This is a genomic window from Arthrobacter sp. MAHUQ-56 (assembly GCF_019710585.1).
In the GTDB taxonomy this organism is placed as follows: domain Bacteria; phylum Actinomycetota; class Actinomycetes; order Actinomycetales; family Micrococcaceae; genus Arthrobacter.
This window is the reverse complement of record NZ_JAIFZQ010000018.1, coordinates 113,582-170,021: the sequence shown is the minus strand read 5'-3', so window position 1 is coordinate 170,021 and position 56,440 is coordinate 113,582. Positions and strand designations below refer to the sequence as shown.

Annotated in this window: 53 protein-coding genes (2 of these 53 cut by a window edge); 34 read left to right on the top strand and 19 right to left on the bottom strand. The window is 66.9% G+C overall.

From position 1 onward, the window contains the following. The 5 genes from K4G53_RS11975 to K4G53_RS11955 all read left to right on the top strand — a co-directional run. Positions 1 to 404 carry the 3' end of a universal stress protein gene (locus K4G53_RS11975; protein WP_221385918.1) on the top strand. The gene continues 460 nt to the left of window position 1, outside the view, so the window shows 404 of its 864 coding nt (coding positions 461–864); the start codon falls outside the window, past its left edge; its stop codon occupies positions 402 to 404. A 75-nt stretch (positions 405 to 479) separates the two neighbouring features. Beyond that, positions 480 to 2,207 carry a DUF4389 domain-containing protein gene (locus K4G53_RS11970; RefSeq protein WP_221385917.1) on the top strand — a complete coding sequence of 576 codons (1,728 nt, stop codon included), beginning with the start codon at positions 480 to 482 and terminating at the stop codon, positions 2,205 to 2,207. Between the two features lie 36 nt (positions 2,208 to 2,243). Beyond that, positions 2,244 to 2,702 (top strand): universal stress protein, encoded by a 459-nt coding sequence (locus K4G53_RS11965; RefSeq protein WP_221385916.1) that lies wholly within the window; start codon positions 2,244 to 2,246, stop codon positions 2,700 to 2,702. 45 nt (positions 2,703 to 2,747) lie between these two features. Then, positions 2,748 to 3,674: a polysaccharide deacetylase family protein gene (locus K4G53_RS11960; RefSeq protein WP_221385915.1), complete on the top strand. Its 927-nt coding sequence runs from the start codon at positions 2,748 to 2,750 to the stop codon at positions 3,672 to 3,674. 10 nt (positions 3,675 to 3,684) lie between these two features. Continuing rightward, complete coding sequence (locus K4G53_RS11955) at positions 3,685 to 6,507, top strand: HAD-IC family P-type ATPase (RefSeq protein ID WP_221385914.1); 2,823 nt, start codon at positions 3,685 to 3,687, stop codon at positions 6,505 to 6,507. 26 nt (positions 6,508 to 6,533) lie between these two features. On the opposite strand, the gene K4G53_RS11950 is transcribed toward K4G53_RS11955, so the two are convergent. Beyond that, positions 6,534 to 7,196 (bottom strand): hypothetical protein, encoded by a 663-nt coding sequence (locus K4G53_RS11950; RefSeq protein ID WP_221385913.1) that lies wholly within the window; start codon positions 7,194 to 7,196, stop codon positions 6,534 to 6,536. Between the two features lie 205 nt (positions 7,197 to 7,401). On the opposite strand from K4G53_RS11950, the gene K4G53_RS11945 reads away from it, so the two are divergent. The 3 genes from K4G53_RS11945 to K4G53_RS11935 are packed head-to-tail and all read left to right on the top strand — an operon-like array spanning position 7,402 to position 8,563. Then, a complete protein-coding gene (locus K4G53_RS11945) occupies positions 7,402 to 7,659 on the top strand; it encodes an SHOCT domain-containing protein (protein ID WP_221385912.1) in 258 nt (85 codons plus the stop codon). 29 nt (positions 7,660 to 7,688) lie between these two features. Next, on the top strand, positions 7,689 to 8,006 hold the full coding sequence (locus K4G53_RS11940) for a DUF3040 domain-containing protein (protein ID WP_221385911.1): 318 nt from the start codon (positions 7,689 to 7,691) through the stop codon (positions 8,004 to 8,006). Continuing rightward, a complete protein-coding gene (locus K4G53_RS11935) occupies positions 8,003 to 8,563 on the top strand; it encodes a hemerythrin domain-containing protein (protein ID WP_221385910.1) in 561 nt (186 codons plus the stop codon). The genes K4G53_RS11940 and K4G53_RS11935 overlap by 4 nt, the downstream gene beginning before the upstream one ends. Before the next feature lie 25 nt (positions 8,564 to 8,588). Here K4G53_RS11935 and K4G53_RS11930 read toward each other — a convergent pair whose 3' ends face one another. After that, positions 8,589 to 9,041 carry a universal stress protein gene (locus K4G53_RS11930; protein WP_221385961.1) on the bottom strand — a complete coding sequence of 151 codons (453 nt, stop codon included), beginning with the start codon at positions 9,039 to 9,041 and terminating at the stop codon, positions 8,589 to 8,591. A 317-nt stretch (positions 9,042 to 9,358) separates the two neighbouring features. Between K4G53_RS11930 and K4G53_RS11925 the strand changes: the two genes are divergently transcribed. Continuing rightward, entirely contained in the window at positions 9,359 to 9,988 is a 630-nt protein-coding gene (locus tag K4G53_RS11925; protein ID WP_221385960.1) for a response regulator transcription factor, read from the top strand. Positions 9,989 to 10,015: 27 nt separating this feature from the next. Here K4G53_RS11925 and K4G53_RS11920 read toward each other — a convergent pair whose 3' ends face one another. Further along, positions 10,016 to 11,668, bottom strand: a complete 1,653-nt coding sequence (locus K4G53_RS11920) for a GAF domain-containing sensor histidine kinase (RefSeq protein WP_221385909.1) — start codon at positions 11,666 to 11,668, stop codon at positions 10,016 to 10,018. A 285-nt stretch (positions 11,669 to 11,953) separates the two neighbouring features. On the opposite strand from K4G53_RS11920, the gene K4G53_RS11915 reads away from it, so the two are divergent. The 4 genes from K4G53_RS11915 (at position 11,954) to K4G53_RS11900 (ending at position 16,346) form a co-directional block, all read left to right on the top strand. Beyond that, complete coding sequence (locus K4G53_RS11915; protein WP_221385908.1) at positions 11,954 to 12,412, top strand: pyridoxamine 5'-phosphate oxidase family protein; 459 nt, start codon at positions 11,954 to 11,956, stop codon at positions 12,410 to 12,412. A 79-nt stretch (positions 12,413 to 12,491) separates the two neighbouring features. Then, complete coding sequence (locus K4G53_RS11910; RefSeq protein WP_221385907.1) at positions 12,492 to 13,358, top strand: universal stress protein; 867 nt, start codon at positions 12,492 to 12,494, stop codon at positions 13,356 to 13,358. Positions 13,359 to 13,384: 26 nt separating this feature from the next. Next, positions 13,385 to 15,910, top strand: coding sequence for an HAD-IC family P-type ATPase (locus K4G53_RS11905; protein WP_221385906.1), 2,526 nt, complete (start codon positions 13,385 to 13,387; stop codon positions 15,908 to 15,910). Between the two features lie 13 nt (positions 15,911 to 15,923). After that, positions 15,924 to 16,346, top strand: coding sequence for an Hsp20/alpha crystallin family protein (locus K4G53_RS11900; RefSeq protein WP_221385905.1), 423 nt, complete (start codon positions 15,924 to 15,926; stop codon positions 16,344 to 16,346). Positions 16,347 to 16,428: 82 nt separating this feature from the next. Here K4G53_RS11900 and ppsA read toward each other — a convergent pair whose 3' ends face one another. From ppsA to K4G53_RS11880, 4 genes are all read right to left on the bottom strand, one after another. After that, entirely contained in the window at positions 16,429 to 18,840 is a 2,412-nt protein-coding gene (gene ppsA, locus K4G53_RS11895) for a phosphoenolpyruvate synthase (protein ID WP_221385904.1), read from the bottom strand. Positions 18,841 to 18,881: 41 nt separating this feature from the next. Beyond that, positions 18,882 to 21,455, bottom strand: a complete 2,574-nt coding sequence (locus tag K4G53_RS11890) for a cation-transporting P-type ATPase (protein ID WP_221385903.1) — start codon at positions 21,453 to 21,455, stop codon at positions 18,882 to 18,884. Further along, positions 21,452 to 21,913 carry a universal stress protein gene (locus K4G53_RS11885; RefSeq protein WP_221385902.1) on the bottom strand — a complete coding sequence of 154 codons (462 nt, stop codon included), beginning with the start codon at positions 21,911 to 21,913 and terminating at the stop codon, positions 21,452 to 21,454. Before K4G53_RS11885 ends, K4G53_RS11890 begins: the two co-directional genes overlap by 4 nt. A 65-nt stretch (positions 21,914 to 21,978) precedes the next feature. Further along, complete coding sequence (locus K4G53_RS11880; RefSeq protein WP_221385901.1) at positions 21,979 to 23,916, bottom strand: heavy metal translocating P-type ATPase; 1,938 nt, start codon at positions 23,914 to 23,916, stop codon at positions 21,979 to 21,981. A gap of 196 nt (positions 23,917 to 24,112) precedes the next feature. Here K4G53_RS11880 and K4G53_RS11875 point away from each other — a divergent pair, with 196 nt between their 5' ends. From K4G53_RS11875 to K4G53_RS11865, 3 genes are all read left to right on the top strand, one after another. After that, complete coding sequence (locus K4G53_RS11875; protein ID WP_221385900.1) at positions 24,113 to 24,571, top strand: flavodoxin domain-containing protein; 459 nt, start codon at positions 24,113 to 24,115, stop codon at positions 24,569 to 24,571. Next, a complete protein-coding gene (locus K4G53_RS11870; RefSeq protein ID WP_260323544.1) occupies positions 24,571 to 24,963 on the top strand; it encodes a DUF5655 domain-containing protein in 393 nt (130 codons plus the stop codon). The genes K4G53_RS11875 and K4G53_RS11870 overlap by 1 nt, the downstream gene beginning before the upstream one ends. Before the next feature lie 103 nt (positions 24,964 to 25,066). Next, positions 25,067 to 25,537: a GyrI-like domain-containing protein gene (locus K4G53_RS11865; protein ID WP_221385899.1), complete on the top strand. Its 471-nt coding sequence runs from the start codon at positions 25,067 to 25,069 to the stop codon at positions 25,535 to 25,537. Between the two features lie 115 nt (positions 25,538 to 25,652). On the opposite strand, the gene K4G53_RS11860 is transcribed toward K4G53_RS11865, so the two are convergent. Then, positions 25,653 to 25,979, bottom strand: coding sequence for a hypothetical protein (locus K4G53_RS11860; RefSeq protein WP_221385898.1), 327 nt, complete (start codon positions 25,977 to 25,979; stop codon positions 25,653 to 25,655). 216 nt (positions 25,980 to 26,195) lie between these two features. Here K4G53_RS11860 and K4G53_RS11855 point away from each other — a divergent pair, with 216 nt between their 5' ends. Further along, the gene (locus tag K4G53_RS11855; RefSeq protein ID WP_221385897.1) at positions 26,196 to 26,966 is read left to right on the top strand and encodes a DUF4386 family protein; all 771 of its coding nucleotides are present in this window, start codon (positions 26,196 to 26,198) and stop codon (positions 26,964 to 26,966) included. A gap of 142 nt (positions 26,967 to 27,108) precedes the next feature. Next, a complete protein-coding gene (locus K4G53_RS11850; protein ID WP_221385896.1) occupies positions 27,109 to 27,390 on the top strand; it encodes a DUF1508 domain-containing protein in 282 nt (93 codons plus the stop codon). Between the two features lie 61 nt (positions 27,391 to 27,451). On the opposite strand, the gene K4G53_RS11845 is transcribed toward K4G53_RS11850, so the two are convergent. Both K4G53_RS11845 and K4G53_RS11840 read right to left on the bottom strand, forming a co-directional pair. Then, complete coding sequence (locus K4G53_RS11845; RefSeq protein WP_221385958.1) at positions 27,452 to 28,873, bottom strand: DUF5129 domain-containing protein; 1,422 nt, start codon at positions 28,871 to 28,873, stop codon at positions 27,452 to 27,454. 41 nt (positions 28,874 to 28,914) lie between these two features. Next, positions 28,915 to 29,685, bottom strand: a complete 771-nt coding sequence (locus tag K4G53_RS11840) for an SDR family NAD(P)-dependent oxidoreductase (protein WP_221385895.1) — start codon at positions 29,683 to 29,685, stop codon at positions 28,915 to 28,917. A 91-nt stretch (positions 29,686 to 29,776) separates the two neighbouring features. On the opposite strand from K4G53_RS11840, the gene K4G53_RS11835 reads away from it, so the two are divergent. The 6 genes from K4G53_RS11835 (at position 29,777) to K4G53_RS11810 (ending at position 34,438) form a co-directional block, all read left to right on the top strand. After that, the gene (locus tag K4G53_RS11835; RefSeq protein WP_221385894.1) at positions 29,777 to 30,622 is read left to right on the top strand and encodes a universal stress protein; all 846 of its coding nucleotides are present in this window, start codon (positions 29,777 to 29,779) and stop codon (positions 30,620 to 30,622) included. 91 nt (positions 30,623 to 30,713) lie between these two features. Then, on the top strand, positions 30,714 to 31,199 hold the full coding sequence (locus K4G53_RS11830; RefSeq protein WP_308287870.1) for a hypothetical protein: 486 nt from the start codon (positions 30,714 to 30,716) through the stop codon (positions 31,197 to 31,199). Continuing rightward, on the top strand, positions 31,196 to 31,390 hold the full coding sequence (locus K4G53_RS11825; RefSeq protein ID WP_221385893.1) for a hypothetical protein: 195 nt from the start codon (positions 31,196 to 31,198) through the stop codon (positions 31,388 to 31,390). Before K4G53_RS11830 ends, K4G53_RS11825 begins: the two co-directional genes overlap by 4 nt. A gap of 96 nt (positions 31,391 to 31,486) precedes the next feature. Beyond that, the gene (locus K4G53_RS11820; RefSeq protein WP_221385892.1) at positions 31,487 to 32,359 is read left to right on the top strand and encodes an HNH endonuclease; all 873 of its coding nucleotides are present in this window, start codon (positions 31,487 to 31,489) and stop codon (positions 32,357 to 32,359) included. A gap of 26 nt (positions 32,360 to 32,385) precedes the next feature. Next, positions 32,386 to 33,459, top strand: a complete 1,074-nt coding sequence (locus K4G53_RS11815) for an alpha/beta hydrolase (RefSeq protein WP_260323543.1) — start codon at positions 32,386 to 32,388, stop codon at positions 33,457 to 33,459. Positions 33,460 to 33,487: 28 nt separating this feature from the next. Next, positions 33,488 to 34,438, top strand: a complete 951-nt coding sequence (locus tag K4G53_RS11810) for an alpha/beta fold hydrolase (protein ID WP_221385891.1) — start codon at positions 33,488 to 33,490, stop codon at positions 34,436 to 34,438. On the opposite strand, the gene K4G53_RS11805 is transcribed toward K4G53_RS11810, so the two are convergent. After that, positions 34,435 to 35,196, bottom strand: coding sequence for a glycosyltransferase family 2 protein (locus K4G53_RS11805; protein WP_221385890.1), 762 nt, complete (start codon positions 35,194 to 35,196; stop codon positions 34,435 to 34,437). The two genes, K4G53_RS11810 and K4G53_RS11805, sit on opposite strands and share 4 nt — an antisense overlap. Positions 35,197 to 35,389: 193 nt before the next feature. On the opposite strand from K4G53_RS11805, the gene K4G53_RS11800 reads away from it, so the two are divergent. The 7 genes from K4G53_RS11800 to K4G53_RS11770 all read left to right on the top strand — a co-directional run bounded on the left by K4G53_RS11800 (position 35,390) and on the right by K4G53_RS11770 (position 44,118). Next, positions 35,390 to 36,412: a LacI family DNA-binding transcriptional regulator gene (locus K4G53_RS11800; RefSeq protein WP_221385889.1), complete on the top strand. Its 1,023-nt coding sequence runs from the start codon at positions 35,390 to 35,392 to the stop codon at positions 36,410 to 36,412. Between the two features lie 155 nt (positions 36,413 to 36,567). Next, on the top strand, positions 36,568 to 37,860 hold the full coding sequence (locus tag K4G53_RS11795) for a sugar ABC transporter substrate-binding protein (RefSeq protein ID WP_221385888.1): 1,293 nt from the start codon (positions 36,568 to 36,570) through the stop codon (positions 37,858 to 37,860). Between the two features lie 76 nt (positions 37,861 to 37,936). Then, positions 37,937 to 38,908 carry a carbohydrate ABC transporter permease gene (locus K4G53_RS11790; RefSeq protein ID WP_221385887.1) on the top strand — a complete coding sequence of 324 codons (972 nt, stop codon included), beginning with the start codon at positions 37,937 to 37,939 and terminating at the stop codon, positions 38,906 to 38,908. Between the two features lies 1 nt (position 38,909). After that, positions 38,910 to 39,788 (top strand): carbohydrate ABC transporter permease, encoded by an 879-nt coding sequence (locus K4G53_RS11785; RefSeq protein ID WP_221385886.1) that lies wholly within the window; start codon positions 38,910 to 38,912, stop codon positions 39,786 to 39,788. 2 nt (positions 39,789 to 39,790) lie between these two features. After that, positions 39,791 to 41,305, top strand: coding sequence for a glycoside hydrolase family 32 protein (locus K4G53_RS11780; RefSeq protein WP_221385885.1), 1,515 nt, complete (start codon positions 39,791 to 39,793; stop codon positions 41,303 to 41,305). 195 nt (positions 41,306 to 41,500) lie between these two features. Further along, a complete protein-coding gene (locus tag K4G53_RS11775) occupies positions 41,501 to 43,483 on the top strand; it encodes an amino acid transporter (protein WP_221385884.1) in 1,983 nt (660 codons plus the stop codon). 83 nt (positions 43,484 to 43,566) lie between these two features. Then, positions 43,567 to 44,118, top strand: coding sequence for a DUF2087 domain-containing protein (locus K4G53_RS11770; RefSeq protein WP_308287869.1), 552 nt, complete (start codon positions 43,567 to 43,569; stop codon positions 44,116 to 44,118). On the opposite strand, the gene K4G53_RS11765 is transcribed toward K4G53_RS11770, so the two are convergent. Together K4G53_RS11765 and K4G53_RS11760 are read right to left on the bottom strand one after the other, a co-directional pair. Beyond that, positions 44,105 to 44,971 carry a hypothetical protein gene (locus K4G53_RS11765; protein WP_221385883.1) on the bottom strand — a complete coding sequence of 289 codons (867 nt, stop codon included), beginning with the start codon at positions 44,969 to 44,971 and terminating at the stop codon, positions 44,105 to 44,107. The two genes, K4G53_RS11770 and K4G53_RS11765, sit on opposite strands and share 14 nt — an antisense overlap. Beyond that, complete coding sequence (locus tag K4G53_RS11760) at positions 44,955 to 46,721, bottom strand: FAD-dependent oxidoreductase (protein WP_221385882.1); 1,767 nt, start codon at positions 46,719 to 46,721, stop codon at positions 44,955 to 44,957. The genes K4G53_RS11765 and K4G53_RS11760 overlap by 17 nt, the downstream gene beginning before the upstream one ends. A gap of 150 nt (positions 46,722 to 46,871) precedes the next feature. Here K4G53_RS11760 and K4G53_RS11755 point away from each other — a divergent pair, with 150 nt between their 5' ends. Next, complete coding sequence (locus K4G53_RS11755; protein WP_221385881.1) at positions 46,872 to 47,234, top strand: UBP-type zinc finger domain-containing protein; 363 nt, start codon at positions 46,872 to 46,874, stop codon at positions 47,232 to 47,234. 262 nt (positions 47,235 to 47,496) lie between these two features. Here K4G53_RS11755 and K4G53_RS11750 read toward each other — a convergent pair whose 3' ends face one another. Beyond that, positions 47,497 to 49,020, bottom strand: coding sequence for an alkaline phosphatase (locus K4G53_RS11750; protein WP_221385880.1), 1,524 nt, complete (start codon positions 49,018 to 49,020; stop codon positions 47,497 to 47,499). A gap of 71 nt (positions 49,021 to 49,091) precedes the next feature. Between K4G53_RS11750 and K4G53_RS11745 the strand changes: the two genes are divergently transcribed. Together K4G53_RS11745 and K4G53_RS11740 are read left to right on the top strand one after the other, a co-directional pair. Next, on the top strand, positions 49,092 to 50,753 hold the full coding sequence (locus K4G53_RS11745; RefSeq protein WP_221385879.1) for an alkaline phosphatase: 1,662 nt from the start codon (positions 49,092 to 49,094) through the stop codon (positions 50,751 to 50,753). Beyond that, a complete protein-coding gene (locus K4G53_RS11740; RefSeq protein ID WP_221385878.1) occupies positions 50,750 to 52,018 on the top strand; it encodes an alkaline phosphatase family protein in 1,269 nt (422 codons plus the stop codon). Before K4G53_RS11745 ends, K4G53_RS11740 begins: the two co-directional genes overlap by 4 nt. A 345-nt stretch (positions 52,019 to 52,363) precedes the next feature. On the opposite strand, the gene K4G53_RS11735 is transcribed toward K4G53_RS11740, so the two are convergent. From K4G53_RS11735 to K4G53_RS11715, 5 genes are all read right to left on the bottom strand, one after another. After that, complete coding sequence (locus tag K4G53_RS11735; RefSeq protein ID WP_221385877.1) at positions 52,364 to 52,873, bottom strand: hypothetical protein; 510 nt, start codon at positions 52,871 to 52,873, stop codon at positions 52,364 to 52,366. Between the two features lie 556 nt (positions 52,874 to 53,429). Then, entirely contained in the window at positions 53,430 to 53,843 is a 414-nt protein-coding gene (locus tag K4G53_RS11730; protein WP_260323542.1) for a hypothetical protein, read from the bottom strand. A gap of 396 nt (positions 53,844 to 54,239) precedes the next feature. Then, positions 54,240 to 54,659 carry a protein NO VEIN domain-containing protein gene (locus K4G53_RS21450; protein ID WP_221385876.1) on the bottom strand — a complete coding sequence of 140 codons (420 nt, stop codon included), beginning with the start codon at positions 54,657 to 54,659 and terminating at the stop codon, positions 54,240 to 54,242. Positions 54,660 to 55,202: 543 nt separating this feature from the next. Beyond that, positions 55,203 to 55,958, bottom strand: a complete 756-nt coding sequence (locus K4G53_RS11720; RefSeq protein ID WP_221385875.1) for a PP2C family serine/threonine-protein phosphatase — start codon at positions 55,956 to 55,958, stop codon at positions 55,203 to 55,205. Then, a protein-coding gene (locus tag K4G53_RS11715) for a VWA domain-containing protein (RefSeq protein ID WP_221385874.1) crosses the window boundary here: on the bottom strand, positions 55,959 to 56,440 show its 3' portion. It continues 199 nt past the right edge of the window; 482 of the gene's 681 nt are visible here — the last part of the coding sequence; its start codon lies beyond the right edge, outside the window — the gene reads right to left on this strand; its stop codon occupies positions 55,959 to 55,961.

Below are 56,440 nucleotides of genomic sequence, written 5' to 3'. Positions count from 1 at the left end.
CCCAGGCCGTTGCGTTCGCCGCAGCGGAAGCGGACCGGGACGGCGACGAACTGACGGTGGTCTACGCCATCAGCGTCCCCAACCCCGTTATCGACGCCGGCCTGTCAACAGCCACCCTGGCAAGCCTGGCCGTCGATGAAGAACGGATTGTGCTTTCCGAAACCGTCGCCGGGCTCAAGGAGGACTACCCGGACCTCACGGTTCACCAGCGGCTTGAGACCGAGCGCGGACCGGTGGATGCGCTGGTGGATGCCGCGTCCGGTGCGCGGCTGCTGGTGGTGGGCAGCCGCGGCCGGGGCGCCTTCAAGCGCCTTCTCCTCGGTTCGACCGCCCACGGTGTCCTGAGGCACCTCCCCTGCCCCACCATCATCACCAGGACCGAGGCCGGCGTGAGCCAGATCTAGTGCGCAGCGGCAGCTGCGCCCTGTCCCACCAGCTCCTCTTCCACGCCGAGTTTCCCAGGTGCAAGGAACCACACCATGAAAAAGCCCGCCGCCATCATCATGCTCATTCTCGGGATCCTGCTGGCGGTGCCGGGCCTGGCTGCCCTGGCGGGCGGTGCCGTGGCGTCAGCCGTGGGAGCCGCCCAGGGCGACGGGTACCTGACGTCCAGTACCAACCGCTTTTCCGTCAGCTCCTATGCAATCACGTCACCACGGATGGAGACTTTCCGCGAAGACGTGCCGGGCAGGGTTCCCTTCGACATCGGGACGCTGCGGTTGCGGGCGGAATCCGCATCACCGGGCAAGGAGGTGTTCATCGGCATCGGCCCGCAGGCGGACGTCGAGCGTTACCTCTCAGGCGTCCATCGTTCGGAGCTGCTCAATGCCTTCCGGCGGGGCGACCGTGCGGAGTACCGCGACATCCCCGGGGACACACCCGCCACGCCGCCTGCCGGGCAGGGTTTCTGGACCACCTCGGTGTCAGGTCCGGGGCAGCAGGAGCTGACCTGGGACCTCGCGGCCGGCACCTGGGAAATCGTGGTGATGAACGCTGATGCCTCCTCCGGGGTGGACGTCCGGATGCAGGCCGGCTTCCGGTCCGAGCTGATCGGGCCGGCAGCCACCGGCCTGCTGGTGGGCGGAACCATCGCCCTCCTGATCGGGATCCCCCTGATTGTGTTCGGCGCCATGGGGCTCGGGCGGCACGCGGGTCCGCCGGCCAGGCCGCCGGCAGGCGGTCCCTACACCGGCAGCACCTACCCCGGAGGGCCCTACCAGGGCGGTCCGTATGCCAGCGGCGGCCCCTATCCGGGCAGTGCCTATCCCGGCAGTGCGTATCCAGGCAGCGCCCCTCCCGGCAGCCCCTACCCCGCCGGTCCGGCGGGGCCAGGGGCAACGCCGGCGGGAGCGGCCCCACCCGGTTCGCCAGGCGCTGCAGTCCCGCCCGGACCAATTCCGCCCGGAACAGTGCCGCCCGGAGCAATTCCACCCGGAGTTGTCCCGCCAGAATCCGTCCAGCCAGGAGCCGTCCCGCCCCCGCCCGGCGGCTTATCGGCTGACTACGCGCCCTACCCGGCACGGCTCTACGGGGAACTCGATCCCCGCCTCTCCCGCTGGATGTGGCTCGTGAAGTGGTTCCTGGCCATCCCGCATTTCATCATTCTGTTCTTCCTCTGGTTTGCATTCATCGTCACCACCATCGTGGCCGGCTTCGCCATCCTGTTCACCGGCCGGTATCCGCGGCCGCTGTTCGACTTCAACGTCGGCGTGCTCCGCTGGAACTGGCGGGTGGCCTTCTACGCCTATGCCGCCGTCGGTACTGACGTCTACCCGCCCTTCACCCTGGCCCGTACCAACTATCCGGCCGACTTCGAGGTGGACTACCCGCAGCGTCTCTCCCGGGGCCTGGTCCTCATCAAGTGGTGGCTGCTCGCCATTCCGCACCTGCTCCTGGTGGCCGCTTTCGCAGGCACCACCTGGCGGTGGGAAGCCGAACAGAACTTCTTTGGGACTACGTACGAGCGGGGCTCAGGCCTGTCGCTGCTGGGACTGCTGGTCCTGGTCGCGGCCGTTGCCCTGCTGTTTACGGGCCGGTACCTGCGCCCCCTGTTCGACCTGATCCTTGGGATCAACCGCTGGATCTACCGGGTCATCGTCTACACCGCGCTGATGCGCGACGAATACCCGCCGTTCCGGCTGGACCTGGGCGCCGCGGAGCCTCCCATGACCTTCGGCCCTAGCCCCGGCGGCCCTGGCCCGGCATGATTGCGGTGACCGGACCGGACAAACGAGGGAGCTGACATGAGTGTTGCCGGAGCACCAATTGCCCGGATCCTGGTGGGCGTGGATGGATCGGAGCCGTCAGTTGAGGCGCTTCGGCAGGCCCAGCGCTTTGCCACCTCCCTGGGTGCCAAGGTGGAAGCCATGGGCTGCTGGGAGTACCCGCAGATGTACGCCGGCTACGTCATGATGGGCATCGAGCACTTCGAAGAGGGGGCCAAGGCAATCCTCGATGAGGCGGTGAAGACGGCCTTCGGCGACGAAACGCCGGCGAACGTCACGGTCAGGCTGGTGCGCGGGCATCCCCGCGAGACACTCATCGAGGCCAGCCGCGACGCCGACATGATGGTGGTGGGACGCCGCGGGCACGGCGGCTTCGCCGGCCTGCTGCTCGGCTCGGTCAGCTCGGCCCTCGTGGCCCACGCCCATTGCCCGGTGCTGGTGGTCCACACTCCCGAGAAAGCGCACAGGGCTTCCTGAGGAAGCCGTGGGCACCACCGCCGGGACAGCGCGCCGGGGTCCGTAATGGCAGCGTCGGGCAAGGAAGTACGACGTCGGGCCGTCGCCGTCGTGGTGGTGCTCGCGTTGGCGCTCCTGGCCGCGGTCCTTGCCGTCCTGCTGCGGCCGGGCGGCGGCAGCCCGCCGCCGGCTTCGCCCACCGAATCGTCCCCGCCGGGCTCCAGCGGCTCCGCCACGGTCACTGCGCCCCAGGAAACCGGGACGCCGGAAGCCGGCCAGACTCCGGTTGAGCCACCCGTCACGGTACCTCCGGAGCCTCCGGCCACCGCAGAGCCGGCACCCGCCGCGCCCTTCCCCGGATCGCTGCTCGGCCAGGACCTCACCGTGCTACCCGGGGCGGGGCGTGTTGTTGCGCTGACGTTCGACGCGGGAGCGAACGCGGCGGGGCTGCCCAAAATCCTTTCCGCCCTGTCCGCCAAAGGCGCCACGGGCACGTTCTTCCTGACCGGCAACTGGGCCGCCAACAATCCACAGGGCGTGGCGCAGATCGTGGCTGCCGGGCACCGGGTGGGAAACCACTCCATGACCCACCCCGGCTTCACCGGCCTCACCGACGGCGCCATTGCCGAACAGGTGCGCGGGGCGGAGCAGGCCATCCTTGCGGCGGGCGCGGATCCACGGCCGTTCTTCCGGTTCCCCTACGGCGATCGCGACAGCCGGACCATCACGACAGTCAACAGCCTGGGCTACGTGGCGGTCCGGTGGACGGTGGACACGCTGGGTTGGAAGGGCACCAGCGGTGGCGCCAGCGTCCAGTCCGTGGTGGACAGGACCTTGGCGGGGCTGCAGCCAGGCGAAATCGTCCTGATGCACATCGGCTCCAATCCTGACGACGCGACGACACTGGACGCCGACGCGCTGCCGCAGGCCATCGACCGGATCAGGGCCGCAGGTTACGGCTTCACCACCCTCGATGCCCTGCTGGGAAGCTGATCCCGGCACCATGGCGAAGATCAGGCAAACCAAGGCCGGCCAGGCAACCGCCGGCAGGCACCAGGGCCACAAGGGGCCGCGCCCTGGCGGTGCCGTGGCCGGCGATGCAGCACAAACCAAAGCCCCGGAGCCCGCCCACCACGGGTTGCCTTTCCATGAAGTCGTCCTGCTGCTCGGAAGTGATGCCGTCCGCGGCCTGGACCAGGAGCAGGTCAGCCAGCGACGGGCCCAGTTCGGCGAAAACGTGCTGCCGAGGTCCCGCAGCGGCAGCGTCCTGCGGAAGTTGGCGCGGCAGTTCAATAACCCGCTGGTCTATGTACTGCTGGCTGCCGCCGCCGTCACCGCAATCCTGGGCGAGTTCCTGGACACCAGCGTCATCCTTGCGGTGGTCCTGGTCAACACACTGGTGGGGTTCATCCAGGAGGTGCGGGCGGAAGCGGCCCTGGACGCCCTTCATTCGCTGGTCCGCACCAAGGCCGTGGTGATGCGAAGCGGCAGCAGGCACCATATCCCCTCGGAGGACCTGGTGCCCGGGGACCTCGTGCTGCTGGAAGCAGGCGACAAAGTACCGGCTGACCTGCGCCTGGTCCGGCTGTCCGCGTTGCGCGTGGACGAGTCCGCCCTGACCGGCGAATCGGAACCGGTGTCCAAGGACGAAGTGGTGCTTCCCCGGGCCACGCCGGTGGCTGACCGGAGGAACATGCTCTACAGCGGCACATTGGTGACCGCAGGCACCGGGGCCGGGATCGTCGTCGCCATCGGCGGCGAAACGGAGCTCGGCGAGATCCACCGGCTCATGGGGGCCGTCCAGCCTGTGGCCACACCGCTGACGCAGAAGCTGGCACGGTTCAGCGGGACCCTGACGATTGCCATCCTGGCTTTGGCTGCCGTGGCCTTCCTCGCCGGGGTGGCACACGGCGAGCAGCCTGCACAGATGTTTACTGCCGCCGTCGCCCTCGCTGTGGGGGCCATCCCCGAAGGCCTTCCCGCCGCCGTCACGGTGACGCTGGCCATCGGCGTCCGCCGGATGGCCCGACGCCGGGCCGTGGTCCGCCGCCTGCCGGTGGTGGAGACCCTGGGGAGCACCACGGTGATCTGCTCCGACAAGACCGGCACCTTCACTGAAAACCAGATGACGGTCCGGGCAATCTGGACCCCGGAGCGCAGCTACCGGGTCACCGGTTCCGGCTACGGCCCGGAGGGGCACATCCACCCCGCGGGCCAGCCGGAGAAGGGTGCCCAACCGGTGGCAACGGCCGACAACATGGCACTCTACTGGTCCCTCCTCGCCGGAGGCGCCTGCAACGACGCCAGCGTCTTCCCGGAGGGAGCCACCTGGGGAGCCCGCGGCGACCCCACCGAGGCGGCAATGCTTGTGGCAGCCGGGAAAGGCGGTGTGGACGTTGCAGGGTTCCTGGCGGCGCGCCCCCGGCAGGCCGCCATGCCCTTCGCCTCCGAGCACCAGTTCATGGCCACGCTGCATCCGCCAGGTCCCCCGGACGGCCGCAGCATCGTCCTGGTCAAAGGCTCCGCGGAACGCGTCCTGGACCTCTGCGCGTTCCAGATGGACGGAAAAGGCGGAACGGCACCGGTGCACCACCACGCTGCACTCACTGCGGCACACGCGCTCGCGGACACCGGGCTGCGGGTGCTCGCCACAGCCATCCTGTACCTGCCCATGCCAGGCAGCCCCCTGACCGCAACAGCTCTGCGCGGCAGGATGACCCTCACCGGACTCCAAGCGATGCTCGATCCCCCGCGTGAAGCGGCCGCCTCAGCTGTCCACGCCTGCCAGCGCGCCGGCGTCGCGGTGAAGATGATTACGGGTGACCATGTCCGGACTGCCATGACCATCGCCGCGGCCGTGGGCCTGGCCTCCGGCCACGGCGACGGCACCGCCTTGACCGGCGCGGAGCTGGACGCCATCCCGGCTGACCGCTTGCCGGACGCCGTCGAACGTGCCACTGTGTTCGCCCGCGTTTCGCCGGAGCAGAAGCTCCGCCTCATCGGGGCGCTGCAGTCGCGCGGACACGTTGCTGCAATGACGGGCGACGGCGTGAACGACGCCCCGGCACTGCGGCAGGCGGACGTGGGAATCTCCATGGGACGTTCGGGAACGGAGGTGGCCAAGGAGGCGGCGGACATCGTCCTGACCGATGACGACTTCGCCACGATCGAAGCAGCCGTCGAGGAAGGACGGAACGTCTTCGACAACCTGACCAAGTTCATCGTCTGGACCCTTCCCACCAACATGGCAGAAGGGCTGGTGATCCTGGTGGCCATCCTGGTGGGCGGGGCGCTGCCCATCCTGCCCACCCAGATCCTGTGGATCAACATGACCACTGCGGTGGCTCTCGGGTTGATGCTCGCTTTCGAACCCAAGGAGCCGGGACTGATGTCCCGTCCGCCCAGGGCACCGGACCGTCCCCTCCTGACCTGGACCCTCACCCTTCGGATCCTGCTGGTCTCGGCGCTCCTTGTCGCCGGAGCCTGGTGGCTCTTTGAACATGAGCTCAGCGTGGGCGCATCCGTTGCCGAAGCCAGGACCGCCGCGCTGAACCTCTTCGTGGCCGTTGAAGTGTTCTACCTCTTCAGCTGCCGCTCCCTGTCCCGGCCGGCGTGGCGGATCGGGCCCTTCAGCAACCGGTGGGTGATCCTCGGCGTCCTGGTCCAGGCAGCCGCGCAGCTGGTCCTCACCTACACACCAGTAATGAACGACCTCTTCCACACTGCCCCGATCGACGGCGGAGCCTGGCTGCGCATCCTGGGCCTCGCAGTTCTCGCGTCCCTGGTCGTCGCGGTGGAGAAGCGCTTCCGGCGCCGCAGCTTCTAGCGCCGCACGCCCTGGCGCCTGAGCCTTTAAAGCCGGTGGCCCGCGGGCCGGTCCTCGGTGAGGAGGCGGACCAGGACCAATCCGCTCACCAACGCCATGGCGGCCGCCATGAGGACCGCCGCCCCCGCGCCGATGGCGGCGGTCAGCCATGCCGCCTGCCCCGGCTCCCACAAAGGGGTCGCAACCGCCATGAAGACCGCCAGTCCCGCCGCCCACGCGGCCGCGCTTCCGGCGATCCAGCGCCACGCCCGCGGAACATGGTGCCGCAGTTCGATCCATTGGGCCAACCCGATCGAGCCAAGCAACAGGACTGCTGCCAGCGCCCCGGCCGCGATCCGGGCCGGAACCGGCCAGTCCTGCCATGCCGGCCAGGCCGACGGCAGCAACCCGACAGCCCAGGCAACGGCGGCAGCAACGGACGTGAGCAGCACCCATCGGCGGGAGGCGAGGGCGGGCAGGCGGGTCCGCAGGAGCCGCACCTGGAACCAGCCCAGGACCGCCCCCTCGGCAAAGCCTGCCAGTACGAGGAGCAACGGCACGCCATCAGGCCAGGCGTTGGCCCCGATGTACTCGGCGAGGACCGGGGCAAGGAAGCCCAGGCTCTCGCCAAGGGCGACCCACCCGATCCAACGGGCAAGGAAGCCCGTTCGGGGAAGCGCAGTGGCACGGGCCTTCCCCCTGTCCTCCATGGGCGTTCCTCCTGGTTCTCCTCCCCAGACTGGCGGAGCCGGTCGTACCGTGCCAGTGCCAAAAGCCCCCGCGGCAGCCGGCCAGACCCGGGGGTGGGTGCTTTGGAAGGGGGACCAATGGCTCTGCCGCGGTGGCCGCGCTCCTGCCGATACTGGAGTCAGCGGATGGCCGGCATCCGTTCTACAGTGACCGGAGGTCAGGGAAGTGTACGGCTGGAACGACGGCATGGGCCTGTGGGGCTATGTCCTGATGAGCATCAGCATGGTGGTGGTCTGGGGAGCTGTCATCACCGGCATCGTGCTGCTGGCCCGCTCGCTGCGGGCACCCTATCCGCACAACACCCAGTCCCCGTCGATGCGAACAGCGGAGGACCTACTCGGTGAGCGGTTTGCCCGCGGGGAAATCGACGTTGCGGAATACCAAAACAGGCTGGCAGTGCTGCGCGGCCAGCCAGGCAGCTAGCAACCACGGAATGGATATTGGGGGCAGTCGTGCCACTCTCGGAATTTGAGCAACGGGAGCTTGACAGCATCGCCCAGGGCCTGGAGCAGGATGATCCCCGGCTCGCCGCGCTGCTCAACAGGAATGGTCCCCCGTCTTCGCTGCGGACCCGCCTGGGCCGCGGCCTGGTCTTCTTCATGGCCGGCCTCTGCGTCCTGGTATTGGGCCTGGTGGTCCGGGCGCCCTTCATAGGGGTCACCGGATTCGCCGTGATGAGCGTGGCGGGCTACTGGACAACAAAGGACCTCCGATGGCCGTTTGGGCGCTCCAAACGGCAGGTTCCACAACTGGAAGGCAACAACGAATGAATGGTGTACCGGCCGCAGGAAAAGAGGCATCCCACGAGGCACGGGCGCTGAAGGCGGTGGAAACGCACCACGCCGATATGCTTCGGCAGCTGAACGGCATGGCCGGACTGCTGACAGAGGCCGTCGAGGCCGGGGACGCGAACGCCGAGCAGGGCAGCCAGGCTACGTTGCTGGACTGGTGCGACCGGGAACTGGTCCCCCATGCCCTCGCCGAGGAGGGCCCGCTGTACAGCGGGCCGCGCGGCAAGCCTGGTGCGAAGCTCCTGGTGGAGGGCATGCTCGCCGAGCACAAAGTCATCGTCGACCTGGTCGAGGAGCTCCGGACCTCCAGCGGGGTGGCCGCCGCCGTGGCGGCCGGGGCCATCCAGCGGATCTTCGCCCTGCACCTGGACAAGGAGAACCGCCTGCTGATGCCGTTCGTCGTCGAATCCCCGGATTTGTCGCTTGCCGACGCAGTGGCAGGACTCCACGAACTCGTGGGGGCAGACGAAGGGCAAGCTGTCCATCACCACCACGACCACCACGCGGACGAGCACCGTCACCACGCACAGGGATAGCGGGCACAGGGTTAGCGGGCCCTTCCTACGGCTGGCCTTCCTGCGGCCGTCCTTCTTCCGGGGCGTGGACCACCAGGACGGGACAGTGCGCATGGCTTACGCAGGCTGAACTCACCGAACCGGGGACGAAGCTCCCATGTCCCCGGCGACCCACAATGAGCAGCAGCGCATTGCGGCTGCCGTCAATCAACAGCGGGCTTGGTTTACCGCGCACCAGCCTGGGATGCACAAAGGCCGGCTGCTCGTCGAAGGCGTCTTTCAGGGCCTGCTGCAGCACCTGTTCCGCCGCGAATTTGAATCCTTCGATTCCGACGGCCAGGTAGACGCCATAGCCGGCCGGGACGTCCCAGCACGCCCACGCTTCGACTCTCGCCGACAGGGGCTCCGCCAATGCGCGGGCAACCCGGAGGGCGGCCACGGAAGCCTCTGACCCATCCACTCCCACGATAATTCTCGGGTGCGTTTCCGCGGCTGCCATCGCCATTTCCGTTCTCTCTCATGGTGCGGTCCGTCCCAGAGTGGACTGCCCGCGGCAAGCGGGGTAGGGCCAAAGGTCATCAGGGTGGCGGCGTTGCCAGCACCGGACAGCCAGCTGCCCGCCACCTGCCGGCGGCCCCGGGCTGCGCGGGGCGCTGTGGACTTTGGTCCCTTCCCGCCGATCCGTCCGCAGGGAACAATGGGACTAGTCCCTCGAGGGGACTGCCCCTCCGAAAGAAGGGCCTGGTCCGATGTTGGGAGCATTAGGTGCAAAACCATGAAGCGGGGGCCGAGCACGCAGCAGCTTCTTCCGGGGCGATGCGCGTGTTCATCCTCGATGACCACGAGCTGGTCCGGCAGGGGCTGAGGGACCTGCTGGAGGGTGAAGGGTTCCTGGTGGTTGGCGAGAGCGGCTCCGCCGCCGAGGCCACACGGCGCATCCCCGCATTGCAACCTGACATCGCCATCCTGGACGGGCGCCTTCCCGACGGCACGGGCATAGAAGTCTGCCGCGACGTTCGTTCCCTCGACCCCCGGCTGCGCTGCCTCATCCTGACCAGCTACGACGACGAACAGGCCCTTCGCGGTGCTGTCCTGGCCGGCGCATCCGGCTACATCCTGAAGCAGATCCGGAGCGATGACCTTCTGACCGGGATCCGCAGGGCCGCGGCCGGTGAGTCGTTGTTCGAGCCCGGGGTGGAGCAGCGGATCATCGAGGGCCTGTCCAGGGCCCCGGTTGACCCGCGCCTGGAGGCCCTCAGCGCGCAGGAAAAGAAGGTCCTCGCCTTGATCGGGAAGGGACTGACCAACCGGCAGATCGGTGACGACCTGTTCCTGGCGGAAAAGACCGTCAAGAACTATGTCTCGTCGATCCTGGCAAAACTTGGCTTTGAGCGCCGGACCCAGGCTGCGGTGTACGTCACCCGGAATGCCACGGATGAATCCTGACATCGAGGCTGGACCGTCCCGCCCCGATTACGAAAGCCGCGCCGTCCACTGAACGGCGGTGCCTTTTCCGGGCACGCTCTCGATGACGCAGGTGCCGCCCAGCAGCCCCGCCCGGTAGCGCATGTTTGCCAGGCCGCTGACCTCGGCAGGCTCCGTAAACCCCCGCCCGTTGTCGCTGATGAACAGCTGGACCAGGGTCCGGCCCACCGTGACGGCAACCTGGATCTCGTCGCCTCCGGAGTGTCTGAGTGCGTTGCTGAGCGCTTCCGAGACGACTGACAGCAAGTGGACGGCCACCTCTTCCGGGACCGAGTCCACGGGCCCGTCCAGGGCAACCTTGGGAGTGACCGCGTAGCTGCGGGAGTTCTCCCGGACTACCCGCAAAATCCGGCCCGTCAGGGCTTCCCGCTCCTCCTCCCCGGTCCGGAGGGAGTAGATCGTGTCCCGCAATTTGCGGATGGTGTCGTCCAGTTCCCTGGTGACCGCGCCGATCCGCTCGTGTGCCACGGGATCCGGTGTGTAGCGCCGCAGGGTCTGGATGCTCAGGCCGGCGGCGAACAGCCGCTGGATGACAAGGTCGTGCAGGTCGCGGGCTATCCGCTCCCGGTCAGTGAAAAGGAGGTTCTGTTCCCGCAGCGCGTTGACGCGGGCCAGGTCCAGTGCCAGCCCGATCCGGCTCCCGAACGTGGCGCTGGATTCGACATCCGACTGGTTGAACACCGGGGCCCCCTGGGCACGCGCCACCAACAGCACGCCGTTGTCGCTGTTGCCGTGCCCGAGCGAAAACACCAGGACGGAACCAAGCTTCTTGGCCACCTCATCCTCGAACACCTGGCCCGGCTCGCGGACCACCAACGATTCGCCCGAATCAATGACAGAGGAGATCGTGGCGGAGACAGTGATCTCCTGCCCGGCCTGCAGGCCCTGTACCCCCAGGGAGGACTGGCAGCGGAGGACGCCCTCACCGGCCGGAACCGCCACCACCGCCAGCGCGGCATCCGAGACTTTCAATGCGGTTTCAGCAATCAGGTCGAATCCGTCCGCATCGCGGGGATGGGACGCCATGATCAGCCGGCTGCTCAGCTCCATGCCTGCTTCCAGCCATCTTTGCCGGCGGGCGCTGTCCTCGAAGAGGCGGGCATTCTGGATGGCGACTCCCGCCGCGGCAGCCAATGCCACCGCCAGGTCTTCGTCCTCCGGGGTGAAGTCCTTTCCGCCGAACTTCTCGGTGAGGTACAGGTTTCCAAACACCTCGTCGCGCACGCGTACCGGGACGCCCAGGAACGTCTTCATCGGCGGATGGTTCCGGGGGAAGCCGGAGGTGATGGGATGCCGGCCAAGATCGTGCAGGCGCAAAGGCTTCGGTTCCCGGATCAACAGGCCCAGGACGCCGTGTCCCGTCGGCAGGTCGCCGATGGAACGGATGCCCTCCTCATCGATACCCACCGTAATGAAGTGGCTGAGCCTGCGGTCCTCGCCAATGACGCCCAGGGCGCCATATTTTGCGCCCACCAACGCGCAGGCAGAGCGGACAAGGCGGTCAAGGACAGCTTCCAGGCTCAGGTCCTCGGCGAGGGCGACGACGGCGGCCAGCAGTCCGTTGATCCGTTCCTGGGTATCCAGGAGCTCATCTCCCCGGACGTTCAAATCCCGCAGGAGGTCCTCAACCCTGTTCCTCATGGGAGAGTTCCACTGCCGCTCTGTGCCCACGCTCCACCTCCTGCGGCATGCACCTGCGTCCTTGCAGGCCCCTGGCGCGATTCAAACGCCCGGAACGGAGTACGGCCCCGTCCCTGAATGCGCCTCCCCCGAGCACGAAGGCATGTCCTGGAACCATTCTAGAAGACCCCGGCGACGACAGACATAGCCGGGCCTGTTACGAATTCAATTCATCGGTCACTGGCGTTGCTGCCGGCGGGACCTTCTTCCCTAGCCGCGGCTGCTTCCCAGCCCTAGGCTACGGCCATGAACACAGCAGCAACAGAACCCGGAATCCAGCATCTCGGCGTCCATGATTGTTGGAAATACCTTCGCTCCGCTTCCCTGTGCCGGGTGGCCTTTGTGGACGGTGAGGCCGTGGAGAACTTCCCTGTCAATTACGTCCCCACCAACGGCACCTTGCTGATCCGGACAGGCGACAACACCAAGCTCGCCTCCCTTGCCGGCCGGAAGTCCGTAGCGGTCGAGGCGGACGGGATGAACCAGTACGGGACCATCGCCTGGAGCGTCATCATCAAGGGCCACGCTGCTGTCGTCTCGGACGCGGAGGAAGTCCAGGACGCCATGGACGCCGGACTCTCGCCGTGGCAACCGGGACAAAAGAACGTCCTGCTTCGGATCACACCGGAGGACATCAGCGGCCGGCGGTTTGTCATTGCGGCACCAACACACTGGTGGCCGCCCCGGGAGCCCACAGCCGACTAATCCTGCTGCGCGAAACTGCCCACCCCTCAAACCTTCCAACCCCACCACCCACCCCACCAGACCCGCAAGGATGGCCACCATGGCACCAAGCCAGCCCATCGCCGTCGGCATCACCGACTCGCCCGCCTCAAACGCCGCCCTGTACTGGGCAGCGGCCCGTGCCAACCGGCTCAAAGTGCCCTTGGCCGTACTGCATGTCCTGGATGACCGGTGGATGGCCGCTGAGGTACTCCCCTACGTCGAAGTGCTCCGCGAAAGGGGCCTGGACCTACTCAAGGAGGTCGGCGAGAAGGCGCGCGCCGCCGAGCCGGGCCTTCAGGTCACGCTGGAACTGCTCGAAGGAGGCGTGGGAGCCGCACTCGGGGACTATTCCAGGAACGCGTCCATGCTGGTCCTGGGTACCAGCGGCCATTCCCGCGGGGCCTTGACCGACCGCGCCCTGCAGGCCGCTGCCACTGCCGAATGCCCGGTGGCGGTCATCGGCATCGGCCAGGAGGACGGGCGGGGGGTCTTCGTCGGCGTGGATGGATCGCGCGAGTCCACCCAGGCGGTTGCCTTTGCGGCGGCGGAGGCCGATGTCCTGGGTGAAGAACTAACGGTCCTCTACGCCTTCACCGGCCCCAACCGCTGGATCGCCGCAGGGCTCCCCTCCTCCAGTTTCGCCGGCCACGTGGTTGAGGAAGAACAATTGGTGCTGTCCGAGACGCTGGCAGGCCTCCGCCAGGAGTACCCCGACCTTGTGGTCCACAGCGTCCTGGAGACAGTCCTGGAGCCCGCGGACGCCCTGGTCCGGACGGCTGCCGGGGCGCGGCTGCTGGTCCTCGGCAGCCTGGGCAGGGGCGGGTTCGGGCGGCTCCTCCTCGGCTCGACAGCGCACGCGGTCCTGACCCAGCCCCCATGCCCCACCGTTATTACCCGCATGCACAAGAGCCAGCACAAGGAGTAACGGCGGAAGCTGTTCCTGGTCGCGCCATGTCCACAGCCGGGCAGAACCAAAGCGTCTCGGGCGCCGCCGCGGGCCATCGCGGGGCGCCCGAAGGCCTCTCCACCGCTGAAGTACTGGAACGGACCCACAGTGGGCAGGTCAACAGCGTTCCGGCAGCCACGAGCCGCAGCGTCTGGGACATCGTGCGGGCCAACGTCTTCACCCTGTTCAACGCCATCGTCGGCGGGAGTTTCCTCCTGCTGTTGGTGCTGGGCCAGTGGCGGGATGCCCTCTTTGGCCTGTCCGCCATCAGCAACGCGCTGATTGGCATCATCCAGGAGTACCGTGCCAAGCGTTCCCTCGATCAGTTGGCTATCCTGCATGCCGCGACCAGCCGGGTCATCCGCAACGGTGCCAGGACAGAGATACCCTCAGGGGAACTGGTAGCGGATGACCTGGTGGTGCTGAGCGCCGGAGACGAGGTCACCGCGGACCTTCAGCTTCTGGACGGTGCTTCCCTCGAAGTGGACGAATCCCTGCTGACCGGGGAGTCGGAGCCCGTGCCCAAGCTGCCGGGCGACGTGCTTCTCTCGGGCTCATTGGTCCTGGGCGGCAACGGCTACGCCCGGGTCCTGCGCGTCGGACCGGCGACGTTCGCCTCCGGGCTGGCGGCCGAAGCCAGGCGCTTTTCCCTGGTCACGTCGGAGATCCGCCGGGGCCTGGACAGGGTCTTCCGCGTGATCTCATGGCTGCTGCTGCCCACCGCCGCGCTGCTGGTGAATGCCCAGATGCTGGAACAGGGCGGGTGGTCGGCCGCCTTCACCACATGGAGGTGGGTTCCAGCGGCTGTGGGGACAATTGCGGGCATCATGGCCATGATCCCGCTCGGCCTGGTCCTGATGACCAGCGTGGCCTTCGCCGTGGGCGGCCTCCGGCTCGCCGGCCAGAAGGTCCTGGTCCAGGAACTTGCGGCCGTGGAGGTGCTGGCGAGGGTGGACGTCCTGTGCCTGGACAAGACGGGGACGCTCTCCTCCGGCCCCATCGAGTTTGACGCAGTCCATGGCACCGGAAGGCGCCCGGAGGACGGGTGGCGGGCTGCCGTGGAATGGTTCGGGGCCGCATCGGATGCCAGCAGCACAGCCGCGGCCATCGGCGCAGCATTCCCCACCACCGTTCCGCTCCCGGAGGTGGCATCCGTCCCGTTCTCATCGGCGCGCAAGTGGAGTTCTGTGACGTTCGGTCCCGAATCCGGGGCATTCGGGACCTGGATCCTGGGGGCGCCGGACGCGGTGCTCGGCGGGTCCCCCGGCAGTTCGCGGGCACGCGACCAGGCAGCGGCGCTGGCCTCAACCGGGCTCCGCACGCTGGCGCTGGCGCACCTGCCGGCCCCCCTGCCGCCTGGGGCCGCGGAATCCGGCTTGCCGGCGGACCTTTCCCCGGTGTTCCTCCTGACCTTCCGGGAGAGCATCAGGACGGACGCCCCCCGGACCCTCGACTACTTCCGGCGCCAGGGCGTCACCGTGAAAATCATTTCCGGCGATGATCCCCGGACTGTTTCGGCCCTGGCCCGCGGCCTGGGCTTCGGATCCGGTACCGCCTACGATGCGAGGAACCTGCCCGAAGAACCGCTCCTGCAGGATGGGATCGTGGAGTCCCAGGACCTCTTCGGCGGGGTCACGCCGTCGCAAAAGAGGGAACTGATCCAGTCACTGAAACGGCAGGGACACACCGTGGCCATGACCGGAGACGGGGTCAACGATGTCCTGGCACTCAAGGAGGCCGACCTGGGCATTGCCATGGATTCCGCGGCACCGGCAACCAAGGCCGTAGCCCGCCTCGTCCTCCTGGACGGGCGCTTCGACAGGTTGCCGGCAGTGGTTGACGAAGGGCGCCGGGCCATCGCCAACATCGAGCGGGTGTCCCTGGTTTTCCTTAGCAAGACCGTGTACGCAACTGTCATCTCGGTCCTGGCCGGCATCCTGCTGCTGGCGTTCCCTTTCCTGCCCCGGCAACTGTCCGCCCTCGACGGCCTGACCATCGGCCTGCCGGCCTTCTTCCTGGCCCTGCAACCGGGAGCGCGGCGCTATGAATCCGGCTTCCTCCGCCGCTCACTGGCTTTCGCCGTACCCGCCGGGATCTCTGCCGCGGCATGCGTGCTGGCCGTCGCCGCCTACGCCCAGTCCTCGGGCGGGAGGGACACTGAAGAGGCCCAGTCGGCCTCCGCCGTGACCCTGGCGCTCGTAGCGGCGTGGATCCTGGTGATCGCATCACGGCCCCTCACCACACCCAAGCTCCTGATCCTGGCCGGCATGTACGCGGGACTGGCCCTGCTCTTCACTGTCCCTTTGACCCAGGACTTCTTTCGCCTCGGACTGCCGCATGCGGAACTCCTGGCCGTCGCCGTCGCAGCTGCCCTGGCGGGGTGCCTGGCCGTCGAAACCGCCGCACATTTTGCCCGGCGGACAGGCGCCCGCACCGGCGGGAGCAGGCTGGGACCTTTGACTCTGGAACCTGCTTCCCGGGAAGCGGATGGTGGAACTGCCGGGCAACCCGATGATCCGGCGTCCAGATGAGCAGGAGGCAAGAATGACAGACCTGATGAAATGGTTCGACACCCGCCGCTCCCCCATGGATCTGATCGAAAGACTCTTCGAGGGCGAGACGGGGTCTTCCGCCATTCGGGTTGAAGAGATGGTGGATGGCAACACGCTGGTGGTGCGGGCCGAACTGCCCGGCATTGATCCCGACAAGGACGTGGACGTGACAGTCGCCGACGGCGTGCTGTCGATCAAGGCCGAGCGGCAGGAGAAGAAGGAGCATAAGGACAAGGACAGCTACAGGTCTGAATTCCGCTACGGCTCGTTCATGCGCCGGATCCCGCTGCCCAGCGGCGTCCAGCAGGACGACGTTTCCGCGTCCTACAAGGACGGCGTCCTGGAAGTCCGCGCCCCGATGCCGGACCAGGGGCAGGTGGCAGCTTCCGCAAAGATCCCCATCAGCAGGGGCTGAGGCCCGCCAGCAGCCGACGGCGGTGCCTGGCCTGCGTGCAGGCCAGGCACTTTGCTTGCCCTGGCGGCCGGGGCTCTCCCAGCTACCCTTTGGCGGCGGCCTCGGCAGCGGCGATGATGGGAAGGGTCTTCAGGAACGTGTCCGGGTTCAGCGACACCGAATCGATGCCCTGGGCCACCAGGAACTCGGCGAGGTCGGGGTGGTTGCTGGGCCCTTGCCCGCAAATGCCGATCTTGATGCCGGCGGCGTGTGCCTTGCCGATTGCCTGGGCAATCATGGACGTGACGGCGGGGTCGCGTTCGTCGAACAGCCCCGCGAGTTCCTCCGAGTCGCGGTCCACGCCCAGCACCAGCTGCGTTAGGTCGTTGGAGCCGATGGAGAACCCGTCAAAGCGGCGCGCGAAGTCCTCCGCCAGGACCACGTTCGAGGGGATTTCGCACATCATGTACAGCTGCAGTCCCGCCGCGCCGCGGACCAGGCCGTGTTCCTCCATCGCCTGGATGACCAGGTCGGCTTCATTGACGGTCCGGCAGAACGGGACCATGACGATGACGTTGGAAAAACCGATCTGCTCACGGACCCGTTTGAGGGCACGGCACTCGAGGGCGAACCCTTCCCGGTAATGGCCGCTGTAGTACCGTGAAGCGCCGCGGAACCCCAGCATGGGGTTCTCTTCCGGGCGCTCAAAGTAGCTGCCGCCCACCAGGTGGCTGTATTCGTTGCTCTTGAAGTCGCTGAGCCGGACGATCACCGGCTTCGGGTGGAAGGGGGCCGCAATCTTCGCGATGCCGGTGGCAAGGACGTCGACGAAGTATTCCTGCGGGTCGCCATAACCGCTGGTGAGTTCCCGGATCAGCCCGGCCTCGCCGGGATCTGTGACCCGTTCCGGGTGGACCAGGGCCATGGGGTGGATGCGGATGAGGTTGTTGATGATGAACTCCATCCGGGCCAGGCCTACGCCGGCCGCCGGAAGGCGCCACCATTTGAAGGCAGCGGCCGGGCTGGCGATGTTGACCATGACGCCGGTGCGGGTGGCCGGGAGGGCCTGCATGTCCACGTCGTCCACCGAGTAGTCCAGCAGCCCCTCGTAGACGCGGCCTTCTTCCCCTTCGGCGCAGGACAACGTGACCGGGCCGCCGTCGGACAGGACATCCGTTGCGTTGCGCGTCCCGACGACGGCCGGCACCCCGAGTTCCCTGCTGACAATAGCCGCGTGGCTGGTGGGGCCGCCGTGGTCGGTGACGATGCCGGCAGCGCGTTTCATCACCGGAACCCAGTCCGGGTCCGTCATCCGGGTGACCAGCACGGAACCGTCGACAAAGGACTCGATGTCCTTCGCATCCGTGATCACGCACGCCTGCCCGCGGGCGATGGAATCGCCGATGGCGGCACCGGTTGCCAGTACCCGCCCCGTCCCTGCAAGCCGGTAGGTGCGGAAGGTGGAAATGTCCCGCCGGGCCTGGACCGTTTCCGGCCGTGCCTGCACCATGAACAGTTCGCCCGTCAGTCCGTCCTTTGCCCATTCCATGTCCATGGGGCGCCCATAGTGGTCCTCGACGGCCGCCGCCCAGCGCGCCAGGAGGACAATCTCCGGGTCCGCGAGCACCAGCGAGCGCCGTTCCCGTTCGCTGGTCTCAACAGTCCGGGTCCGGGCATCCCCGCCCTGGCTGTAGACCATCTTGCGCTCCTTGGCGCCCAGCTCCCGCTCGATGATGGGGCTGAACCGCTGGTCCGCCAGCAGGGGCTTGAACACCTGGTACTTGTCCGGGTTGATGGTTCCCTGGACCACCGTCTCCCCGAGCCCCCACGCCGCGCTGATCACCACCACCTGGGGAAAGCCGGACTCCGTGTCGATCGAGAACATCACGCCCGAAGCGCCCAGGTCCGAGCGCACCATCCGCTGCACGCCGACGGACAATGCAACGTCCAGGTGGTCGAACCCCTTTATCTCCCGGTAGCTGATGGCCCGGTCGGTGAAGAGCGAGGCGTAACAGCGCCGGCAGGCGTCCAAAACGGCGCGGCCGCCGGCAACGTTGAGGTAGGTTTCCTGCTGTCCGGCGAAGCTGGCGTCCGGCAGGTCCTCGGCCGTGGCGCTGCTGCGGACGGCCACGGCTGCCTGGTCCTGGCCCGCGCGTTGGCACAGTGCCCGGTAGTGCTCCTGGATGTCCTTTGCGGTGTCTTCGGGGAAACTGGCCTGCAGGAACAGTTCGCGGATGGCCGCCCCCGCCTGCCGCAGCGTGGAACGTCCCGCCCGGTAGTCCTCAATGCGGCTCCTGATGCCCGGCTCCAGGTTGTTGGCGTCGAGGAAGGCCCGGTAGGCGGTGGCGGTGGTGGCGAATCCCTCCGGAACCCGCACTCCGGCGGACCGCAGGGCACGGCTTAGCTCACCCAGGGAAGCGTTCTTCCCACCAACGGAGGGGAGGTCAGCGATTCCGGTCTCTTCGATCCACGTGACGTGGACGCCGGCCAGCGATGTTTCGGCGGCTGAGGTCATGGCTCGATTCTGGCGTTCTCCGGCCCGGACACGGCAGAGTCTTAGGTCCCGGCCGCGCCCTGGCTGCGCCGGGCACGTCCCCGGATGGCTTTGTGGGTCCAGTCCGCCAGCAACACCGCCGGCACGGCCAGCAGTGCCAGCAGCAGGCCCAGGGGCGGCGGCGGAGCCTGGCCAAGCAGGGCTGCGAGGTATGGCACGTACAGGCATACGGCAAGGATCCCCAGCTCGGCCAGCACAGCACCGGCGAGGAGCCTGTTCGTACCCCAGCCAAGCCGCCAGGGCGGGACCGTGGCGCTCCGGCAGGCGTAGGCATTGGCCAGCTGTCCCAGCACCACGGCAGTGAAGGCGGCACCGGATGCAGCCATCAGCAGGCCTGCCTCCGGGGCGGTGCCGCGGGTCCAGCCGCCCTCGGCAAGGACAGCGGAAAACACCGCCATCTCGATTGCCGCTTCTACCGGCCCAAGCACGCAGAACACCCTCACGATCAGCCGCCGGTCCATGAGGTGCCGCCGCTCGGGCGGGCGGGCCAGGACATGTTTGGCGGGCGGCTCAGCGCCCAGGGCCAGGGCGGGAAGCAGGTCGGTGCCGATGTCCAGCGCCAGGATCTGCAGGACACCGAGGGCCAGCGGGAACCTGCCGCCGGACAGCGCCCAGATGACGAAGGGGGTCAGTTCCGCGACGTTGTCGGTGAGGTGGTAGGTCAGGAACCGGTGGATGTTCGAATAGGTGGCGCGGCCCTGTTCGATGGCCGAGACAATGGTGCCGAAATGGTCGTCGAGCAGGACAAGGTCCGCGGCTTCGCGCGCAACGTCGGTTCCACTCCGTCCCATGGCCACGCCGATATCCGCTTCACGCAGGGCCGGCCCGTCGTTGACGCCGTCGCCGGTCATGGCCACCACGTGCCCGCGGGCCTGCAGCGCCTTGGCCACGCGGAGCTTCTGCTCCGGGGACACCCGGCTGACCACCACCCCGTCACGGTCAAGGAGCGCACCCAGCAGTTGGTCGTCGTCGGGCAGGTCCGATCCCTCGTAAATGCGTTCCGGCGACCCTATCAGCCCAATCTGGCGGGCGATGGCTGCCGCCGTGGCGGGGTGGTCGCCGGTGATCATTGCGATCTTCAGTCCGGCCTCGCGGGCCGTCCGGATCACCTCGCCCACGTCCGGCCGGGGCGGATCCTGCAGCCCGATCAACCCCAGCAGCTCGAGGCCGGTTTCCAGGTCTCCCGCGGTGCTTGACTGCCACTCCCCGGATGGCCCCGCCAGCCGCCGTCGTGCCACCGCGATAACCCGCAGGCCGCGCGATGCCATCACCTCCACCTGTTCCTTTACGTGCCCGGGCACGGACCCGCACAGCGGAAGCACTGTCTCGGGAGCCCCCTTGCAGAAGAGCTCCGCCCCCATGACCACCGACTCGCGGCGCCGCACGGGGTCGAAAGGCAGGCGCCTGGCAGGCACCATGGTGGCTTCGGTGCCGGTCAGCCTGCGGGCGAGGACATCCATGGCCGCTTCCATCGGATCACCCTGGGCGTGCCATTGCCCGCCGCGCAGCTCGGCCCGGCCCTGGGAAGCCGCCCGCGCAGCCACTGCGGCCTCCGCGGCCTTTTCCGTGCCCTGCCCGTGGACCACGGCCACGGGGGCATATCCCTCCCCCGCGACCTGGACGGATCCTTCCGCCGTATAGACCTCGACGGCGTTCATCCGGTTCTGCGTCAGGGTCCCCGTTTTGTCAGTGCAGATGAAAGTGGTGGATCCCAGGGTCTCCACCGCCTCCAGGTTGCGCACCAGGGCGTCCCGGGAGGCCATCCGCTGGGCGCCCATCGCCAGTGACAGGGTGACGGTGGGCAGGAGCCCCTCAGGGACCAGCGCCACAGCAACGCCAATAGCGAAGAGGAACGAATCCCGCCACTGGAAGCCCACCAGCAGCGACACCAGGAAAAAGAGGCCGGCAATGGCCAGGGCCACCCCGGCGATGACCCTGACGATCCGGCGAAGTTCCAGGGACAGCGGCGTGGGAGGCGGCACCGCGCCGCTGGTCAGGGCCGCGATGCCGGCCAGCCGGGTCCCGGCGCCCGTCGCGGTCACGGCGGCTTCGGCCTCGCCATTGACCAGGAACGTGCCTCCCCACCCGGAGTCGCCGGCAGTTTTTGCCACCGGTTCGCTTTCTCCGGTGAGCATCGATTCGTCCACGGCACAGGCCGAGGCGGAGAGCATGGCAACATCGGCGGGGATGCGGTCACCGGCGGTGAGCAGCACGACGTCGCCCGTCACCAGTTCGCTGGCGTGCACTTTGCGGACGCGGCCGTCCCGGCGCACCACGACGTCGGCCGGCAGCAGTCCGCGCAGCCGGGCGGCTGCATGCTGGGCCCGCTCCTGCTGGATATGGGCAAAAACGCCGTTGACAATGACGACGACGATGATCGCCACAGCGAGCTGGGGCATGTTTGCCAGAAAGGCCAGCCCGGCGGCGCACCACAGCATCAGCGCGAAGAAGTGCGTCATCTCCCCCCAGAGCTTTCGCCACTGCGGGACCGGTTTCTCCGCCGGAAGCAGGTTGGGTCCCGACTCCTTCAGGAGTGCGGCCGCCCGCTCCGAGGTCAGGCCCTCGGCGGCCCTCACACGGCGTCCGCCTCCTGCCCCACCAACAGCACGGGGCACGCCGAATGCGCGGCGCATGCCTTGCTGACGGAGCCCATGGACGTTCCCAGCAGCCCGCCCTCGCCGTGCCTGCCAACCACCAGCATCTGGGCCCGTTTGCTTTCCTCCACCAGCACCTTCGCCGGTGGCCCGAACTTAACCGCAACTTCCATCTCTCCGGGCCGGTCCCCGGAGAATGCCCGGCCCAGGGCCTCCTCGACCAGGCGGCGGGCTGCGTCCTCCAGCCTCGCCGTGAACTGCCGGTCGGCGCCCTCAAGGCGGGACAGCACCAGGTAGTCCGGCATACCGACGCACGTGATCACCTCCAGCCGGGTGCCCAGCCGCGCCGCCAGCGTGCCCGCATACCGCAGGGCGGCGGAGGAGTATTCGGAACCATCGACACCGACGATCACGGGCTTCGGGGCTGTTTCTGCATTCATAGACACCACGTTCCCGGCCCGGGCAGGCCGGGGGAAGGGCCGAAAGTCATGCCCGGCCGGCTGTGTCAGGGTTTCCGGTCGGCGCCGTGGAGTGCCCGAAGGCCATTCAGGATTGTTGCCAGGTCCACCAGTTCCTGCAGCAGGGCCCCGGTGACGGCGGGGATGTAGCCCGTCATGGCCACTGCCATCAGCCCGATGCTTAGTCCAATGCCCGTCCAGATGCTCACCAGTGCCACCGCGACGGTCCGCTTACCGATGGCAACCGCCTGGGCGACCTTGGAAAGATCATCCAGCATCACCACCACGTCCGCGGATTCGCTGGCCGCTGTGGCGCCCTTGGCTCCCATCGCGATGCCCACGTCCGCTGCGGCCAGGACGGGTGCATCGTTCACCCCGTCACCGACCATCAGGACCGGGCGGTCCGCAATGGCGGCCACTGCCTGGACCTTGTCCTCCGGAAGGCACTCCGCCTGGACTGTGCCGATGCCGGCCTCCTCCGCGATGTGGGCAGCGGTCGCGTGGGCATCACCGGTCAGCAGCATCGTGTTCCGCACGCCAAGCCCCTGCAGCCGCGCGAGCGTGGCGACGGCGTCGTGGCGCAGCGGGTCCTTCATGACCAGGGCACCCGCGTACACTCCGTCGATCGCCACGTGCACGGCGAGCTGGCCGCTCTGGAGCGCCGAATCCCGGAAGCCCGTTGACACACTGCGCACAAGGCCCGCTTTGCCCACCACCACCCGGCGGCCACCGCACAGGGCCTCCACGCCCTGCGTTGCCGATTCGGTGGCGTTCTGGACGGGCAGCAGTTCGAGCCTGGCTGCTGCGGCGGCCTCGATGACGGAGGCTGCCAGGACATGAGAGGAATACTGCTCGGCCGACGCAGCGAGCTGCAGGATCCGCTCCGGACTGGCGGCGGCGCCCGCGCCGTCATCGCGTACCCGGATGTGGTCCAGGACGGGCCGCCCTGAGGTGAGGGTCCCGGTCTTGTCGAACACCGCGGTGCGCGCCCTGGCCAGTTGTTCCAGCGTCTTGGTGTTCTTGATGATGATGCCTTTGTGGGCGGCCTGGCTGGTGCCGGCGAGGAACGCCACGGGCGCCGCGATCAGGAGCGGGCAGGGGGTGGCCACCACCAGCACCTGGGCGAAGCGCAGCGGATCGCCGGCCAGGAACCAGGCGGTGCCTGCCATCGCGAAGGCGAGGAAGGTGAAGGGGACGGCATAGCGGTCGGCGAGCCGGACCACCGGCGCCCGGCTGCTGGAGGCCTCCTCCACCAGGGCGATGATGCGGCTGTACTGGGACTCCGCTGCCGTGGCTGTGGCCCGCATCCTGATGGCCGCCTCGCCGTTCACCGAGCCGCTGAGCAGAAGCTCTCCCCGGGACCGCTCCACGGGCAGGCTCTCCCCCGTCAAGGATGATTCGTCCAGGCTGGCGGAGCCGGACAGGAGCTCGCCGTCAACGGGTACCAGCTCGGAGGGGCGCACCACGAGCACATCCCCGGGGGCCACGTCGCCGATCGGGACGTCATCGAGGACTGCGGCCGCGCTTTCGCGGTGCGCGAAGCGCGGGGCCCTGTCCAGCAGTGACCTCAATTCGCGGGCGGCACGGCCCTGGGCGAAGTTTTCCAGCGCTTCCCCGCCGGTGAGCATCAGGATGACCACCAGCGCGGCAAGGTACTCCCCTACCGCGATGGTGCTGGCAACGGCCATGAGGGCCAGCAGGTCTATCCCCCAGCGCCCCTCACGCAGGGCACGCACCATTTTCGGCACGCGCGCCAGCACCACCACGCCGGCATAGGCAGAACCGAGCACCCTCACCTGCGGTTCCAGGCCGGCCCGCAACAACAGCAGCACGGCCAGCAACACCAGGCAGGTGAGCGCGACGACGGGATACAGCCGGATGAAGCGAACCAGCCGGTTCCCGGTGGGGAGTCCCGGTTCGCCGGTATCAGCAGCCGGGGCTGTCTTTCCGGGAGACACCCCGGGATGGGGCGCCTGCTTCCTCATCCCGGGCACCCGGGCCGGGAGCGGTCACGACGCATAACCCGAGCCTACGGCCCTGCCGTTTCCTGCGGTAGGGCACTTCGCCCTGCCGCCACCATGGGCGGGCGGTCATGACTTTCGGCCCTCCCGACAAGTCCCGGCAGGGCGCATGGTGGAGGGGAGCTACCTGGACAGCGTCGATTTCCGGGAAAGGACCGACATGACAACGATTGTTTTGTACGACTCCGCCTACGGCAACACCCGGACCATTGCGGAGGAGGTGGCATCGCACCTGGGCGGCGCAGCCGCTGTTCCTGTGGACGGATTCGACGCCGGCGCGCTGCACCCGGGTGACCTCCTCGTCGTCGGCAGTCCCATCAACGGCTGGCGACCGACCCCGAAGATCAGCAAGGTTCTGGATGACCTGGCGGGACGGGGGCTGGCGGGGGTGAAGGCGGCCGCCTTCGATACCAGGGTCAAGCTCTTCATCCACGGTGACGCCGCGGGGAAGATGATTAAGGCCCTCAAGAGTGCCGGCGCCAGCATCGTGGGCGGTCCCATGGCCTTCTACGTCAAGGGCAGCGAGGGCCCGCTGCTCAGCGGTGAGGTGGAGCGCGCCGCTGCGTGGGCCGCCGACCTCGAAGCAGCGCAGGCGGAGCCCCGCGAGCCCGAATCTTGATGACCCGCCCCGACAGCCCGCCTCCCGCCATGCAGCCGTGGACAGTGGAGCGGTTCTTCGAGGGCGCAGCACCCGCGTATGCGCTCTACCAGGCGGTGAAGCGGATGGCGGACAGCCTGGGGCCGATGGAAGTCCGTGTTTCCAAGAGCCAGGTGGCGTTCCGGCGCCGCCGGGGCTTCGCGTATCTCTGGCGCCCCGGCATGTACGTCAAGTCCACGGTCCCGCTTGTCCTGTCACTGCCGCTGCCGAGGAATACCGCGTCACCCCGCTTCAAGGAAACAGTCCAGCCGTCCCCGGGAATCTGGATGCACCATTTGGAGCTTCGGGACAGTTCCCAACTGGACGACGAGGTGCTCCAGTGGATGCGTGAAGCCTATGATGCGGCCGGCTGACCTGCGACCGCTTCCGGCCGGACCTGCCCTCTGCCCTCTGCCCTCGGGAAATTAGAGTCCTAATGCCCTGTCGCAGGATGGGGTCATGGCTGAGCCTTGTGGGATGAATGGGAACAGCCAGGAGCCCCGAAGGATCCACCTGACCGGCCAGCCGGTTGCCGTGGTGCGTGAAAAAGTCCGCATGGACTCACTCCCCGGCTTCTTCGAGCGGGCCTTCGGCGCCGTCATGGCCGCCGTCCAGACACAGGGCGCCAGCCCGGCCGGTCCGCCCTTTGCGCTGTACCGCGGCATGCCCACCGAAACTGTCGACGTGGAAGCGGGTTTTCCGGTCGCCGGGCACTTCACGGGGACGGATGACGTGGTGGCCGCGGCGCTTCCGGAAACCGATGCGTTCGAAGCGATCCACACCGGCCCCTATGACACGCTGACCGCTACTTACGACGCCATCAGGCAGCGCATGGAAGCCGACGGCGCCGTCCCTGCGGACGTGATGTGGGAGTACTACCTCAGTGATCCGCGGGAGCAGCCTGACCCGGCAACGTGGCAGACCAGGGTGGTCTGGCCCGTCGCTTGAGGCCCCTGCCCCGCCATTCATTGCACGCCATTCCATGAGTGGCATCTCCCGGTCTGTTATCCCCCCGACCCGGGCTTCCCCCGACGGAACCGTCCCGGCCCTAACCGTCCCGGCCCTATGGGGCGGGGCGGCGGGTGAATGTCAGCTCCCAGGGCTGTGTGCCGTGGCCTGTCTCAAGCCACCCGTCACGCGCTATCTCCCCGCGCAACTGCGCCAGGCTTGCCTCCAGGCCCGGCGCCCACTTCTCCTCAGGCGGGGTCGCGTTCAGCGGTGGCCCGGGAAAGGTGTCGCTGGCATAAAGCCTGCGCCCCTCCGGAGTCCTGCCAACAAAGCGCAACTGCGTCCTGCCGTACTGCGAGCCCAGGGTGTACAGGATGCGGGCCCACCATTTGCTGGAGGCGGCATCCTCAAGTTCTATGCGGAGTCGTTCCTCTGCCGCCATGTGTCTACCTCCGGAGTGCGGACTTTTGGACGGGGGCCCGTTGTCACGGCCCACTGCACTGCCAAGAGTAGGATCGCCGAACCGGTCCGCACCAGGGCCGAAGGTCGCCACCGGTGCACCGTGCGAAAGGAGCAGAAACAGGAAGGAGCAGAAGCAGGAAGGAGCACGGGACAAAGGGCACTACCGGGTGCGGTGGCGGGATGGAACAGTGCAGGCATGACCGGCCCAGGCACGACGGCTTCCGGCCCCTCAGCCCAGCATGGCGCACAGGGCTGGCAGCCTCTCTACCTCCTCGCAGGCGTGGGAGCGCTTCTCTTTGTCTTCCTCCTGGTGGCGGCGCTGGTGCTGGACCTTCTTGCCCCTCCCCCGGTCCATGGCGGCGAAGCCACCCTCCTCTTCATAGCCGACAACAAGCCGGGCTACGTGGCCGAGCAAATCCTGTGGATCCTGCCCAATATCCTTCCGGTACTGGTCTTCACGGCGCTTTTCGTGGCTCTCTTCACCGTCCAGAAGAGCCTCGCCCTCACAGCGCTGATCTTCGGCGGCCTGCCCTGGGCACTGCTGCTGGCCGTCCCGGTCAGCAGCCGGGGCTCACTGAACCTCGTCTACCTCAGCGACCGGTACGTCGCGGCGGCGACGGATGAAGAGCGGCAGGTCTATGCCACGGCCGCTGAGGCAATCATTGCCGAGAACAACACGCCGGCCATCGTGGGAGCCCTTTCCGCGGTGGGAATCCTGCTCGCGGGAGCAGCGATGCTCAAGGGGCACCAGGCTGATTTTCCGCGGTTCCTGGCCTGGCTGGGCATCGCCACAGGAGTCCTGGGCGTCCTGTCCGAAGTCCTGCGGCAAGCGCTGCCGGAATTCTACGGGGGCTACGGCGTCCTCCTCTGGGCGTGGTTCGCCGCAACCGGAATCGCCCTGGTCCGGCTGTCCCGGTCAGCTCCCCTAGCACCGGCCGGCCGGAGGATCAGGGACTTTGGTCCCTAATCCGCGGGACTGTCCTCTGGGACGGTGGATGGGGGCCGAAAAACGCACAGTGGCTGGGACTTGCGTGGCCTGCTGGACCGCTTGCGGACCACTGGAGCCTCCACATTCAGGGGAGGCGGGACGTTGAGGAGAACAAAGGCTTATGGCGGGTACGTTCGAACTGTTTGTCGATGAAGACGCGCAGATCCGTTTCCGGCTGGTTGCAGCCGACGGCAAGGTGCTGGCGGTGTCCGGGCAATTCAGCGATAAACGGGCGGCTGCCGCTGCCATCGAAGATGTCAGGGAGTGCGCGGGAATGGGCCTGATCAAGGACGTCGCCGCACCGCGGGCCGCCACACCGCCTGGCCTCGTCCTCGCGGCGGCACCAGGGCGCGACGTCCGGCGTGCCCGCCCGGGCGCCCTCGGATCCCGGGGTGCTGCCTAACCTCCGTTTCCGGGCGCGGTACCGGAAGGATTGTGCCCGTGCTGCATGCCGGAGGGCAGCGCTAGAAGCCCGAGGAACTGCCTGAGCCCGAGAAACTTCCTCCGCTGCTCCCGTACCCGGTAGTGCTTCCGCCCCCGCCCCGTGCCGAGTTGACGCTGCTGACCCCGGAATTGAGGCCCGAGTTAAAAGTGGCCACCGAGAAGAAGTAGTAGGACGGATAGACCGTGCCCAGGATGCTCGGCTCGTAGGTCCGCTGCCGGCGGTGGTCAGCGCCTTCCTGGGCGCCCTCCATCTGTTCGCGCATCAGGCGCGCCTCCCGATCGTTTTTCGCGAACGCGTGAATGACGGTTTCGGCGTGCTCCTGCAACAGTACTGACAGCCGGGAACGGGCGTCATACAACTGGTCGAGGGCATTTTCCGGTGTCATCCGCCCCTCCGCCAGCTCGGCCGTCCAGCGTTCGATGTCACGCAGGCTGTGGTCGCGGAAGGAGCGCAGCGCGGTGGCCGTGGCCGAATCACCCTGCCCATGCCGCTTCGCCAGCAGCTGTTCCAGGCCGGCGAGGTCGTTCCGGAAGGGCGCGAGCTGCCGGTCCCACGCCGTGGGCCAGGTCCCGGCCCGGTTCAGCAACGCGTTGCTGTCGGCTATGACGTCGTCGAGAGCGTCAAGCTCTGCGGCGGCATCGGCGTATTCCCTGACGAGTTTCAGGTTCTTGCGGCTGCCGAGCGATCGCCCGCCCAGCGCATGTACGCGGTTGGACAGCTCGCTCGCGGCGTTATAGCGGTTCAGGAATGAGCGGTGCTTCTCCAGGACCTGACTGCCGTACTTCGACGATGCGGGGATGGTGCCGGCGTTCAGCTCCGTAACCTCCAGGTCCATGCTGACGTTGGCATAGCTGCGGTCCCCGCGTTCCAGCTGCTTGCGGCAGGAAGCCCTGGTCACGACCCGGACAATCAACCAGGCTGCGGCGCCCAGGGCGGCGAGGCCCCCCGCCACCCAGGCGGTGACAACAAAGGCGGCGGAGCGGTACCACGGCTGGTTGATCAGTTCGGCTGCGCGCCGCACGCCGGCTATGGTTCCCTCGGTCCACTGGGCGTCGCGCAGCAGGTCCTTTGCCGCGTCCTGGATGTCGCTGCGCTGTTCGAGGGACACTTTCCGGTCTTCGCCCATGTAGGTGCCCACGTGGCGGCCGACGGGATCGAGCGCGAAGATGAACAGCCCGTCAGCCCATTTCTGCCCGTCCGGACTGATCCATTCCGGGTGTCGGGTCCTGGCGAACCTCAGCACCTCCTCGTTGAGGTTGTCCGCTTCCCGGCCGTTATAGGTGTAGACGACGACCCTGGTCGGTTCATGGAAGTCGAGCCGTTCAAGGGCGGGCACCAGCGAGTTCCGGTCAAGTACCCCCGCCGTGTCCTGGATGTCGACGCTGACCGGCGGAACGGCGAGCGCGACGGCGGCGCCGCCCAGCAGGAATGCCGTCAGCATGGTGAAAATGGCAGCAACTCCGGCTACCGTTCTGCGGAACCTCAAACCGCATTCCACCCGTTGTCGGAGGCCAGCACCACGCCATTGATGTTCGTACCGTCCCTGCTGAGCAGGAACGTGATTCCGGCAGCAAGTTCACCCGCTTCGGCGATGGGAGGCACGTTCACCTGCATGAAGGGTCCCAGCACCTCAGTGGCCAGCTGGGATTTGAATTCCGCGTGGATGTTGGTCCGGGTGCCGCCGGGAGCCACTGCGTTGACCCGGATTCCCCTGCGTGCGTACATCACTGCGGAGCTGCGGGTGAGGCCAATGACAGCATGCTTTGACACGGTGTACGCGGCACCTGCGGCGGATCCCCGCAGCCCGGCCTCGGAGGAGATGTTCACAATGGAGCCGTAGCCTGCCGTAAGCATTGCCGGCACCACGGCACGCATCAGCCGCATCATGGATGTCAGGTTGATGTTCAATACCCGGTCCCAGGTGTCGTCGTCGACCTCGTGCACCGGCTGGAAGCTGTCCATGATGCCGGCGACGTTGGCGAGCCCGTCTATCCTGGCGCCCGCAGCCGCAACCACCTGCTGCACCACGTCTTCCTGGCTGATGTCTCCGGCGACCGGCACGAAGTCCAGCTCCCCGTTCCCTGCCACCAGTTTGTCCAGGCCCTCCCGGCTGAGGTCGCTGGCAACCACCCGGCCGCCTTCCCGGGCGACGCGCATCGCCGTCGCCAATCCAATGCCGGAGGCTGCCCCGGTGACGATGACTGTCTGGCCGTCAAACCGGCCGGGGGTGATGATTTCCTGCCAGGCGGACATGCGCTGCTCCTCGCTACGTAGAATCAGGATGGAGCCAGGAAACGGGCCCGTCACAGGGCCTAAGGTCCCCTGATGAGGAGCGCGGTGACCCATGCAGGATCCCAGAGCCATAGTCGCCGGCTTTGACGGTTCGGCCGAGGCGGCGGCTGCTGTGCGTTGGGCTGTCCGCCAGGCCCGGGCCGCCCGTTGTCCCCTCCACGTGGTGCACTGTTCGCTGTGGCCACTCCTGACCAGGCATCTGGGACCAGTCCCTGGAGTTTCCGGCAGCGGCCTGGAACAGTCTGCCCAGTCCATCCTCGAGGAGGGGGTTGCGTGCGCCAGGGCGGAAGGCCCGGGCCTGGACATCAGGGGCACCCTGCTGCACGGGCTTCCTGCGCAGCTCCTGGCCGAGGCCGCAGCAGGCGGGAGGATGCTGGTGGTCGGCAGCCGCGGCCTGGGCGGCTTCCTGGGCCTGCTCGTCGGTTCCGTCAGCCTGGAACTGGCCGCAACTGCGGCCTGCCCGGTTGCCGTCATTCGGGAGGATCTGCACCCGGCCGGTCCCGTCGTCGTCGCGGTCAACGGGTCAGGCTCCCGGGCCGCGCTGGAGGATGCAAGCCATCTGGCCGCCGGTGCAGGGGCAAAACTCATCGTTGTCCATGTCCGTCAAACCCAGGCACGGCCCAAGCACGGAGGACCGGACGCGGAAGCCGCCGGGGACGACGTGCTGCAGGCGGCGGTCCGGGCCGCAGCCGCCCTTGCGCCCGCCGTCGACGTGCAGGGAAAGCTCCTGTCCGGCAAGTCCGTGGCGGCAGCCCTTCTCGGGGCGTCTGAAGGCGCTGCCGTGCTGGTTGTGGGAACCAAAGGCTACGGGGCGGTCAAGGAAACCCTGGGGTCAACCGCCCACGCTGTCCTCCACCATGCCCGCGGGCCGGTCCTCGTCTCCCGCCGCCGGGGCTGATGGGACGAAGGCACTGAAGGTAATCATCTCTGCCTGGGCGGTTGCGGGGTGTCCGCCGGCCTGTGGCCGGAGCCCGGCCTAAGCTGGCTGGGTGACCCCTGCCCCCTCCCCCGCCCCGCTGGACGTCATGGTCCATTCAGGGCCGGCCGACTGGTGGGTGATCCTCGCCGGGCTGGGCCCTTTGGCGGTGCTCATCGCTGCCCTGCTTGCCTTCTACATCAACTGGCGCACGCTGAAGCAACGCACCACGGCTGACAGGACGGCCCTGGAGCAAAAGACCGAGGCGGACAGCCGGGCGGAATGGTGGCGGCGGACGCAGTGGGCCCTGGACCGCGCGCTGGACGGTGATGAAGGAACCAAGGCTTTGGGCCTGGCCACCCTGGAAGTCCTGGCCCGCAGCGAGCTTGCCCGCACCGAGGAGCTCGAATTGTTCGACATTGCCTGGCAGAGCGTCTCCGGCGAAGACAACGGGGACGGTTATGACCAGGAGGGCGGGCCGGCCTTCATGGACGGCGATGCGAACTTGGGCGAGAATGGAACAACGGATGAAAACAACACCAGGGAGGTTGGACCATGAGCGCGGCATCTCCTGAGCACCGGTTTGTGTACACTTCCCGGAATTCCGCCGCCAAGCCGGCGAAGAAGAAGACCACCCCGGCCGAGCACCGGGTCCAGGTGGCTGCGGCCAGGCTGCGCGTCACGCTCGATGAGCGCCTGGGACGTGAGACACCGGCCAAGACCAAAGCGCTGGCCAAGGAACCCATCTGAGTTCCGGGCATGCGCAGGTGGTTCGTGTGCGCAGTCCGCGTTTTCGTGCGCCATCCCGTTGGTGCGCTGCCGGCCTGTGCGGGCTGAGGTGAGCAGGTGGCTGCACTGATTCTCGGTTGGGACATCAGGGCGTGGAACCGCTGGAACTATGACGCCGTCGTCGAGCACGTAGCGGTGACCGGGCAATACCTTGACCGCTGGACCATCGGTCCGCGCTGGAACGCCGGGCCCGGGACGGAAGCGTGGCTCCTGCTGCAGGGCACCAGTGACACGGATACCGGGCTCATAGGGCATGGAGTGGTGATGTCCGAACCGTTCCGGCCCGTCGCCGACAGCCCGTCCGGCGCCGGGGCCTGGTTTGTCACGGTCGTTTTCGACGCGCTGCTCCCGCTTGGCGAACAGATAGGCGCCGAGACGCTCCGCGCAGCTGTCCCCGGTGTGCCGTGGGACAACGCAAGCGGCCGGGCCGCCATGGCCCTGACCCCGTCATCCGAGCCTGGCCTTCGCCGCTTGTGGCGGGAGCAGGGCCCGACGGCGGCCGGCTGGGAAGAGCTGGTTTCCGGCACCTTTCCGCCGCAAGCAGTCAGCCGGACCGGGGTGAACCGGTACGAGCGGGACGCCGACGCACGCCGGGTGTGCCTGGCCTTCCACGGAACCTCCTGCGCGGCCTGCGGCCTGTCGCTCGAAACCGCCTACGGTGAGGCCGGCAGCGATGTGCTGGACGTTCACCACGTGGTGCCGCCGGAGATAGTGGGAAGCGGGTACCAGCTCGATCCCATCACCGATCTCGTACCGCTGTGCCCCAATTGCCACGCCATGGCGCACCACCAGGTGGCAGTACCGCGGACCGTCCCGGAACTGCGGAGCCTGATCGCCGCCGCCGGCCACCTTAAGAGCGAGCCGGTCAGCGAGAAAGCCCTCGAAGCGCAGGAGGATGCGCGGCGCATCCTTGAGGCCGGCCGCGACTGACGCTTACGGCCCGGTAATATTGGGGAATGACCGCGGTGGCCCCGCCTTCCGGCAGCGCCTTTTCCTTTGCCCGCAGTGCCCGGGGAGTATTGCGCCGTGTTCCTGTGTGGACATGGCGCCTGCTGATGCTGGCTGTGGGCCCGCGGGAACGCGCAAGATTCAACACAGATCCAATCACCGAGGTCGAATACACGCACGACGTCGACTACGCGGGGAAGGGCCTGCGCGCCCAGCAGCTGGATGTGCTCACTCCCTTGGACGCAACGGGTTCCTGCGCCGGGGAGGCGGGAACGGGAGGGCCCCTTCCCGTCTACGTCTATTTCCACGGCGGGGGGTGGACGTCCGGAGACAAGGCGGCCGTCACCAAGTACTGTGCCAGCCAGGCGCTTGGCGGGATGGTAGTGGTCAACGTCAACTACCGCCTGTCACCCCGCTTCCATCTGGGCCATGTCCTTCATGACGCGAATGCTGCTCTGGCCTGGGTGGCTGAAAATATCGGCGATTTCGGGGGCGATCCGCAGCGTGTGGTCCTGGGCGGTGATTCCGCTGGCGGCCAGATCGCGGCCCTGCTTACCGCCGCAAGCCTGCGGCCGGAACTGGCCGCGCACTATGCGCTGCGGCCCGCCCTCGACCGGGAGCACCTCAAAGGACTGGTGCAGCATTGCAGCGCGGTCGATTTCTCCGTGTTCTTCGAGCGCGGCTTCGTGCTGAGCCTGGACTTTGTGCGGATGCTGCTGCCGTCCGCTGCTGCGCCGTCGCGCCGTTTCAAAAGGCCGGCGACGTCCGGCTTTGCCGTTGAACGGCTGAAGGCCGCTGCCGCTTTCATGTCCCCGATCGAATGGCTCGACGCCGGGCACCCGCCAGTGTTCGTCAGTACGTCGGAGCGTGACTTCTTCTACCGCGCGAACCTCAATTTCATCGAGCGGCTCCGGCAGCATGCCGTGCCGGTGGACACCTTGATCTACGACTGGAGCAGCACCAACACCGAACACACCTGGCAGCAGGACTACCGTTACCCGGAATCGCAGGAAGTGTACCGGCGCCTGCACGCCTTCGTGCGGAGGGTGACGCGGCAGGCTGCGGCCCCGGCGGCTGACTAAGCCCCCTCCGCTGGGCTATTTTTGAAGCATGCTGGAGCCGGAGCCACGGGACTACGGAATCAACCCGGAGGAATTCGGTTCCGCCCGGGTGGATGCGGCCGCCCTGCTGGACGCGGAACTGGGCGATGTCGATTGGTCCGTCCTTCCCCCGGGATCGGTCCGCTGCAGCATCACCGCCCCCAGCGGCACCCTCGCAGGCCTTGCCCTGGGCAATCCCGGGGATCCCGCCGTCGTGCTGGTGCCAGGCGCCACCGGCTCCAAGGAGGACTTCTCGCTCATGATGCCCAGCCTCGCCGCCGCCGGGTATTTTGTGCTCAGCTATGACCTTGCCGGCCAGTATGAATCCGCAGGGGCGGGACCGGAGAACCTCGTTCCGCCCAGGAAACACTACGACTACGCCCTGTTCGTCGACGACTTCCTGGCGGTCCTGCAGACAACAGCTACGCCCGCCCACGTGGTGGGGTATTCCTTCGCCGGCATTGTCGCCCAGCTCGCCTACGCCCAGCGCCCCGAACTGTTCCGGTCCCTGACCCTGCTCAGCTGCCCGCCTGAACCGGGTGCCAGTTTCCGGGGGGTGAGCCGGATCGGCCGCTTCAGCACCTGGGTGAACGGCCGGGTCGGCGCCGCCCTGCTGATCTGGGGCATCCGCAGCAGCAGGGTGGTGCGGGTTCCGCCGGGCAGGCGCCGGTTCGTCAGCTACCGGTTCCGCTTTACCCGCCGGGCCTCCGTGCGCGACATCTACACACTGATGCAGAACGCCCCGGATCTTCGGCAGACCCTGGCTGCGGCGTCCCTGCCGAAGTTTGTCGCGGTTGGAGAGCACGACCTGTGGCCGCTCAGGCTCCACCGTCTGTTCGCACAGTCAATCCAGGCGCGCATCGGGGTCTACCGGGGTGGCCACAGCCCGTGTGAGACCTCGCCCCACGAGTTCAGCCGGGACCTCCTGGCGCTCTATGCCAAGGCGGACCGGCCCTCCTAGCGGGAGTCCTGCCTGTGGGAGCGGCGCCAGCGCATGCGCTCCAGCCTCCGCCGCAGCGGCGGCTCATGGTGGAACTCGACGTCGAAGGTCACCACGGACATCACAACGCGCCGCCGGAATGCCGCCCAGCTGGCGAAGGGCCGGGCGGAGACCCCTACCCTGAGGCTGGGATCGTAGATGACCTCCATATCCGGCCGCAGACGGTAGGAGATGTCCAGATCGTCGTGGACCAGGGCGTTGTCCCGGACGACGGCGTCGCGGATGCCCGCCCAGACCTCCCGGCGGAGGGCGAAGTTGGAGCCGTAAACCGGACGGTGGCCGAGCAGGAACGCAACGATCCTGAAGTAGCCGTCCAGGAGCAGGTGCCTGCCGGCCCAGCCCGCAAGCCGGTTCCCGCCGTAGAAATCGCCCGGCCCGGTTACGGCGGTCAGCGGGCCGGCAGCGCTGAGCGTACGCTCTATGCGTTCGAGCCAGTCCTGCGGCGGACGTGAATCGGTGTCAAGCCGGGCGATGATCCCACCCGAAGCGGTATCGAATCCGGCGGCCGCGGTGGCCGGGATGCCCGGCAGGTCCACCACAATCCGCCGGACACCAGCCGCGGCGCACACGTCAGCGGTGTCATCGGTGCTCGAGTTGTCCACCACGATGATCTCGTCGGCAGGCCTGGTCTGCCGGGCAAGCAAGGCCAGGCATGTCCTCAGCTGCGGGGCGTCATCCCGCGTGGGGATGACGACTGAGACGGCGGTGGCGGCATCCATAGCGAGAGCCTACCCGTTGCTTGCTCCGCAGCCCGCCAGGACGTGGGCGGGGAAAATGACGTGGGCGGAAAAATACGGGCCCGTCCAGTGCATGCACGAACCGGACCGCCAGGAGAGGCTCTTGACGCGGGCAAAACGTTTTGCATATAGTGATGCAGGCAACATACAAAACGTTTTGCAAAGGACGAAGTCGATGGCGACAAAGGTGAACATCCGGGACGTGGCAAAGGCCGCAGGCGTCTCCGTCACCACCGTGTCACACGCCCTCAGCGAAACGCACAGCTCCAGGGTCAACGCCCAAACTGTAGAACACATCAAAGCCGTGGCCGGCGAACTCGGCTACGCACCCAACCGGCTGGCCAGCGGCCTGCGCAACCAGCGCTCCCGGATCCTCGGCCTGGTCAGTGACGAGATCACCACCACTCCCTTTGCCGGCGCCATGATCCAGGGTGCACAGGACGCGGCCTCCGAACACGGGCACCTGCTGATGGTGGTCAACTCCGGGCTCGACAACGAACTGGAGCGGCAGGAAATCCGCGCACTGCAGCAGCACCAGGTGGACGGCGTGGTGTATGCCCGCATGTTCAACCAGCGGGTATCCGTTCCTGCGGAGCTGCAGGGCCTGCCCACCATCGTGCTGGACGCTACCTCGGACAACACGGCACTGTCCTCGGTGGTTCCGGACGAGTTCGGCGCCGGAGAAGCCGCCGCCGAACTCTTGGTCACGGCAGGCCACCGCCGCATCGCCATGATCAACAACGAGGACGATATTCCTGCCGCCCACGGACGGCTCCAGGGCTTCCGCGCCGGGCTGGCCCGCCACGGCGTGGAGTTGCCGGCGGACCGCCTGGTCACCGGCCATCCCAGCACCGCCGGCGGCCGGCAGGCGGCCCTCGGGCTCCTGGCCGCCCCGGAACGGCCCACCGCGCTGTTCTGCTTCAGCGACCAGATGGCCATGGGTGCCTACCAGGCAGCCTGCCACCTGGGCCTGAAGATCCCCGCCGACGTGTCTGTCGTGGGCGTGGACAACCTCGAACTCATCGCCGACGCGCTGTGGCCGGGACTGTCCACCATGGCCCTCCCCCACTACGAGATGGGCCGGTGGGCCGTCCTGAAACTCCTCAGCGAACTCGAGAACCCCGGCGCGTCCCCTGCGCACGAAAAGGTACCCTGCCCGCTGGTCGAGCGGGGTTCCGTGGCCCCGCCCAAAAACTGACCTGACGCCACAAACCGACCCGCACGGCAGCCGCCAAGGCTGCCCTGAATCAAACCTGTCATCCCCACAAAAAAGGGGAACGCAGCCGTTGCAGCGGCCGCGCTCCCAGCAGGACCCCGCAATCCCCCCACCCTGTCGAAGCAGAAAGACTGACCATGAACACGAAGCTCACCAAGGTCCTTGCGACCAGCATAGCCGCCGTCGCCCTCACTGCCACCCTCGCCGGCTGCGGCAAGGGCAGCGCCTCCTCCTCCACTGAAGGGTCCGGCGAGATTGCCCTCTGGACCCACAACGCCGGCAACCCCGACGAACTGGCCGCCGTCCAGAAGATCGTGGACTCCTACAACAGCAGCCAGGACAAAGTGAAAATCAAAGTCCAGGCCTTCCCCCAGGACTCCTACAACGACTCGGTAGTCTCCGCCGCTGCCGCAGGCAACCTCCCCTGCATCGTGGACATCGACGGCCCCAACGTGCCCAACTGGGCCTGGGCCGGCTACCTCAAGCCGCTTGAACTGAAGGCGGACCTCTCCAAGCAGCTGCCCAGCACGGTGGCTGAATGGGACGGAAAGCCCTACGCGGTGGGCTACTACGACGTCGCCCTGGCCATGATGGCGCGCACCTCCGACCTGAAGGCAGCGGGCGTGCGGGTTGCCACCATGGAAAAGCCCTGGACCAAGGAGGAGTTCCAGGACGCCCTCACCAAGCTCAAGGCCCTGGGCAAGTGGGAGTACCCGCTGGACCTGGGCACCGCCGGCACCGGCGAATGGCTTCCGTACGCCTACTCCCCCTTCCTGCAGTCCTTCGGCGGTGACCTGGTCAACCGGGACGGCTTCCAGAGCGCGGACGGTGCGCTGAACGGAGACAAGGCAGTCCAGTGGGCCGAATGGTTCCGCGGCCTGGCGGACCAGGGCTTCATGGCCAAGAAGAGCGGCAAGGACTCCACCCAGGACTTCCTGAACAACAAGAGCGCCATCGTCTACACGGGTTCGTGGGCTGCGGACAAGGCCAAGGCCGCGCTCGGCGAAGACCTGGTGGTCATGCCGCCCGTCGACCTCGGTGAAGGCCCCAAGATCGGCGGCGCCTCCTGGCAGTGGGGCGTCACCAGCAAGTGCAGCAACTCCGAGGCTGCCATGGACTACCTCTCCTACTCCCTGAAGCCGGAGAACGTCGCAGCGGTGGCCAAGGCCACCGGCGCCATCCCTGCCAGCAATGAGGCAGCAGCCCAGATCCCGGCGTTCGCCGAGGGCGGTGCCAACCGGATCTTCATGGACTTCTCCCGCAAATATGCCGTGATGCGCCCGGAGACGCCCGCCTACCCCTTCATCGCCACCGAGTACGGCAAGGCTGTGCAGGACATCCTCAACGGCGCCGATGCCAAATCCACCCTGGACAACGCTGTGAAGGCGATCGACGCCAACATCAAGTCCAACGGCGGCTACAAGAACTAGCCGGAGCCGCCGGAGGCCTGCCGCGCCGCACGGCACGGCAGGCCCCCTCCGGCAGCCTGATCCACGAAAGACTCCCATGGCAACTGCTCCCCTTCCCACCCGCCCGCGCATCCCGTCCGGCACCCACGCCGCCACCCCGCCGTCGCACGCCAAGCCCGCACCGCACCGCCGGCCCGGCTTCCGCCGCGAGCAGCTCAGCGGCTGGGGCATGATCGCCCCGGCAGCGGTGCTCCTGCTGGCCTTCATCTTCATCCCCGCGATCCTGGGGTTCGGCCTGGCCTTCACGAACGCGCGCCTCATCTCGCCGCGACCCATCGAGTTCGTAGGCGTGGACAACTTCGCCCGCCTGTTCACGGACCCCACGTTCTACCGCGCACTGCTCAACGTCGCCTACTTCACCGTGGTGATCGTTCCGGTGCAGTCCGGCCTGGCCCTGGTCATGGCGCTGCTGATCAACAAGAAGTTCCGCGGCGTGAACTTCTTCCGCACCGTGTACTTCCTGCCCGTGGTCACCTCCATGGTGGTGGTTTCGCTGCTGTGGCTGTTCATGTACCGCAAGGACGGCCTGGTCAACGAGATCCTCTCCGCCGTCAGCTTCGGCCTGATCAACGGCCCGGACTGGCTGGGCGACCCCAACACCGCGATGCCGGCCATCATCATCCTGTCCATCTGGCAGGCGGCCGGCTTCCACATGATCATCTGGCTCGCCGGGCTGCAGGGCATCTCGGGCGAACTCTATGAGGCATCCCAGCTGGACGGCACCAGCCGCTGGCAGCAGTTCCGCTACGTCACCTGGCCGGGCCTGTTCCACACCCGCAGCCTGGTGCTCGTCACCATCACCATCCAAGCCCTTGGCCTGTTCGACCAGATCAGCGTGATGACCCAGGGCGGACCCATGGATTCCACCACCACCATCATTTACGAGGCGGTCCAGTCCGGCTACCGGCAGCAGGAAACCTCCTATGCCTCCGCCATTTCGCTGGTGTTCTTCGTCCTGGTACTGATCGTCTCCGCGGTGCAGCGCTACCTCACCCGGGAGAAAGACTGACATGAAAAACCAACTCCTCCTGCGCAGCGCCGGTACCATGCTGGTGCGCATCCTCTTCGCCGTCGTCGCCGCGTTCCCCATCGTGTTCATGCTCGTGTCCTCGCTGAAGCCTGACCAGCAGATCTTCGGCGACATGTCCTCCCTGGCCGCGTTCCTGCCGGTGGGCAACATCTCCTTCGACAACTACACGGCCGTCTTCGACCGCGTCCCAGCAGCGCGGTTCCTGCTCAACTCGGTGGGCGTCTCCGCCGTGACCGTTATCCTGGGCATCTTCGTGAACAGCCTTTGCGCCTTCGCCCTGTCCCGCATGCAGGTCCGCGGCAAGAAGATCGTGTTCACCGCCATCCTGGCCACGCTGATCGTGCCCTTCCAGACGCTGGCCCTGCCGCTGGTGTGGTGGGTCAACCAGCTTCCCTACTTTGAGCTGAACGGCTTCAGCCTCGAATTCTCCAAAGGCTGGCTGGACACCTACCAGGTGCAGATCATCCCCTTCATCGCCAACGCCTTCTCCATCTACCTGTTCCACCAGTACTTCGAATCCATCCCCAAGGAACTGGACGAGGCAGCGCGGATCGACGGCGCCGGCTGGTTCAAGATCTACCGCCAGGTGGTGATGCCCCTGGCCGGACCCGCCACGGCAACCGTGGCCATCCTGACCTTCCTGCCCGCCTGGAACTCCTACCTCTGGCCGCTCATGGTGGTCCAGTCCGAGGAGCTGCGGCCGGTGATGATCGGCATCCAGTACTTCTTCCAGCTGAACGTCTCCTGGGGTGAAGTGATGGCGTATGCCTCCCTCATCACTGTTCCGGTGGTGGTGCTGTTCATCGCTTTCCAGCGTTCCTTCGTCAACAGCATCGCCTCCAGCGGCGTGAAAGGCTGACCATGAAGACAATAACGACGGCGCTTCCCACTGTGGCCGGCACGGACCGTTACCGGCCGGAGTTCCACTACACTGCCGACCGCAACTGGCTCAACGATCCCAACGGGCTGGTGTACCTCAACGGCACCTACCACCTCTTCTACCAGCACAATCCCTTTGGCCCGGATTGGGGCAACATGTCCTGGGGCCACGCAACGTCACGCGACCTGCTCCACTGGGAGGAGCAGCCGGTGGCCATCCCCTGCGATGAGCATGAGGCCATCTTCTCCGGCTCTGCCGTGGTCGACGAACACAACACCACCGGTTTCGGTACGCCGGCCAATCCCCCGCTGGTAGCCATCTACACCAGCGCCTACAGTGACGCCTCGCCGCTGGCGGGCCGGCAGGCGCAGTCCCTGGCGTACAGCCTGGACGAGGGCCGGACATGGACCAAGTACCAGGGCAATCCCGTGCTGGACCGCGGGTCAGCCGACTTCCGGGACCCCAAGGTCTTTTGGTACGACGGCGATGCCGGCAGTTACTGGGTGATGGTCGCCGTTGAGGCGGTGCAGCGCCAGGTGGTGCTCTACAAGTCCGCCGACCTGAAGGCGTGGGAGCACCTGAGCACCTTCGGGCCCGCCAACGCCACCGGCGGCGTCTGGGAGTGCCCCGACCTGTTCGAGCTGCCCGTGGACGGAAATCCGCAGGACAGCCGGTGGGTCCTGATCGTGAACATCAACCCGGGCGGCATCGCTGGCGGCTCGGCAGGGCAGTACTTCCTGGGAGAGTTCGACGGCGTGACGTTCCGGTCCGAAACAACCGCCACCGAGGGCCTCCAACAGGACGACAGCCGGATGCGGGACTACCGCTGGCTGGACTGGGGCCGCGACTACTACGCCGCTGTCTCGTTCAGCAACATGCCGGACGGCCGGCGGATCATGATCGGCTGGATGAACAACTGGGACTATGCCCGCGAGACGCCCACCGGGGCGTGGCGCAGCGCGATGTCCCTGCCGCGGGAGGTGTCGCTGACCCGTTCCGGCGGCCAGCTGACGCTGCGGCAGGAAGCCATTGATCCGTTGGCCGCGCTGGACCCAGTGGCCTTCCGCCTTGACGCGCAGCCCCTGGCACCGGGCGAGGTGGAACTCCCGACGGCGGCGTCCGTGGCCCGCATCGATGTCGAATTCCGGCCGGGTCCGGCGGCCGGCGTTGGGCTGGTGCTGCGCGGCGGCGATGACCAGCGCACGCTCATCCGCTACGACACCGCTGACGGGATGCTGCGGCTGGACCGGCGGGAGTCGGGGCACGTGGACTTCCACGAAACCTTCCCGTCCGTGGAATCCGTGGCGTTGCCGCTGCAGGACGGCCGTCTTCGGCTCCGGATCTACCTGGACCGGTGCTCCGTGGAGGTCTTCGCCCAGGACGGGCTCGCCACCATCACGGACCTGGTGTTCCCCGCGGAGGCGGGCACGGGGATGGCGGTCTTCGCCGAAGGTGAGGGCGCGCACCTCGTGGCGCTCGACGTCGTCGGCCTCTGAGCCCCCGGGCCCTCTACGCCTGAGGGGCGACGGCGGGCCTTGTTCCGGCTGGCAGCAGGACCGCCTTCAGGATCTTCCGTCAATGCTTTGGCAAAGCTGGGCCGCACGGGCGTGGCCCGGTGGTACGCTCCGAAAAGATAGCGGCCCGGATGTGAAGCCAACGCACCGGCGCGGCCCGCCAGAGAAGGAGCGTCCTTGACGGCTTCCGAACAGTTCCCGGTCCCCACCATCGTCCCCAACCCCGAGAAGGAGGCGCCGCCGCACAACGCCTTCGTCCGTTGGCTGCTCGAACACCGCGTCCACCAGCCCGTGGGGCCTGAGACGGTGGAGGACCATGGCCCGCAGCAGAGCTGGTGGAAGGTCATGTGCCTGACAGGTGTGGACTACTTCTCCACCCTGTCCTACCTGCCAGGCATCGCCGCCCTGGCCGCGGGGGCCCTGTCACCGCTGGCCACGCTGCTGATCGTCGCCCTGACGCTCCTGGGGATGCTGCCGATGTACCGCCGCGTTGCCCGCGAAAGCCCGCACGGGCAGGGCTCGGTGGCCATGCTGGAACGGTTGCTCCCCTTCTGGCGGGGCAAGGTCTTCGTCCTGGTCCTGCTGGGCTTCGTCGCCACCTCCTGGATCATCACCATCACGCTTTCGGCCGCGGATGCCACAGTGCACCTGCTCGAAAACCCCTTCCTTCCGCCGGCTTTGAACGGACAAGCGGTGCCCATCACCGTGGTGCTGCTGCTGATCCTGGGCGGGGTGTTCCTGCTCGGCTTCTCCGAGGCGGTGGCCGTCGCCATTCCGCTGGTGGCGGTGTTCCTCGTCCTGAACGGCATCATCATCGGGGCGGGGCTGGTGGAAGCCCTTTCCACGCCGGGCCTCATCACCGACTGGACCTCGGCATTGGCCCGGCCTGGAGCGGGCATTACGGGCATCATCGGTCCGGCGCTCATTGCCTTCCCCCTGTTGGTGCTGGGGTTGTCCGGATTCGAGACGGGCGTCAGCATGATGCCGCTGGTCGCCGCGAAAGGCACGACGCCGGAGGAGAAGCTGGACAGCAAAGTCCGGAACACCCGCAAGCTCCTCACGGTGGCCGCCCTGATCATGAGCGTCTACCTGATCGGCAGCAGCTTCGTGACCACTGTGCTGATTCCGGCCGGGGAGTTCCAGGAAGGCGGCGCAGCCAATGGGCGCGCACTGGCGTACCTGGCGCACGAACACCTGGGGAACGGCTTCGGTTCCGTTTACGATATCAGCAGCATCCTGATCCTGTGGTTTGCCGGCGCATCAGCCATGGCGGGGCTCATCAACATCGTGCCCCGGTACCTGCCGTCCTACGGGATGGCCCCGGACTGGGCCCGCGCGGTCCGGCCCGTGGTCCTGGTGTACACGGCCATCAGCGTCCTGATCACCATCGCGTTCAGGGCGGACGTCAACGCGCAGGCCGGCGCCTACGCTACAGGGATCCTGGCGATGATGGTTTCCGGTGCCATCGCCGTCACCATCTCCGCGATTGCCAAGAAGCAGCGTGGGGCGGCCATCGGTTTTACGGTCCTGTCACTGGTCATCCTTTACGCCCTGGTGGCGAACGTCGTCGAGAAACCTGACGGCATCACGATCTCCGGCTTCTTTGTCCTTGGCATCATTGCCATCTCCCTGGTGTCCCGGGTAAGCCGGACCACTGAACTGCGCGTCCACAGCATCGAGTTCGACGACGCCGCGCGCCAGTTCATCAGCGATTCCCTCGCCTACGACGGGCGGCTGAACCTGATCGCCAACCGGCCCCAGGCACGTGACGAGGCAGAGTATCTTGGCAAGGAGGTTGACCAGCGGGAAAACAACCCCGTGCCTGGCACAGCGGACGTCATCTTCCTTGAAATCGACGTCACCGATCCTTCCGGATTCAGCGATGTGCTGCACGTGAGCGGCGTCGAAGTGGGGCGCCACCGCGTCCTGCGCGCCGAAAGCCCCGCTGCGCCGAACGCCATAGCGGCCATCCTGCTGGCGCTGCGCGATGCCACCGGCGTCAAACCGCACGCCTATTTCGAATGGTCCGAAGGCAATCCCGTGGCGCACCTCATGCGCTACCTGCTCCTCGGGCGCGGCGATACCGCCCCGGTGGTCCGCGAAATCATCCGTGAAAACGAGCCCGACCCGGAGCGCCGGCCCGGCATCCACGTCGGGTAGGCGGAAGACTGGGGCGGCGGGGCTTCGATCGCCCGGCAGATGTTGGGGCAGGAGGCCGGGGCAGCGGCGGAAAGGCGGTTGACGTGGGCGGAGACAGAGGGATGACCGGCCTGCACTGGCGGCGCGTCATTGCGGCGCTGGGGAACAGCGACGCCCGCACGGCCTATGCGCAGATCGTTCTCGGCACCGCTCTGCCCGACGTGCTTCCCGATGTAAAGGAACAACGGCGCAACCGGGCAATCTCCAACCTCCTGGAGTCCGGGCTGGTGGAACAGCGACCCTCCGGTGGACTGGCGGCATCTGAGCTGGTCTTCCGGAACCTGCTCGAACAGCAGCCGCGGCGGCAGCGCAAGACCGGGCTGGACAGGTTCATGCATCTGGGGCGGATTGAGAGGTACCCGGCGAACCAGGCCGAACGTCGTGAGCTCCTTGCCAGGATTGCCGGTGAGATCGCCGCACCCGGTGAACGGCTCTCCGAACGCCAGGTCAACGAGCGGCTCCTCAGCTACACGGACGACGTTGTGCTCCTGCGCCGATACATGGTGGACTTCGGGCTTCTTGAGCGGACGCCCTCGGGCTCTTCCTACGCGCTGGGCCGGGGAGAGCCGCAGGACGGCGAACTCAGGCAGTTGTAGCCCGGGCCACCCGCGGGCCGGAAAGTGCAAGTGCCCAGCCCCCGGCGACGCCGATGGCGAGCAGGACGGTTACGAAGCCGATGGCCGGTACGCCCGGCCATGCCAGGGCGCCGCCATACCGAAGCAGGGCAAGCACCTGCAGAACGAAGAACGCGACTGAGGTCAGCGCCACGGGGCGCACCGTGTGGGGGTCCCGGCTGAACTGGCCCTGCGCGGCCGACCACCCAAGACCCACCAGCCACGCTCCGACAGCCCTCGCCGTGAGCTCGGAGAGTGGCCACGGCCACCACGTTGCGGCGGCCATGGGTATGGCCAGGAGCGCCGCGCCGTACAACAGCAGTACCGCGGCGATTCCCATCAGGAGCAGCCGGAGTGCAAGGGGCAGCACTGCCCCTCCACGCGGTACGGAGGTTGGGACGTCACGCGGGGACCGGATCTGCATCCAGCTGATGAGGAGCATCGCGATGGGCACGACAGCATAGATTGCCAGCCATGCCCAGGTGGATGCCTGGGCAACGGGGCCGTTGGCCGGCGAGAGGTGGAAGCGGTCGAGATGGACCAGGGTGACTGCCAGCGTCAGCGTCGTGAAGATGAACACCGGCAGGACCGCCAGCCTCGCCGCACCCCAGCTTGCCGAGCGGGCCCCCGTCAGCTCCAGCCCGGCGCTGGCCCAGTAAGCCGCCCCGAGGAAGACCGCGGTCATCGGCGGATTGACTGTCCACGCGAACCACTCAGCCGTCCTGAGCGGAAACACGAACAGCACGAGCCCGGCAAGGAACACGAGGAAGGCAGCCACGTAGAGCAGCCACCGCATCGGCGGTATCAATGGTCTGGCCTCAGTTGAAGCGGACATCCCCGGAATGCTCCTCGGATGGGGCTGCCTCCCCGGTAGCAGGGGTCGGTTGAGGCAGTGGATTCTCGGCCAGGTAGGTGTGCAGCATCGAGACTACGGTGGCGCCATCCCCCACAGCGGTCGCCACCCTCTTGATCGAACCGGCCCGCACGTCGCCAATCGCGAAAATACCCGGCATGCTGGTTTCCAGCGCCAATGGCGGCCTGCCCGCCCTCATGGATCGAGGCCCGTTGGCATCCCGGCTGGTGCCCGTGCGCAGGAATCCGGCCGGGTCACGCTCTACGGTCCCGGGCAGCCAGGAGGTCCGCGGCACCGAGCCGATCAGCACGAACAGACCGCCCGCTTCGATCTCCTCGCTTGAGGATGGCCCGGCAGTGCCGGATGCGGCGACCGTGACGGCGGCAAGGAACCCGTCCCGGTCCCGGGCGCCCACTACGGCGGTGCTGCAGCGGATCGCAACGTTCCGGGTGGCCTCGAGTTGGGAGATGAGGTAATCCGACATGCTGGCCGACAGCGTCCGTCCGCGCACCAGCAGCGTCACTTTCTTCGCGTACTTCGCAAGGTGCAGAACAGCTTGACCGGCCGAGTTTCCGCCACCCACCACACAGACCTGCTTTCCGGCCATCGATGGGGCCTCGGACACTGTGGCACCGTAGAAGACGCCCCTGCCGACCAGGGCCTCCAGCTGAGGTATGTCGAGGCGGCGGTAGTCCACGCCGGTGGCCACCACCACTGTGCGGCAGCGTACGACGCTGCCGTCGGAGATCGACACGGCGTACAGGTCTCCGTCCGCTTCGAGGCCGTTCACCTTCCGCAGGAACAGGAAGTCGGTGCCCAAAGTCCAGGCCTGGTGGAATGAGCGGTAGGCCAGGTGGGCGCCGCTCACGCCGCGGGAGAAGCCAGGATAGTTGCGGATCAACGAACTGGTGCCGGCCTGGCCTCCCACGGCTTCCCCCTCCACCACCATCGTGGAGAGGCCTTCGGAGGAGGCATAGACGGCAGTCGCGAGACCGGAGGGACCGGCTCCCACGACCACCACATCGAAGATTCTGTCCGGCGGCGGAGGCCGCGTCACCCCCATCGCTTCGGCGATCTCCAGGTCGCTGGGGTTCTCGAGGACGATGGGTGGGGCGGTGAATTCCAGCACCATGACCGGCAGCTTGGGGTCGCGCAGGCCCAGGCCCTGGAGCGTCCGGTCCGCCGTTTCGGAACCAACAGCGTAAAAGCCCACGGGGATGTGGTTGCGGCTCAGGGAGTCACGCAGGGAGTGGGTCCTTTCGTCGCCGACGTCCCCGATCAGCCGAACCGCCTCGAAACCGACCCCCTGGGCCAGGTGCCAGTCGTCCAGGGCGTCGGTGATCGCCCCGTGGAATTCCTCGTCGCGCGGGCGTTCGGGACGTATGATCAGCAGCTCGGCGTATCCCTGCGCGATCGCCCGGAACACCGTGGGGGCGCTGGCGAAGTCGCCCCAGGTCACCACAACGGCCCGCTTGGCGGCCGGGTGGAAGCCGTAGGCGCGCCGCAGGAAATCGAGTCCCCCACGGTCAGCAGGCCCATAGCACCCAAGGATGAGTGCTACCGGGCGACCCCATCGCCGCAGCCCTTCCAGCACCGCCCGGCCATGGGCGTGGCCGGAGCACACCACCACCTCGTAGTCGGCGCCATACCGCCGGCGCAACTCGTCTCCGAGAATGCGCCGGGAGGTCGGGTCTGTCGTAGCAATCAGCATGACCGGAACCGAGTCATCCATGGCCGCCGTCTTTCCGGTTCAAGGGTTCGGTGGCGCTCACGATACTCGCGCTGGAACATCGGGGACAAGGGGTGCCCGGGCGTGAAGATTCTGCCACAATAACTCCCGACGTGGGCAAGCGCGATGGCCTGAGCAGTGAATCGAGGACCCATGGACGAGCGACCTACCCCGGGAATCAATCTCTCCGCCACCCCCAGTGGAACCGGGTGCCGGGAGTGCCTCAGCGGGGACGGCCCCGGATGGTGGTTTCATCTGCGCCGCTGCGCGGAATGCGGCCACATTGGATGCTGCGATTCATCGCCTTCCCAACATGCCAGTGCCCACTCGCGAGCGGTGGGACACCCCGTCATGAGGTCCTTTGAACCCGGGGAGGAATGGTTCTACGACATCACGACGAAGAAGTTCTTCCGCGGTCCGCGACTTCCGGATCCGCAGTCCAGGCCACCGGAGCAGCCCTCCCCGGCACCGGCAGACAAGGTGCCGGCGGACTGGCGTGAGCACCTGCACCGCTAGACCCAGCCCGGAACCAACCGCGGCAAGCCAATGCACCCCAGCAAGCATGGGGGGGGAACTCTTGAGGAAAACCTGCGGTGAATGTGGGCTGTCATTCAGGATGGGCCCCTACCTTGGACGCATGGCCCCACTGCTGGTGGGAGGGGCCTGGAAGAAGGGACAGGGCCGGCGGCCAAGGCATCCCCGTGAGACCGGATGTCACCCCCCAACCGCCGCCGGCCCGCCCCCCTCCGCGCCCGGTCCATACCTCTTCGGCTGGGAGTCAGACGCGCACGGCCCCCGGTCGCCCGTTCCTGACGACGAAGGAGGCATCCACGGCAGCGGGTGATGTGGTGTCTGCGGCTGAGGGAACGATGATGTAGTCGCTGCGGAACTCGTCGGCGGTCACGGTGCAGCGGGTCCAGCCGCGCTTATCGGGGTTGATGTAGCGGGTGTGCGGGTTGGCTGGCAGCCCGTCCTTGATGGCTTGGGCCCAGCCGCAGCCGGAACTGATGGAGGTGCCAACGAATTCAGTGGTGACGACCTTCGATGCCGGATCCGAGTGGTCGAGAAGGACATCGTTGACGAAGGCTGCGTGCCAATCTCCGCTCAAGATCACGGGATTGGCAGGGTTCTGCTGGTTGATGAAGTTGGTCAGGCGGTTGCGGGACACGACGTAGCCGTCCCACTGGTCGTGGTTCACGGAGAGCGTCTCCGTGGGGTCGTAGTCGTACTGGGCCATCATCGTCTGCTGGGCGATGACGTTCCAGCGTGCGGTCGAGGATGAGAGCCCATTGAAGAGCCATTGTTCCTGCGCGTCCCCCATGAGGGTGCGCGAAGGGTCGTAGACGTCGGGGTGCTGCGGACCGCCGGGGAAGTTCTCGGTCAGCTGGTCGGAACGGTACTGGCGGGTGTCCAGGACATGGAACTTGGCCAGGCTGCCGTAGTCCAGTGCGCGGTACAGGACCATGTCGGGGCCGGTGGGGCGCTGCGGCCGGCGCAGCGGCAGGTGCTCGTAGTAGGCCTGGAATGCATTGGCGCGCAACTGGAGGAACCGCTGGGGTTCGTTGGAGGCCTCGTTGTCAGGCTGTGAGACACCGCCCGCCCAGTTGTTTTCGACTTCGTGGTCGTCGAAGGTCACGACGAAAGGGAACCGGGCATGCGCTGCCTGCAGGTCTGGCGAGCTCTTGTATTTGGCGTGGTTGTTGCGGAAGTCGGCGAGGGTTTCGTGGTTCCGGCCCTCGTAGGTGTAGTCGCCGACGTGCACAACCAGGTCGAGGTCCTCCTGCGCCATGGTACGGTAGGCGGCATATCGGCCACCCGCCCAGGACTGGCAGGACGCCAGGCCGAAGGTGATCTTGCCGGGATCCGATCCGGGGGCCGGCGCGGTCCGGGTATGTCCGGCGGGGCTTTCCTCGCTCCCGACCCGGAATCGGAACCAATAGTCCGAGGAGGGGTTGAGCCCGGCGACCTCAACGTGCACCGAGTGGGCCAGCTCAGGTGCCGCGGTCTCCGTACCAGCCTTGACGACGGCGCGGAAATCCGGGTCGGTGGCGACCTGCCAGACTACCTGGACCTGATAGGGCGGCATGCCACCGAGTCCGTCCGCTGCCTGGGGTTCCGGCGCCAGGCGCGTCCACAACACCACCCCGTCCGGGGCGGGATCACCGGACGCAACGCCCAGGGTGAACGGGTTCCGGGGAAAACGGGGTTCTGCCCATGCGGGCGCAGCAGAGAAGCCGTAGATGGCAGCGGTCGCGGCTGCACCTCCGGTCAGCGCGAGGAAGCTGCGGCGGGATGGGAACATTCACCGCCCAGCGCGTGAATGTTCGGCAAACTCCCGCCTGTTGAGGCTGGAGGGTGCGGATACTGGAAAGCATGCGTTTTGTTACCCACCAGTACGTTTCCTCGCCCACGAGGCGCCAAGTCCTTCGATCTGCCGGAATTGCCGCTGTTGCCACTGGGGCCGCAACTCTTGCCGCCCATCCTGCGCACGCAGCAGATCCAGTGTTCGCCCACGGCGTTGCCTCCGGTGATCCGTATCCGGACAGTGTGCTGCTCTGGACCCGCGTGACCCCCAGCGCTGAAGCCACGCCTGGCTCCGGACTCGGCCCAGCGGTGACAGTGAATTGGGAGGTGGCCACCGACCCTGCCTTCAGCAGGGTTGTCTCAAAGGGCTCTGCGAAGACCGGTCCGGAACGCGACCATACCGTGAAGGTGATCGCCGGCCGGTTGGAGCCGGGCACGCCCTACTGGTACCGCTTCTCGGTCGGACGCGCCGTGTCCGGCGCCGGCCGGACCAGGACCGCGCCGGCCACCGGCGCTCCGGTGGATCACCTCCGCTTCGGCGTCGTCTCCTGCACCAACTACCAGGCCGGCTACTTCAGCTCTTACCGCCACCTGGCAGAACGCGGGGACCTTGACGCCGTGCTCCACCTGGGCGATTACCTCTACGAGTACGCGCCCGGGGAATACCAGGCACGGGACGTCGTCGTACGTCCTCACGATCCCACCGTCGAAATGACCACCCTGGCCCATTACCGGCGCCGGCACGGACAGTACAAAACCGATCCTGACCTGCAGGCCCTGCACTTGGCTGCCCCGTTCATTGTCACCTGGGACGACCACGAGGCGGCCAATGATGCGTGGAGCGGAGGTGCAGAGAACCATACCGAGGGCGCAGAAGGGCTTTGGAGCGAACGCCGCGCCGCTGCCAACCAGGCCTATGCGGAGTGGATGCCCGTGCGCTACGAGCCCGGCGGTCCGCTGTTCCGCCGCCTGGATTTCGGCGCCTTGGCCAGCCTGTCCATGCTGGATCTGCGCTCCTACCGTAGCCAGCAGGCGGCAAACGGCGTCGACCCTGCGGTGGACAGCCCGGAACGGACCATCACGGGAGCGGCCCAAATGGACTGGCTGCTCGGCAACCTCACCTCCGGCGGCCCCCAATGGAAGCTGGTGGGCAACCCCGTGATGATTGCCCCCGTCCGCATTCCATCCACACTCAGCCTTGCCGAGGTCGCGGGGGTCCAGAAACTCATGGGCGGCACCACCATCGACGGAGTCCCCTACAACGTGGACCAATGGGACGGCTACGAGGCGGACCGGAGCCGGGTGGTCCGGCACCTGCGGGACCAAGGGATCAAGGACACCGTCTTCCTTACCGGCGACATCCACTCCGGGTGGGCCTGCGACCTCCCCGCCGACCCCCTCACCTACCCCACGACGGGCGACTCGGTGGCGGCGGAACTGGTCTGCACGTCGGTGACCAGCGACAACCTCGACGACATACTTAACGCTCCGCCGCGGACCTCCTCCTTGGCGGTGGAGGCAGCCATCAGGACGGCCAACCCGCACGTGAAGTATCTCGACTTCGACTCGCACGGCTACTCCGTCCTGGACGTCACCCCTGCAGGAGTGCGGATGGACTGGTACGTCCTTGCCGACCGGACCGTGCAAGCGTCAGCGGCCACGCTGGCCACCTCGTTCACGGTCGGTGCCGGCACCGGCAAGGCAGTCCCGGCAACCGGCGGCGTGCTGTGAACCCGGACCGCCGCCAGTTCCTGCGCCTGGCCGGCGCCGGAAGTGCCGCCGTCGTCCTGTCAGCAGCGCCCGGTAGCTCCTGGGCCAGCCAGGCGACGAATCCCGGTAGCGCACGGACCCGCACGTATGTCCTTGTCATTGACGGCTGCCGGCCCGACGAGATCACCCCCGGGCTGACCCCGCGGCTCGCCGCCCTCCGGGCGGAGGGCACCAACTTTCCTGCCGCACGGTCACTGCCGGTGATGGAGACTATTCCGAATCACGTCATGATGATGACGGGCGTGCGGCCGGACCGGTCGGGAGTTCCCGCCAACTCGGTCTTCGACCCTGCCGAGGGGGCAGTCCGGGACATGGACCGCAGCACCGATCTTCGCTTTCCCACACTGCTGGAGCGCCTGGGTACGTCCGGCCTCACCACGGCCTCCGTGCTCAGCAAGAAGTATCTGTACGGAATCTTCGGGACCCGGGCGAGCTACCGCTGGGAGCCCTCCCCCTTGCTGCCGCTGACCGGTCATGCCCCTGACGCCGCCACCATGGATGCCCTGCTGGCCATCGTCAGCGGCCCCGACCCGGACTTCACGTTCACCAATCTTGGCGATGTTGACCGCCTGGGCCACTCCGACCTGACCGGCACCACCCTGCAGGCGGCCCGCAATACTGCCCTTGCAGATACTGACCTTCAGGTGGGCCGGTTCGTGGACCATCTTGTGGGCACCGGCAAGTGGGACTCCAGCGTCCTGATGGTGCTGGCGGACCACTCCATGGACTGGTCATTGCCCAGCAATGTGATTTCGATAGACCTGATCCTCCAGGGCCGGCCGGATCTGCAGAACTCGGTCACTCCCGCCCAAAACGGTGGTGCCGACCTCTTGTACTGGACCGGACCTTCTGACCAGAAGGCTGCCGGGCTCGAGTCCGTGCGCTCCCTGGTTCAGTCACACCCGGGCGTGCTGTCGGTGCACGATCCTGCCGAACTGCGGCTGGGGGTGGAGGCCGGGGACATGGTGGTCTTTTGCCGCGCCGGCTGGCGGTTCTCGGACCCGTACGTCGTCTCGAACCCCATTCCGGGCAACCACGGCCATCCGGCCACCGAGCCCATCCCGTTCTTCATCTCCGGCGGCAGCCCCAAGGTAGCCCGCGGCCGCACGTCCTCCGAACCGGCACGCACAGTGGATGTGGCTCCCACCATCGGTGCACTCTATGGCCTCGAGGCACCCAGAGGCGGATATGACGGTGTTGCCAGGACATCGGGGTTCGTCCCCTGATACAGCAAACCGCAAGCAGGACGAGGCGGGAAGGGACATCAAGAAAGAGCGTCAGCGACCCCACGGCGTTGCCGTTCTTGTCCGAGGGGAATTCGCCGCCGTTGGACAGGCGTCTCGCTGGTCGTCTTCTTCGGGTCAGTCGGGTTCCAGCTCGGAACGGGCCTGTACAAACTTCTTGATCAACTCTTGGCTGCTTTCGGGTGCTTGTCTTGCGCAGCGCCCGGCATCATGGGGCCCAAGACCTATGCCCCTTGCACTTACAGCCATCTTGGGTGCCGACGACATAAGCAACGAAAAGGCCCGGTGTGAGGCCCGGACCTTTTCGAATAACTTCTCCTGTTACCGCTAGCGGACTACGCGGGTTCCACCGCTGTAGGTGCCCGGGATGGCCAGGGTCGCGCCGCTGGTGTTATCAGTGACGACAACGTCCGTGTAGGACCATGCGGTGAGGGTTGCCGTCTGTCCTGAGGGGCAATCCAGAGCGGCAGCAGGATCCTGGGGAGTCAACGTCAGCGAACCGACGATGTTGCCGTTCTTGTCGGCCGTGAAATACCCGGACGCGTAAACGGGAACATCCGTGACCGTCTTCTTGATGTCAGACGGGTTGTGCCCGGACTTGGTGAGGCACTGGTAGGTCCCACTGAAGTCAGCCGAGGCAGTGACGAACTCAGTCTGCCCTGAAGGCAGCCCGGTCTCCTTGAACGAAACGACAAGGTTGGAGCCGGACAGCGAAGCACTGGTCGCGTTCTTGATGAAGTGCGGATTTCCGTTTGGTGGTGCTGCCTGGGCAGGGCTGCTCATGACGAAGAACGCCGTGAAAACGGCAGCAAGAATGATGAGGATGCGCTTGAACATTGTTGTCTCCTGGAAAGGACACGAGGTTTAGCTGAACCGCCTGATGGGTTCGGGCGGATGGAGACTGGGTTCCCCAGCCAGGCCCCTGCGCCAAGGTTCACGCCGCGTCAACACGGCGCCCCACGCCTGCCGCAGCCCTCAGTTGCCCGGGAAGAGTCCGGGAGCGGGAGCCGCCTTATCCCACGGGATGCCCGTGCGAGCAGTGATCCGCTCCAGGCAGGATCTCGTACCCCTGAATGCAGGTGCGCTCGGGCGGGAGCGGTCTCCCATGTTGGTGCAGGAAGATACTGCTGTACGCGTCTTCCATCCGTTTGTCCTCGTGCTTCAGCCACTCCCCCAAATGTGGGGCGTGGTGCGCCTTCTCCGGGGGCTCAGGTTCGTCCTGATCGTGCCTCCGATGCCTGAAAGGATTGTTCGCCATGGCACTCGCGACCTTCAGAGCCGTCCCTGCAGGGTGCAGGGAGAAAACGGTGCATTCATGCTAGGACCGCTGCTGTGGAAGGACAATCCCTAAGGAATTGCGTGACCGGGCCGAGGGGGCGGACGATGTATCGGGCTAGCGCCGCTTCCGGTACCCGCGCACCCAGATAACGTCTGCAACACCGCCCAACGCCAGCGGGAACGTCACTACCGCGGCCAGGTGGCGCGTCAGGTGGTAGGGGTCGTTCATTGTCGCCCATGCCAAGAGGATCCCCGGCAGCCCTACGCAGACACTCACCCACACCGGGTTGCCCCGGGTATGCGACCACACGGCGGCCGCAAGGGACAGCGCGCAGCCACCGTAGACGTATAGGTTGCCCACCCTGGACCGTTCCATCTCGGAGGGGACCGGCAGCCAGACCGACCAACCGGCGCGGAAGATGCCGTACGCGATCAGGGCCATAGATGCGAGGACGAGCAGGACCCAGGCGATGGTGCCAGCACGCCGGCGCGCGGCTGCAGACATCCAGGCCGAGTCCCCCAACGTCATTGATTCAGCGTACCTGTGGCAGGACGATCCGTCGCCGGACATGCAGCTACCTCAATAGTGGCCGTGGCCGCCCCCAACAAAATGGCCCCCGAATGCAACAGCGGCATTCGGGGGCTAACTTTGCCACCGGGGTCCAGCAGCGAAAAGAAAAAATGTGAGTTGCAGGTCTATGTGGAAGAGACTTTCAAGAAGGAACAGCCTGTTCCTGCTTGAAAACGTACTTGTAAACACGCAAATGGGGTCAGTTGATTTGGAAGTTTGCGCTGTAGGCACAGCCTGAAGTTCAAGGAAAGTCGGGCACGCAAACTTGAGCGAGCCCCTCCGTGAATGGAATTCGCTGCGGGAGTTCGGGGTGAGGCAACGATGCTGACTTTGCCATCCTGCTCACCTGTAGTCCTAATTTGGTGCGTCTTTCTGATGTCGCAACTCCAGTGTGAGTTGATCTGCAGCGGCAAACTCGCGCACCCGGAGCTGAACAGTGCGCTTGCGTATGACGTCTTCCGACTTTGATGATGCAAGTGTCCCGAATGGGTCTTGCACGGCTCTCACGAAGGGTGAGGTATTCTCCAGGTCGGCGCGAAGATTGCCAACGAGGTAGAGCCAGAAGTGATTTCTTAATTCGCCCCCGGCCGTCTTCCACTCATTCCAACTCATGGCTTGAACTTGTGCGTCGACTCCGGACGACTTCAATTCAATCATTCGATCGATTGAGCCATTCTGGATGGTCAGGACGTCGAAGCCAGGGTAGAGCTCGCTGATGCCCTGCTCAGCGAGCTGGTCAAACACCTGGCCAACCACGGCCGGATCGCCGTGCACCCGGTGTGGCTGACGGCCGTGAACCGCGCCGCGGGGATCCTGCTCCCCGGGGTGGCCACCGCCGGCTCCGCCGGAGGCGGACGCCGGGAGTACTATGGCGTGCGCTCCATCCGTGGCGTCGAGCGCGCCGCGGCGAGCTGGAACGGGGCCGACCTCGGGCCCCTCGCTCCGGTGGACCCGCCCGTCCGCTTCGGCTTCAGCTCCTTCCCCCGCACGCCGCAGGCCCTGGCCGTCACACGACGATCCGCCCCGCCCGCCGCTGAGGCGGGACCGGTAGCGGAAGTGGGTAGCGGCGTTCGTTGCGGGAGGCAACAAGACCTTTCCTGCTCAAGCTCGGGCCTTGCCCGCCCGCCAGCCGCACAAGACCGTCCTTCACCACGGCACTCAACCGGCGGAAAACGGACGCTCATAACGCTGCGTTGCCGAGACTCCCGGATGGGGGGCTGCCCCCGGTTTAGTTGGGTCGACACTACTAGACGGATGGTGGGCAGGCTCCATGCCCTCGACGATTCGTGACGTTTTCGCGGACCCTGATCGTTCGCGTTAGGACGCCACCGACCGACCAAAGACGCCGATGGAACAGTCATCCTTAGTCGCGTTGCGCACTCTGATGTCTATGAACTTCCGCCACTGCTTCTTGTGTTTTGAGTTCTGACTCAGTCTGGCGGGCGCAGATCCGACAGCCACAATAAGCTTCTCGCAGGCCGCCGCCAGCTGACGCGTGCGAGCGTTGAAGAGGCTGTCCCCAGCGCCATCACTCATGAGAATGAATCCGGTCACTCCCTGCAGCGAGCCCCGAAAGAGTCGCATCGACCCGGCGGCACCGTGAGAAGTCACGAAGGTGGTCTGATTGGTGAACTCGCTGTTATCCGGAGCGGAGATGACACGCAGGTCACCGTCCTTGAGGTATCCAATTACGCCGTCGCCAACATGTGCACCAAGAAACTTGTCGCCAGAAACCGCAACGCCGAGGAAGGTCGAGGCAAAATCTTGAACGTCACGACCGTGTCGTTCGGCGAGCATGTTGACCTTGGCGAGAAGTCGTTCTAGGAGCTCGATCTTGATCTGGCCGCCGTCGACGCGCGCGACAAGCTGTTCGAACTGCTCGACCAGCGCGGCGCATCCTTCGTCTGCCACCGCTTGCGCGCCAAATTCGGAATGCGAAGCGGACCCAGCGCCGTCAGCTAGACAGATCGCTTGAACACCGCCGCGTGAAAGGTACTGAGTCCGATCCTGACCGCGCGTTCCGTCAAGCTCGTGCCCTCGGCCACGCACCTGATGATGGAACTCATTGAACACTTACAACTCCGCCCAGCCAGCCAAGCCCTCAAGATCAAGCTTGACTGTGTCTCCAGGGGTGGACCTGGAGACACGGGAAACAGACTTCGACAGCCACTCGAAGAACTCCTTAAAGCTCAGGCCTTGGAGCCGAAGCGGCAGACGGTTCGGGCTGAATCGGGCCAGCACATTCATGTCGGCATCAGCCCCGATCCCGATCGGGAATACTGTGAGCTTCTTCTGGGCGACAAGTTCCGTCACGCGGTGGACTGCGCGTTCGAGTTCGTCAGGACGTCCGTTCGGCTTACCGTCGGTCATCAGAACGAGCCAGGGCTGGTAGTACAGGACACCAGCGTTGGAATAAGTGGACTTTCGCTTCTCGAGCGTGTCGAGGGCGAGGTTGACTCCCTCGCCGAGGGCCGTGCCGCCCGTCGCATCGATGGCATCGATTCGGTTTAGTCGCTCGATACTAGCGAAGTCCTGAATCAGGCTCACAGCAGAGT

Bases quoted from the DNA above. Each gene is read 5' to 3' on its own strand.
- K4G53_RS11970 (WP_221385917.1), top strand. From the start codon at position 480: ATGAAAAAGCCCGCCGCCATCATCATGCTCATTCTCGGGATCCTGCTG.
- K4G53_RS11965 (WP_221385916.1), top strand. From the start codon at position 2,244: ATGAGTGTTGCCGGAGCACCAATTGCCCGGATCCTGGTGGGCGTGGAT.
- K4G53_RS11960 (WP_221385915.1), top strand. From the start codon at position 2,748: ATGGCAGCGTCGGGCAAGGAAGTACGACGTCGGGCCGTCGCCGTCGTG.
- K4G53_RS11955 (WP_221385914.1), top strand. From the start codon at position 3,685: ATGGCGAAGATCAGGCAAACCAAGGCCGGCCAGGCAACCGCCGGCAGG.
- K4G53_RS11950 (WP_221385913.1), bottom strand. From the start codon at position 7,196: ATGGAGGACAGGGGGAAGGCCCGTGCCACTGCGCTTCCCCGAACGGGC.
- K4G53_RS11935 (WP_221385910.1), top strand. From the start codon at position 8,003: ATGAATGGTGTACCGGCCGCAGGAAAAGAGGCATCCCACGAGGCACGG.
- K4G53_RS11930 (WP_221385961.1), bottom strand. From the start codon at position 9,041: ATGGCAGCCGCGGAAACGCACCCGAGAATTATCGTGGGAGTGGATGGG.
- K4G53_RS11925 (WP_221385960.1), top strand. From the start codon at position 9,359: ATGCGCGTGTTCATCCTCGATGACCACGAGCTGGTCCGGCAGGGGCTG.
- K4G53_RS11920 (WP_221385909.1), bottom strand. From the start codon at position 11,668: ATGAGGAACAGGGTTGAGGACCTCCTGCGGGATTTGAACGTCCGGGGA.
- K4G53_RS11915 (WP_221385908.1), top strand. From the start codon at position 11,954: ATGAACACAGCAGCAACAGAACCCGGAATCCAGCATCTCGGCGTCCAT.
- K4G53_RS11910 (WP_221385907.1), top strand. From the start codon at position 12,492: ATGGCACCAAGCCAGCCCATCGCCGTCGGCATCACCGACTCGCCCGCC.
- K4G53_RS11905 (WP_221385906.1), top strand. From the start codon at position 13,385: ATGTCCACAGCCGGGCAGAACCAAAGCGTCTCGGGCGCCGCCGCGGGC.
- K4G53_RS11900 (WP_221385905.1), top strand. From the start codon at position 15,924: ATGACAGACCTGATGAAATGGTTCGACACCCGCCGCTCCCCCATGGAT.
- ppsA (WP_221385904.1), bottom strand. From the start codon at position 18,840: ATGACCTCAGCCGCCGAAACATCGCTGGCCGGCGTCCACGTCACGTGG.
- K4G53_RS11885 (WP_221385902.1), bottom strand. From the start codon at position 21,913: ATGAATGCAGAAACAGCCCCGAAGCCCGTGATCGTCGGTGTCGATGGT.
- K4G53_RS11880 (WP_221385901.1), bottom strand. From the start codon at position 23,916: ATGAGGAAGCAGGCGCCCCATCCCGGGGTGTCTCCCGGAAAGACAGCC.
- K4G53_RS11875 (WP_221385900.1), top strand. From the start codon at position 24,113: ATGACAACGATTGTTTTGTACGACTCCGCCTACGGCAACACCCGGACC.
- K4G53_RS11870 (WP_260323544.1), top strand. From the start codon at position 24,571: ATGACCCGCCCCGACAGCCCGCCTCCCGCCATGCAGCCGTGGACAGTG.
- K4G53_RS11865 (WP_221385899.1), top strand. From the start codon at position 25,067: ATGAATGGGAACAGCCAGGAGCCCCGAAGGATCCACCTGACCGGCCAG.
- K4G53_RS11860 (WP_221385898.1), bottom strand. From the start codon at position 25,979: ATGGCGGCAGAGGAACGACTCCGCATAGAACTTGAGGATGCCGCCTCC.
- K4G53_RS11855 (WP_221385897.1), top strand. From the start codon at position 26,196: ATGACCGGCCCAGGCACGACGGCTTCCGGCCCCTCAGCCCAGCATGGC.
- K4G53_RS11850 (WP_221385896.1), top strand. From the start codon at position 27,109: ATGGCGGGTACGTTCGAACTGTTTGTCGATGAAGACGCGCAGATCCGT.
- K4G53_RS11845 (WP_221385958.1), bottom strand. From the start codon at position 28,873: ATGCTGACGGCATTCCTGCTGGGCGGCGCCGCCGTCGCGCTCGCCGTT.
- K4G53_RS11840 (WP_221385895.1), bottom strand. From the start codon at position 29,685: ATGTCCGCCTGGCAGGAAATCATCACCCCCGGCCGGTTTGACGGCCAG.
- K4G53_RS11835 (WP_221385894.1), top strand. From the start codon at position 29,777: ATGCAGGATCCCAGAGCCATAGTCGCCGGCTTTGACGGTTCGGCCGAG.
- K4G53_RS11825 (WP_221385893.1), top strand. From the start codon at position 31,196: ATGAGCGCGGCATCTCCTGAGCACCGGTTTGTGTACACTTCCCGGAAT.
- K4G53_RS11815 (WP_260323543.1), top strand. From the start codon at position 32,386: ATGACCGCGGTGGCCCCGCCTTCCGGCAGCGCCTTTTCCTTTGCCCGC.
- K4G53_RS11810 (WP_221385891.1), top strand. From the start codon at position 33,488: ATGCTGGAGCCGGAGCCACGGGACTACGGAATCAACCCGGAGGAATTC.
- K4G53_RS11805 (WP_221385890.1), bottom strand. From the start codon at position 35,196: ATGGATGCCGCCACCGCCGTCTCAGTCGTCATCCCCACGCGGGATGAC.
- K4G53_RS11800 (WP_221385889.1), top strand. From the start codon at position 35,390: ATGGCGACAAAGGTGAACATCCGGGACGTGGCAAAGGCCGCAGGCGTC.
- K4G53_RS11795 (WP_221385888.1), top strand. From the start codon at position 36,568: ATGAACACGAAGCTCACCAAGGTCCTTGCGACCAGCATAGCCGCCGTC.
- K4G53_RS11790 (WP_221385887.1), top strand. From the start codon at position 37,937: ATGGCAACTGCTCCCCTTCCCACCCGCCCGCGCATCCCGTCCGGCACC.
- K4G53_RS11785 (WP_221385886.1), top strand. From the start codon at position 38,910: ATGAAAAACCAACTCCTCCTGCGCAGCGCCGGTACCATGCTGGTGCGC.
- K4G53_RS11780 (WP_221385885.1), top strand. From the start codon at position 39,791: ATGAAGACAATAACGACGGCGCTTCCCACTGTGGCCGGCACGGACCGT.
- K4G53_RS11765 (WP_221385883.1), bottom strand. From the start codon at position 44,971: ATGTCCGCTTCAACTGAGGCCAGACCATTGATACCGCCGATGCGGTGG.
- K4G53_RS11760 (WP_221385882.1), bottom strand. From the start codon at position 46,721: ATGGATGACTCGGTTCCGGTCATGCTGATTGCTACGACAGACCCGACC.
- K4G53_RS11755 (WP_221385881.1), top strand. From the start codon at position 46,872: ATGGACGAGCGACCTACCCCGGGAATCAATCTCTCCGCCACCCCCAGT.
- K4G53_RS11750 (WP_221385880.1), bottom strand. From the start codon at position 49,020: ATGTTCCCATCCCGCCGCAGCTTCCTCGCGCTGACCGGAGGTGCAGCC.
- K4G53_RS11745 (WP_221385879.1), top strand. From the start codon at position 49,092: ATGCGTTTTGTTACCCACCAGTACGTTTCCTCGCCCACGAGGCGCCAA.
- K4G53_RS11735 (WP_221385877.1), bottom strand. From the start codon at position 52,873: ATGTTCAAGCGCATCCTCATCATTCTTGCTGCCGTTTTCACGGCGTTC.
- K4G53_RS11730 (WP_260323542.1), bottom strand. From the start codon at position 53,843: ATGACGTTGGGGGACTCGGCCTGGATGTCTGCAGCCGCGCGCCGGCGT.